General features: G+C 67.4%; 44 protein-coding genes. 22 read left to right on the top strand and 22 right to left on the bottom strand.

What is annotated here, in order from left to right:
- The first annotated feature begins 359 nt into the window (after positions 1-359).
- The gene (locus CCS01_RS27645; RefSeq protein WP_104521993.1) at positions 360-1,631 is read left to right on the top strand and encodes an IS110 family RNA-guided transposase; all 1,272 of its coding nucleotides are present in this window, start codon (positions 360-362) and stop codon (positions 1,629-1,631) included.
- A gap of 343 nt (positions 1,632-1,974) precedes the next feature.
- On the opposite strand, the gene recN is transcribed toward CCS01_RS27645, so the two are convergent.
- The 5 genes from recN to CCS01_RS27620 form a co-directional block, all read right to left on the bottom strand.
- Entirely contained in the window at positions 1,975-3,687 is a 1,713-nt protein-coding gene (recN, locus tag CCS01_RS27640; protein WP_104521992.1) for a DNA repair protein RecN, read from the bottom strand.
- Between the two features lie 33 nt (positions 3,688-3,720).
- Complete coding sequence (locus CCS01_RS27635; RefSeq protein WP_104521991.1) at positions 3,721-4,587, bottom strand: outer membrane protein assembly factor BamD; 867 nt, start codon at positions 4,585-4,587, stop codon at positions 3,721-3,723.
- A 65-nt stretch (positions 4,588-4,652) separates the two neighbouring features.
- Positions 4,653-5,603 (bottom strand): UDP-3-O-acyl-N-acetylglucosamine deacetylase, encoded by a 951-nt coding sequence (lpxC, locus tag CCS01_RS27630; protein ID WP_104521990.1) that lies wholly within the window; start codon positions 5,601-5,603, stop codon positions 4,653-4,655.
- A gap of 1,120 nt (positions 5,604-6,723) precedes the next feature.
- Positions 6,724-7,419 carry an RraA family protein gene (locus tag CCS01_RS27625; protein WP_239992421.1) on the bottom strand — a complete coding sequence of 232 codons (696 nt, stop codon included), beginning with the start codon at positions 7,417-7,419 and terminating at the stop codon, positions 6,724-6,726.
- A 297-nt stretch (positions 7,420-7,716) separates the two neighbouring features.
- Positions 7,717-9,033, bottom strand: a complete 1,317-nt coding sequence (locus tag CCS01_RS27620; RefSeq protein ID WP_146101998.1) for a TCR/Tet family MFS transporter — start codon at positions 9,031-9,033, stop codon at positions 7,717-7,719.
- A gap of 338 nt (positions 9,034-9,371) precedes the next feature.
- Between CCS01_RS27620 and cysK the strand changes: the two genes are divergently transcribed.
- Entirely contained in the window at positions 9,372-10,349 is a 978-nt protein-coding gene (cysK, locus tag CCS01_RS27615; protein WP_104521987.1) for a cysteine synthase A, read from the top strand.
- A 522-nt stretch (positions 10,350-10,871) separates the two neighbouring features.
- Here cysK and CCS01_RS27610 read toward each other — a convergent pair.
- The 6 genes from CCS01_RS27610 to CCS01_RS27585 form a co-directional block, all read right to left on the bottom strand.
- Entirely contained in the window at positions 10,872-11,120 is a 249-nt protein-coding gene (locus tag CCS01_RS27610) for a toxin-antitoxin system HicB family antitoxin (RefSeq protein ID WP_104521986.1), read from the bottom strand.
- Entirely contained in the window at positions 11,117-11,530 is a 414-nt protein-coding gene (locus tag CCS01_RS27605; RefSeq protein ID WP_239992420.1) for a PIN domain-containing protein, read from the bottom strand. The genes CCS01_RS27610 and CCS01_RS27605 overlap by 4 nt, the downstream gene beginning before the upstream one ends.
- A 200-nt stretch (positions 11,531-11,730) precedes the next feature.
- Complete coding sequence (locus tag CCS01_RS27600; RefSeq protein WP_104521984.1) at positions 11,731-13,167, bottom strand: amidase; 1,437 nt, start codon at positions 13,165-13,167, stop codon at positions 11,731-11,733.
- 26 nt (positions 13,168-13,193) lie between these two features.
- Positions 13,194-14,870, bottom strand: coding sequence for a M3 family oligoendopeptidase (locus CCS01_RS27595; RefSeq protein ID WP_104521983.1), 1,677 nt, complete (start codon positions 14,868-14,870; stop codon positions 13,194-13,196).
- A gap of 4 nt (positions 14,871-14,874) precedes the next feature.
- Positions 14,875-16,650, bottom strand: coding sequence for an ABC transporter ATP-binding protein/permease (locus tag CCS01_RS27590; protein ID WP_104521982.1), 1,776 nt, complete (start codon positions 16,648-16,650; stop codon positions 14,875-14,877).
- Positions 16,651-16,657: 7 nt separating this feature from the next.
- Positions 16,658-17,140 (bottom strand): DUF1499 domain-containing protein, encoded by a 483-nt coding sequence (locus CCS01_RS27585; protein ID WP_104521981.1) that lies wholly within the window; start codon positions 17,138-17,140, stop codon positions 16,658-16,660.
- Between the two features lie 184 nt (positions 17,141-17,324).
- Here CCS01_RS27585 and CCS01_RS27580 point away from each other — a divergent pair, with 184 nt between their 5' ends.
- Positions 17,325-19,118 (top strand): IlvD/Edd family dehydratase, encoded by a 1,794-nt coding sequence (locus CCS01_RS27580; protein ID WP_104521980.1) that lies wholly within the window; start codon positions 17,325-17,327, stop codon positions 19,116-19,118.
- Between the two features lie 716 nt (positions 19,119-19,834).
- Here CCS01_RS27580 and CCS01_RS27575 read toward each other — a convergent pair.
- The 4 genes from CCS01_RS27575 to CCS01_RS27560 form a co-directional block, all read right to left on the bottom strand.
- Positions 19,835-20,392 (bottom strand): GNAT family N-acetyltransferase, encoded by a 558-nt coding sequence (locus CCS01_RS27575; RefSeq protein WP_104521979.1) that lies wholly within the window; start codon positions 20,390-20,392, stop codon positions 19,835-19,837.
- Positions 20,393-20,615: 223 nt separating this feature from the next.
- Positions 20,616-20,921, bottom strand: coding sequence for a DUF1330 domain-containing protein (locus tag CCS01_RS27570; protein WP_104521978.1), 306 nt, complete (start codon positions 20,919-20,921; stop codon positions 20,616-20,618).
- Positions 20,922-21,143: 222 nt separating this feature from the next.
- Complete coding sequence (locus CCS01_RS27565) at positions 21,144-21,935, bottom strand: GDSL-type esterase/lipase family protein (protein WP_104521977.1); 792 nt, start codon at positions 21,933-21,935, stop codon at positions 21,144-21,146.
- Positions 21,936-22,003: 68 nt separating this feature from the next.
- Entirely contained in the window at positions 22,004-22,513 is a 510-nt protein-coding gene (locus CCS01_RS27560) for a hypothetical protein (protein WP_158258641.1), read from the bottom strand.
- 338 nt (positions 22,514-22,851) lie between these two features.
- Between CCS01_RS27560 and rplK the strand changes: the two genes are divergently transcribed.
- The 9 genes from rplK to CCS01_RS27520 all read left to right on the top strand — a co-directional run bounded on the left by rplK (position 22,852) and on the right by CCS01_RS27520 (position 36,272).
- Positions 22,852-23,286: a 50S ribosomal protein L11 gene (gene rplK / locus CCS01_RS27555; RefSeq protein ID WP_104521975.1), complete on the top strand. Its 435-nt coding sequence runs from the start codon at positions 22,852-22,854 to the stop codon at positions 23,284-23,286.
- Between the two features lie 4 nt (positions 23,287-23,290).
- Complete coding sequence (gene rplA, locus CCS01_RS27550; RefSeq protein WP_104521974.1) at positions 23,291-23,983, top strand: 50S ribosomal protein L1; 693 nt, start codon at positions 23,291-23,293, stop codon at positions 23,981-23,983.
- A 328-nt stretch (positions 23,984-24,311) separates the two neighbouring features.
- On the top strand, positions 24,312-24,842 hold the full coding sequence (rplJ, locus tag CCS01_RS27545; protein WP_104521973.1) for a 50S ribosomal protein L10: 531 nt from the start codon (positions 24,312-24,314) through the stop codon (positions 24,840-24,842).
- 120 nt (positions 24,843-24,962) lie between these two features.
- Positions 24,963-25,343 carry a 50S ribosomal protein L7/L12 gene (rplL, locus tag CCS01_RS27540; protein ID WP_104521972.1) on the top strand — a complete coding sequence of 127 codons (381 nt, stop codon included), beginning with the start codon at positions 24,963-24,965 and terminating at the stop codon, positions 25,341-25,343.
- Between the two features lie 200 nt (positions 25,344-25,543).
- Positions 25,544-29,719 (top strand): DNA-directed RNA polymerase subunit beta, encoded by a 4,176-nt coding sequence (rpoB, locus tag CCS01_RS27535; RefSeq protein ID WP_104521971.1) that lies wholly within the window; start codon positions 25,544-25,546, stop codon positions 29,717-29,719.
- Positions 29,720-29,966: 247 nt separating this feature from the next.
- Positions 29,967-34,121: a DNA-directed RNA polymerase subunit beta' gene (rpoC, locus tag CCS01_RS27530; protein ID WP_104521970.1), complete on the top strand. Its 4,155-nt coding sequence runs from the start codon at positions 29,967-29,969 to the stop codon at positions 34,119-34,121.
- Complete coding sequence (locus CCS01_RS36245) at positions 34,079-34,486, top strand: malic enzyme-like NAD(P)-binding protein (protein ID WP_408887515.1); 408 nt, start codon at positions 34,079-34,081, stop codon at positions 34,484-34,486. The genes rpoC and CCS01_RS36245 overlap by 43 nt, the downstream gene beginning before the upstream one ends.
- Positions 34,487-34,609: 123 nt before the next feature.
- Positions 34,610-34,852 (top strand): hypothetical protein, encoded by a 243-nt coding sequence (locus tag CCS01_RS33260; RefSeq protein ID WP_146101996.1) that lies wholly within the window; start codon positions 34,610-34,612, stop codon positions 34,850-34,852.
- 16 nt (positions 34,853-34,868) lie between these two features.
- Positions 34,869-36,272, top strand: a complete 1,404-nt coding sequence (locus tag CCS01_RS27520; protein ID WP_104521969.1) for a carbohydrate porin — start codon at positions 34,869-34,871, stop codon at positions 36,270-36,272.
- A gap of 101 nt (positions 36,273-36,373) precedes the next feature.
- Here the strand turns inward: CCS01_RS27520 and CCS01_RS27515 are convergent, their stop codons facing one another.
- Positions 36,374-38,758: a glucose/quinate/shikimate family membrane-bound PQQ-dependent dehydrogenase gene (locus tag CCS01_RS27515; protein ID WP_204848450.1), complete on the bottom strand. Its 2,385-nt coding sequence runs from the start codon at positions 38,756-38,758 to the stop codon at positions 36,374-36,376.
- Between the two features lie 346 nt (positions 38,759-39,104).
- On the opposite strand from CCS01_RS27515, the gene lysA reads away from it, so the two are divergent.
- Complete coding sequence (gene lysA, locus CCS01_RS27510) at positions 39,105-40,433, top strand: diaminopimelate decarboxylase (protein WP_104521967.1); 1,329 nt, start codon at positions 39,105-39,107, stop codon at positions 40,431-40,433.
- Complete coding sequence (locus CCS01_RS27505) at positions 40,430-42,943, top strand: DUF4175 domain-containing protein (RefSeq protein WP_104521966.1); 2,514 nt, start codon at positions 40,430-40,432, stop codon at positions 42,941-42,943. Before lysA ends, CCS01_RS27505 begins: the two co-directional genes overlap by 4 nt.
- A gap of 887 nt (positions 42,944-43,830) precedes the next feature.
- On the opposite strand, the gene CCS01_RS27500 is transcribed toward CCS01_RS27505, so the two are convergent.
- On the bottom strand, positions 43,831-44,802 hold the full coding sequence (locus CCS01_RS27500; RefSeq protein ID WP_104521965.1) for a patatin-like phospholipase family protein: 972 nt from the start codon (positions 44,800-44,802) through the stop codon (positions 43,831-43,833).
- A gap of 217 nt (positions 44,803-45,019) precedes the next feature.
- Complete coding sequence (locus CCS01_RS27495) at positions 45,020-45,889, bottom strand: diacylglycerol/lipid kinase family protein (RefSeq protein ID WP_104521964.1); 870 nt, start codon at positions 45,887-45,889, stop codon at positions 45,020-45,022.
- A gap of 252 nt (positions 45,890-46,141) precedes the next feature.
- On the opposite strand from CCS01_RS27495, the gene CCS01_RS27490 reads away from it, so the two are divergent.
- The 7 genes from CCS01_RS27490 (at position 46,142) to CCS01_RS27460 (ending at position 53,116) form a co-directional block, all read left to right on the top strand.
- Positions 46,142-46,960: a UDP-2,3-diacylglucosamine diphosphatase gene (locus tag CCS01_RS27490; RefSeq protein WP_170114674.1), complete on the top strand. Its 819-nt coding sequence runs from the start codon at positions 46,142-46,144 to the stop codon at positions 46,958-46,960.
- A gap of 40 nt (positions 46,961-47,000) precedes the next feature.
- Positions 47,001-48,026 carry a glycosyltransferase family 4 protein gene (locus tag CCS01_RS27485; protein WP_408887516.1) on the top strand — a complete coding sequence of 342 codons (1,026 nt, stop codon included), beginning with the start codon at positions 47,001-47,003 and terminating at the stop codon, positions 48,024-48,026.
- A gap of 491 nt (positions 48,027-48,517) precedes the next feature.
- Positions 48,518-49,393, top strand: coding sequence for a Kdo hydroxylase family protein (locus CCS01_RS27480; protein WP_158258640.1), 876 nt, complete (start codon positions 48,518-48,520; stop codon positions 49,391-49,393).
- Positions 49,394-49,507: 114 nt separating this feature from the next.
- Positions 49,508-50,182 (top strand): lysophospholipid acyltransferase family protein, encoded by a 675-nt coding sequence (locus tag CCS01_RS27475; RefSeq protein ID WP_104521962.1) that lies wholly within the window; start codon positions 49,508-49,510, stop codon positions 50,180-50,182.
- Positions 50,179-51,456 carry a 3-deoxy-D-manno-octulosonic acid transferase gene (locus tag CCS01_RS27470; protein ID WP_104521994.1) on the top strand — a complete coding sequence of 426 codons (1,278 nt, stop codon included), beginning with the start codon at positions 50,179-50,181 and terminating at the stop codon, positions 51,454-51,456. Before CCS01_RS27475 ends, CCS01_RS27470 begins: the two co-directional genes overlap by 4 nt.
- A 3-nt stretch (positions 51,457-51,459) precedes the next feature.
- Complete coding sequence (gene lpxK, locus CCS01_RS27465; RefSeq protein ID WP_104521961.1) at positions 51,460-52,446, top strand: tetraacyldisaccharide 4'-kinase; 987 nt, start codon at positions 51,460-51,462, stop codon at positions 52,444-52,446.
- Between the two features lie 7 nt (positions 52,447-52,453).
- The gene (locus tag CCS01_RS27460) at positions 52,454-53,116 is read left to right on the top strand and encodes an HAD family hydrolase (RefSeq protein WP_104521960.1); all 663 of its coding nucleotides are present in this window, start codon (positions 52,454-52,456) and stop codon (positions 53,114-53,116) included.
- Here the strand turns inward: CCS01_RS27460 and CCS01_RS27455 are convergent.
- Positions 53,081-54,382, bottom strand: a complete 1,302-nt coding sequence (locus CCS01_RS27455) for an MFS transporter (RefSeq protein ID WP_104521959.1) — start codon at positions 54,380-54,382, stop codon at positions 53,081-53,083. The two genes, CCS01_RS27460 and CCS01_RS27455, sit on opposite strands and share 36 nt — an antisense overlap.
- Before the next feature lie 96 nt (positions 54,383-54,478).
- Between CCS01_RS27455 and CCS01_RS27450 the strand changes: the two genes are divergently transcribed.
- Positions 54,479-54,790 (top strand): antibiotic biosynthesis monooxygenase family protein, encoded by a 312-nt coding sequence (locus CCS01_RS27450; RefSeq protein ID WP_104521958.1) that lies wholly within the window; start codon positions 54,479-54,481, stop codon positions 54,788-54,790.
- A 17-nt stretch (positions 54,791-54,807) separates the two neighbouring features.
- On the opposite strand, the gene CCS01_RS27445 is transcribed toward CCS01_RS27450, so the two are convergent.
- The 3 genes from CCS01_RS27445 to CCS01_RS27435 form a co-directional block, all read right to left on the bottom strand.
- Positions 54,808-56,058: an acyltransferase family protein gene (locus CCS01_RS27445; RefSeq protein WP_158258639.1), complete on the bottom strand. Its 1,251-nt coding sequence runs from the start codon at positions 56,056-56,058 to the stop codon at positions 54,808-54,810.
- Positions 56,059-56,461: 403 nt separating this feature from the next.
- Positions 56,462-57,499 (bottom strand): hypothetical protein, encoded by a 1,038-nt coding sequence (locus CCS01_RS27440; RefSeq protein WP_146101995.1) that lies wholly within the window; start codon positions 57,497-57,499, stop codon positions 56,462-56,464.
- A partial coding sequence (locus CCS01_RS27435) for a transposase (RefSeq protein ID WP_146101497.1) occupies positions 57,496-57,671 on the bottom strand: 176 nt, incomplete at its 5' end. The genes CCS01_RS27435 and CCS01_RS27440, both read right to left, overlap by 4 nt.

The following is a 57,671-nucleotide window of genomic DNA, read 5'->3' as shown; positions in this document are numbered from 1 at the left end:
AACAGCCCCGGGCAGTGAATGGGAAAATGACACAGTAAGACTATGCCCCAGCAAGGTCCGGTCTTCGTGGCCCTTGTGTCTTCGTTTTGTGCCATAGTTCGCCACCGGCCGGCGCGGCCGACCCGCCCTGCATGAAACTTGCGGGCGGGCGGAGCGGCGGACATAGGATAGACTGCGGGGGTCGTCGGCAAAGAGGTCGGTCTTTCCTTGGTGCCACAGAGCCCGTCCCATAGTTGGACCTGGGGAGCCTCGATCACCCCCACTGGAGCCACGGGGCAGCGATGCCCCCGGAGCACGTCCGTTAGAGTTCGTCTTTGTTGAGGCCCCCCACGCCGGCGGCACATGCGTGAGGAGAAGCCATGGACGTATTGTATCCGCGTTGCGCCGGTCTGGACGTGCACAAGGCCACCATCGTCGCCTGTGTTCGTATCATGGCCGGCGCCAAGACCACCCGGGCGTGTCGGACCTTCGAGACCTCGACGACCGGCTTGCAGGCCCTGCTGGCCTGGTTGACCGAGCAGGGCTGCACCCATGTGGCGATGGAGGCGACCGGGGTCTACTGGAAGCCGGTCTGGAACATCCTGAGCGATGGCGGCTTTGAGCTGATCGTGGCGAATGCCGCGCACATCAAAGCCGTCCCCGGCCGCAAGAGCGACGTCAACGACACCACCTGGATTGCCGACTTGCTGGCGTGCGGCCTGATCCGGGCGAGCTTCGTTCCGGCGCAAGAGTTCCAGGAGCTGCGTGCGCTGCTGCGCACCCGCACGCAGCTCACCCGCGAGCAGACCCGCCACAGCCAGCGGCTGCAGAAGACGCTGGAAGAGGCCAACATCAAGCTCGATTCGGCGATCAGCGACGTCATGGGGGTGAGCGGGCGGCGGATGGTCGAGGCGATCATCGCCGGCGAGACCAATCCCGTGGTGCTGGCCGCCCTGGCGGACCGCCGGATCAAGACACCGCGCGCGGAGCTGGTCGAGGCGCTGCGTGGCCGGGTGACCGAGCATCACCGCTTCATGCTGCGGCTGTATCTCGACCAACACGACCGTGTGGCCGAGGCGATCGCCACCATCGATGCCGAGATCGACACGGTGGTCGCGCACATGGACCACAAGGAGGTGGCCGGACAGGCCGCCTTTCGGGCGCTGATCCTGCTGCTGACCACCGTGCCGGGGGTCGGCCAGCTGGCCGCCACCATCATCCTGGCGGAAATCGGCACCGACATGAGCCGGTTCCCGACCGCCGGCCACCTGCTGTCCTGGGCCGGGTTCTGCCCGGGCCAGAACGAGAGCGCCGGCAAGCGTCGGTCCGCGAAGCTGCGCAAGGGGGCGCCCTGGCTCAAGGTGATCCTGGTGCAATGTGCCCGGGCCGCCAGCCGCACCAAAGGCAAGTACTACAAGGCGCAGTTCTGGCGGCTGTGCGCCAGGCACGGCAAGAAGAAGGCCGCCTGCGCCGTGGCCGCCTCGATGCTCACCGCCATCTACCACATGCTGAAAGACGGCACGGAACACCAAGACCTCGGCGCCGAGTACTTCGACCGCCGCCCGCCCGAGGCCAAAGCCAAGAAGCTGGTCGGCCAGTTGGCCAAGCTCGGCTTCGCGGTGGAACTCCGGCCCATCGCTGAGGCGGCATAGTTCATGCCCCACGTCCGCGCAGGCAGGGGAGTCCCAGGCCGTCGAAGACGGCGGCTGGGGCAAGCACGCCCCCCACCACCGGGTTAGTTTCCCGTTAGAAAACAGGCTGCCTCTGCTCCACGCCGATCGCGATTTCGAACCCATGAACACAGCACCTCGGGCTGACCGCGCTCGCGCCGTAGTACCAAGGTTGCAGGGATGACCCGGCCGCGTCTCATATCACCACTCCGGTCGTGCATCAGTCGGCGCTGAGGTGCCCGCTGCCTGGTCGCGCCGTTCGTGGTTGCCGGGGTGCGGTGTCTTCCGGCACCGCAGCTTGCCCAATCCTGCAATGGAACAAATGTCACACCAGCAGCCCCTGCGGCGGGCGCTGCACGCGCAGCAGGTCATCCGCGGCCGCCCGGGCGGCATCCGAAATCGTCTCGCCGGCCAGCATCCGGGCGATCTCCTCGCGCCGCTCACCGGCGCTCAGGCGATCCACCAGCGTGGCGGTGCGGTTACGCGCCGCCTGCTTGGCGACGCGCAGGTGTGCCGCCCCGCGGGCCGCGACCTGCGGGCTGTGAGTCACCACCAGCACCTGAACCCCCTCGGCCACACGCGCCAGACGCTCCCCCACCGCGGCGGCGGTCGCGCCACCGATGCCGGAATCGACCTCGTCAAATACCAGCGTCGGCACGGCCGAGCCGGCCGACAGCACCACCTTCATCGCCAGCATCAGCCGCGACAGCTCGCCGCCCGAGGCGACCCGCGCCAGCGGCCCCGGCTCCTGCCCCGGATTGGTGGCGATCAGGAAGCGTACCTGGTCCATGCCGGACGGCCCCCAGGAGCCCTCCGGCAAGCTGGTGACTTCGGCGACAAACCGCGCCTTGTCCAGCCGCAGCGGCGGCAGCTCCTTCGCAACGGCCTTTTCCAGCCGCCCCGCCGCGGCCGTCCGCGCGGCCGAAAGCCTTTCGGCGGCGGCGACGTAACCCACCCTGGCCTCCTGCGCCGCCTGTTCCAGCGCTGCGATCTCGGCTGCCCCGGTTTCCAGCGCGGCCAGCCGGGCGGCCAGCGTATCCAGCAGTTCCGGCAACTCGGCGACGGCGACTCCATGCTTGCGGGCGGCGGCGCGCAGGGCGAACAGCCGCTCCTCGGACTGCTCCAGCAGGCGCGGATCGACGTCGGCGTCGGCGGCCAGCCGGGTCAGCAGGGTTTCCGCCTCGGCCAGCGCCTCCTCGGCCCGTTCCAGCGCCGCCAGGGCCGGATCCGCCGGATTCGGCGCCTCCGGCTGGTTCTGCGGCGCCAGGCGCTGCAGCGACCGCGTCGCGGCGCGCAGCGACGCGGCGGGACCGGCATTGCGGCGGTCGCGCGGCGTCAGCTCAGAAAGGGCGGCGGCGATGGCCTCGGCGCGGCGTTCGTTCTGCTGCAGGCGCTGGCGTTCCCGCGCCAGGGTCTCTTCCTCGTCGACCCGCGGCGCCAGGGTGCCCAGTTCCTCGACGGCGTGGCGCAGCCATTCCTCGTCGCGTTCCGCCGCGGCGATCGCCTCCCGCGCCTGCGCCAGCTTCGCCTGGGCATCGCGCCAGGTGCGCCAGGCGTCGGCGACGCCCTGGCGCAGCGGCTCGGGCGTGCCGAACGCATCCAGCAGCCCGGCGTGCCGGGCCGGATCGGCCAGGCTCATCTGCTCGTGCTGCCCCTGCACCTCGACCAGCAGCGTGCCGATGCGGCGCAGCAGCGTCACCCCAACCGGATGATCGTTCACGAACGCCCGGGAACGGCCGTCCCGGGTGACGATCCGGCGCAGCACGATCTCGTCCTCGACAGGCAACCCGTGCTCATCCAGGACAGCTTCCACCGCGTGATCCTCGGGCGGCGAGAAGCACGCGGTCACCGAGGCTTGCTCGGTCGCCGCCCGCACCAGCCCGGCGTCGGCGCGGGCACCGATGGCCAGGCCCAGGCTGTCGAGCAGGATGGACTTGCCGGCGCCGGTTTCGCCCGTCAGCACGGTCAACCCGCTGCCGAAGCTCAGGTCGAGCCGTTCGATCAGCACGACGTCCCGGATCGAAAGCGCGGTCAGCATGCCGCGCGGCTCAGCCTGTTGACCGGGCGACGCTCAGAACACCGCATGCCAGGCGCGGGAGAAGAAACCCGGGCTGGATACTGGCTTGGGCATTTTGGCGCCGGGCCCTGCCACACCATCGTCAACAAGTTGGGTATAACTGTCGTCATACCAGACGCTTCCCGGATAGTTATAGCCAAGCACCGCGGCTGTCTTACGCGCCTCGTCCTTCAGGCCGAGGGCGAGGTAGATCTCGGTCAGCCGGGCCAGGGCCTCGGGAACATGGTTGGTGGTCTGGTAATCGTCAACGACACGCTGGAAGCGGCCGATGGCGGCCGTGTAGAGGTGCTGCCTCTGGTAGAAGCGGCCGATTTCCATCTCCTTGCCGGCGAGGTGATCGAAGCACAGGTCGATCTTCAGCTTGGCATCGCGTGCATAGGCGCTGTCAGGGAAGCGGTTCGCCACCTCGCGCAGAGAGCTCATTGCCAGCTCGGTGCCGCGCTGGTCGCGCTGGATGTCGGCAATCTGCTCGTAGTAGCAGAGCGCCCGCAGGTAGTAGGCATAGGCGATATCGCGATGCGCCGGATGCAGCTGGATGAAGCGGTCCAGCGTGCCGATGGCGTCGGTGTACTTGTTCTGCAGGTACGACGTATAGGCCGACATCAACTGGGCGTTCACCGCCCAGGAGGAATAGGGATAATTCTGCTCCAGCGATGCGAACTGGTCGTTGGCCGTGGAGAAGCGGCGGGCGTTCAGGGCATCGACGCCGTTGTTGTACAGCGTTTCGACCGGAGGGACCGGCCCCTGCTTGGCGGACTCGTCAGACGAGCCGCTGCAGGCGGACAGCAACGGCAGCAGGGCAAGCGAGAAGGCGGCAAGGGCGCGGGCGGCGCGGTAGGTCATGGGGCAGCTCTTGGTCATTGCCGTGCCTATATCACGACGCCCGCCGCCCCGCATACAGGCGCGGTGGAACGAATCCGCCGCGATCAGGCCGCCACCGAGACCAGCGGCTCGGTGGTGATCGAACGCCAGGCGCCGATGTCGGCAAACAAAGCCTTCAGCAGGCGGTTGTTCAGGTCATGGCCGGTGCGGTGGGCAACGAACCGGCCGTGCAGCGGGCCGCCTGCCAGGGCGAGATCGCCGACGGCGTCCAGCATCTTGTGGTTGGCAAATTCGCTTTCCATCCGCAGGCCGCCGATGTTCAGGACCCGCCCGCCATCCACTACAATGGCGTTGTCGAGGCTGCCGCCGCGGGCCAGGCCGGCGGCGCGAAGCTGCTCGACCTCCTCGGCCTGGGCGAAGGTGCGGGCGGACGCCAACTCGTGGCGGAAGCTCTCCGGCGTCAGCCGCAGCGAACAGGATTGCCGGCCAATGGCGGAGGCGGCGAAGTCGATCGACAGATCCATCTCCAGCACCGGCTGGGCGGAGCGGAAGGCGGGGCCGAGCGGGCGCAGTTCGGCCCAGGCGTCACCGGCGGTCACGCGGATGGTCTTGCGGACCTCGATCACACGGCGGGAGGCGTCAAGCTCCCGCACCCCGGCGCAGTCGAGCAGGAACAGGAACGGTGCGGCAGACCCGTCGAGAATCGGCACTTCCGGGCCGTCGATCTCGACGACCGCGTTGTCGATGCCGGCGCCGGCGAGGGCAGCCATCACGTGCTCGATCGTGCCGATCCGCGCCGAGGGCATGCCGGGATCGGCGACCGAGGTGCACAGGCGGGTGTCGCAGACGTTGTCGAACCGGGCCTCGATGTCGCGGCCGAGGTCGGTGCGGCGGAAGACGATACCGTGGTCCGCCTCGGCGGGACGGAAGGTGAGGTTCACCCGCCGGCCGGTGTGCACGCCGACGCCGACGCAACCGATCGCGGCTTTCAAGGTGCGCTGCTCCCACCTTGGTGCGGTCGTTTGCTCGAAGTTCAGTCTGACGAAGCCGTCCATCCGCTGCGTTCCATATGATCGTGGCGAAAATGCCCCGTGCCAAAATGCTCGATAACCGGTTCCGTTCCCGGCGCCGAGTCAATCATTGTTGCCTCCTGTAACGCCACAACCCATTGCTTTTGAAGCTTTTGATGCATTGCGTTACATGGGCAGGCCAACGATCGGCAACATATGTTCCGCAGACTGATGGCAACACCGTGGCATTTTGGCCGGTTGCGAGTGTGTCAGTTCGATGAAGGCGATGCGCGTCCAGAGCCAGATCCGTTCACGTTCGGCCGTCAGCCTTGGAGGGGGAGCTACAGCCGTGTGTAACAAGATGTGATCGGTTTCGGCATGCCGGCGCGCCGCCGGGACGCGACTGTCACCTTACGGCGCGCTTCGCGACTCCGGTCACCCCGATCGCATGCAAATGGTTTGGAGCAAAACAGCCGCTCCGATTGTCGCATCGACGCTTCGACCGTCATGGTGGGCGCAGGCCCCAGCGGCGTTGAGAGCCTGTTTGATCGAATTGGGCTTTGAGTTCCGGAGGGCTTGCTGTCTGGCTGGAAACTGGCACCGCGGTTGTGGCCTTCCTGGTCCGGCTTGGCCGTGGTCGGGGATGGTGCGTCTCTGGTGGGGACAGCGCGGTTGATGGCGTATTTCTGTTCGCACGGAGAATAACGGAGGGCCTTGGAGGGCCGCGGAGCGTCAGGGGGATGTCGCGCAGGCTGGTGCGGTGTTGCCGTCGTGGCGGGTAGCGTCGCCGGTCCACCCGTGTGGCGATGCCGGGCGACTCATGGTGCGGCGGTGCCGGTTGTCATGCGCTTCGCGCTTAGCGCCCAAACGTCTTCCCTGTGGCCCTCCGCGACCCTCGGCTTTCCTCTGTGGTTACATGTCAGGACGATCCACCCGCACGCCCGCCGCCAATGACCCTCAATCAGCCGAAACGCAGACATAGCCTGTCCTTGCCGCCGGCGTTCAAATCATCGGCCGCTTCCACAAGAGGAATTCAGTCAAACAGGCTCTGAAATCCGGGCACAGGCGGCGCGGCTGCTCCCCGTCATGGCGGTGCTGCGGTCGCCATGACGGGGAGAGAACAGTGCGCCGACTCCGGCGGATCAATTATTTCGCCTCAAAGCTCTCAATGGATCTCGCCCGCCCGCTTCAGTGCCTCGCGCAGTTTCGCCGGGGTGAAACCCGGGGCGCGGCAGACATCCAGGATGACCTTCTCGCGCCGCGACACCAGGTCGATCGCCGCCGGCAGCTTGCGCACCGCGTCGGCCGGCACCACCACCGCGCCGTGGTAGTCGGCGTGAATCACGTCGTCGTGGCCCACCTGCATGCCGAAAATGTTCACCGGCCTGCCGAAGTCCACCATGTGGACGTGCGCGTGGCTCGGGCCGACGCGGCCGCCGATCATCTGGAAGCCGGGCGCCCACATCTCCATGTCGCGGAACGAGCCATTGGTGACGCAGCCCAGGCAGCCGAGCGCCTTGTGGATGTTGGACTGCACCTCGCCCCAGTAGGCGCCGTAGCCGATGCGGTCGTCGATGTCCTGGATGATGGCGATGGTGGGGAAATCGGTCCGCGCGACGTAGTCATACCAGTCAGCCCGGTCCACGACCTTGCCGCGCGGCGGCTCCTTGGCGCGGATGATGCCGACGCGGGCGACGCCGACGATCGGCTTGGCTTTCGGGTCGATGCAAAACATCGGCTCCACGGTGAAGCCGATGGCGCGCCGCTCCGGCACAATGATTTCCAACCCGTTGCAGATGGTGGGTGTGTCCCACTGCGCCAGAGCGTCGAGATCGGCCTGGGTGAAGGGGCGTTCGGCCACGGCATTTCCTCCCTGTTGTCGGAACCGGCGGCATACTCGCCCCGGCCAGGAGGTTGCGGCAAGATGCGGGCATGAACAGGCCCGCAACCGGGGGCTGCCGCCGGCATTGCCTGAAGCCGCCGTCGACCCGGGCGCCGAGGCAATCACCATGAATTGCGGCTTCCGTCGGATCCTCCCCCAGGACCGTCTGCCGCGTCCGGCCCCCGTTCGCAGGCCTGATCCGGCTGGGCCGCTGTCTCCGCCCGGAAATACCGCCGGGCGGCGGCCGGGGCTACCGCTTCGGCGGCCGCAGTCCCGTCAGTCTCCGCCTGCCCCCTTGGCACCAGGCAGCAGTGCAGTGCCGCTCCCCGGGCGCGCCAGTGCCGCCGGCGGCCGGATGCCTGTCACCGTCCAGAAGGCGAGGCAATAGGCCAGGGCCGACACCACGAACGGCGCGCCCGGAAGCATGATCAGCGCCGACGAGCCGGTGAAATGCGCGAACACCGTGCTGGCCACCAGCGGCGAGACGATCGCCATCAGCCCCTGTATCGACGACAGCGCCCCCTGCGTCTCTCCCTGCCGATCGGCCGGGACCGAGGCGGAAACCAGGCCCTGCACGGCCGGATTGGTGATCGAGCCGCCGGCCTGCACGACGATGCCCAGCAGCACGACCCAGCCGACGGGCGCGAGCGCGATCAGCAGATAAGCGCAAGTCGTCAGCGAGGTGCCGATCAGGGCGGCCCGGCGCTCGCCCAGGACGGGAATCAGGCGGCGCACCACCAGCCCCTGCATCACCGCGGATCCCACGCCGGCGAGTGCCAGCGCCAGGCCATTGTCCTGCGTGTCCCAGCCGAAGCGGACCTGGTTGGCCAGCACGAAGGTGGTCTGCAGCGCACCCATTGCGAACCAGGTGCAGCCCCAGGCGATGGTCAGGCGGGCCAGGTCGCGGCTGCCCATCACCACGCGCAGGGAGCCAAGCGGATTGGCCCGCCGCCAGTCGAAGGCCCGCCGACGCTCCGGCGGCAGGCTCTCCGGCAGCACGAACAAGCCGTAGAGGACATTGCAGCCGGCCAGCACCGCCGAGACGATGAACGGCAGCCGCAGGCCATATGCGCCCAGCACGCCGCCCAGCGCCGGGCCGAGGATGAAGCCGATGCCGAACATGGCGCCGATCAGCCCGAACCGGCCGGCGCGCTGCTGCGGCGGCGTTACGTCGGCAATGTAGGCCGAGGCGGTGGCGGCACTCGCGGCCGTGGCGCCGGCGATCAGTCGCCCGAGGAACAGCCAGGCCAGCGATGGCGCCCATGCCAGCAGCAGGTAATTGATGCCGACCCCGGCCAGCGACAGCAACAGGACTGGGCGACGGCCGAACCGGTCGCTGAGTCCCCCCAGGATCGGGGCGCAGGCGAACTGCATGATGGCGAAGCCCGCCAGCATCAGGCCGACCCAGAGCGCGGCGCCGGACGCGCCCTGCCCCGACAGTTCCAGCACCAGCGAAGGCACGATCGGCACCACGAGGCCAAAGCTCAGGGCGTCGATGACCAGGCTGATCAGGACGAACCCGATCGCCGGCTGCCGCTGCGGCATTGCGGTCAGGCCCTCGCGGTGGCGGGACGGGGGACGCTTCGGCGCCAATCGCCGGGCATCACGATCCGGTTGACAGGGAAGATGCGACAGGCGGCGCCACTGGCGGTTAAAGTGGTCATGACGTTCCAATTAGGTTGTGGTTCGGCAGCCGGGAAGCCCATCACGTCGCGTGGGTTGATGCGCATCCCGTTGGCCGTGCCAGGGCGGGACAAGCAGAGGGATGCTGCGCATTCCCTGCATATGCAATGAAAATTCCAGGATCGGGCCACCTTGGAAAAAGATTTCCCCACAAACCCGTGTGTCTTGCCAGACGAGAAAAATTTTGCCTTCTATACGCCGATACACGCCGCGGAGCGGGATGCTCCTGCCACGAAAAGGTCATCGCCATGGCAACTGAACACAAGCCCCTCGTCTTCGATCGCCCATTGCGCGGTCGGATTTATGACAGCATTGCCGAAACCATCGGCAACACGCCGCTGGTGCGCATTCCGAAGATCCTGGCCGAGGAGGGCATCACCGCCGACGTCGTGCTGAAGCTGGAGTTCTTCAACCCGCTGAGCAGCGTGAAGGACCGCATCGGCGTCAACATGATCCTGGCGCTGGAGGAATCCGGCCAACTAAAGCCCGGCGGCACGATCGTCGAGCCGACTTCCGGCAACACCGGCATCGGCCTGGCATTCGTGGCGGCGGCGCGCGGCTACCGGCTGATCCTGACCATGCCGGAGTCGGTGTCGCTCGAGCGGCGCAAGATCCTCGCCTATCTCGGCGCCGACCTGGAGCTGACGCCGCGCGACAAGGGCATGAACGGCGCCGTGGCGCGGGCGAAGGAGATCCTGGCGGACACGCCCGGCGCGGTCATGGCCAACCAGTTCGGCAGCCCGGCCAACCCGGAGATCCACGCGAAGACCACCGCCGAGGAAATCTGGTACGACACCAGGGGCGAGGTGGATGCCGTCATCTCCGGCATCGGCACCGGCGGCACGCTGACCGGCGTGGCCAAGGCGCTGAAGCCGCGGCGGCTGGGGCTGAAGATGATCGCGGTGGAGCCGACCGCCAGTGCGGTGCTGTCCGGCGGCAAGCCGGGGCCTCACCCGATCCAGGGCATCGGTGCCGGCTTCATCCCGGAGGTGCTGGACACCGAGGAAATCGACGAGATCATCCAGGTCGGCAACGAGGAAACCCTGGCGGCCTCGCGCCGGTTGGCGCGGACCGAGGGTATCCCGGCCGGTATCTCCGCCGGTGCGGCACTGACCGCGGCGCTGCAGGTGGGGAAGCGGCCGGACTACGCCGGCAAGCGGATCGTCGTGATCATCCCGTCGTTTGCCGAGCGGTATATCTCGACGGTGCTGTTTGAGGGGCTGTAGGCGGCAGCGGAGCGGGCGATCAGGCCGACGGGACCCCGTTCGGCCAGCCTGTCGTCGCCCTTTCCGCGCCCGGCCAGTGAGGGCCTATAGTCGGCCTATGACCGAGCCTGCCCCTCTTCCCGAACACGTCGAGACCGAGGCCGAGCGGCAATCGCGCCTTGCCGGGGAAGCCGAGGCATCACCAAGGCGCGGGCTTCGATCGCTGCCGGACTTTATGTCGATGCTGACGACATCGATGCGTGGATCGACAGCATTGGCACCGATCACGAACTGCCGCCGCCGCCCACGCGCCATCGTTGATCGGGTGGCGTGTCGCGCCGGCTGATCCACGCCCCTCCGGCGCGCGATGACCTCGCCACCGCACGGCGCTGGCTGACACAACCCGGATCGGGGCTGCCGGCGTGGCGGAGGCTGGCGGCGATCCAGGCCGACATCCGACCGCTTCAACAGAACCTTTGTCGTATTGCTTCACGCAGCCACGCCGAAACCAGCGCAGTTGCAGGTGCGCCAGCGGAACGTGCGTCAGCAGATCGTGTCGCCAGGCCGTGGCGGTTCGCCGCCCCTGCGCTCCATCAGCCGATCGAACGCCGCCATGTCGGCACGCTCCCGGCGCTCGGCGAAGAAGCGTGCCGTATCCATGGCCGCCAGCTTTTCGGCAACCGCCGTGGCCACGAACTGATTGACACTGATCCCGTCGGCCTTCGCGCGCCTTTCAACCTCGGCCTTGACCGAACGTGGCAGGCGCAATGGATAGGTGCTTGAGTTTTTCATAGCTTTATCCTTCGCATTGCTTCAGCGGGCGCCAGCACCTCAATACCAAATCGAGCAGGGACTTCGCCGAAGTCTCGCTGGTTGAATGTAACGATCGCGGTAGCCCGGCCATTGACCGCGGCTTCGAGAACAAGCTCGTCGCCCGGGTCGCGAAGTTGCGGCCGCCACAAGAAATGCGTCTCGACCGGTTCAACCATCGCCAGCACAGCGTCGATGAAGACATTGGCATCATGGCGGTCGATACCGGCTGCCAGAATGTGCTCGGCCATTTGACAGGTCGCTTCATACTCCAGGGCAAGTGCGACATTGGCCAGAGGCGTGATCTCGCCGCGGCGAGTCATACGCAGCAGCTCGGCGGAAGCTCCGGCCGGACTGTGCATGGCGGCAACGACGACATTGGTATCAAGCACGCATCTCACATCACATATAATGTCATATCACAGGCAATGCTACAATGATAAAGTGCGGCACACATACACACTGTGATCCAGGTTACGGCGCCGATCGGCGTGTCAGCCGTTGAAATGATGGTTCGGGCTACCCGCCGCCGGTATTTCCCTGTCGACACATGTGAAGGTCACCAAACAGCGGCACACCACGACAGAATGCTTCACCAGCCTGGCGGCGGCCTGAACCCCATCCACGCCTGTTCCAGCAGCGCCGCCACCGCAATCGTCGTCCGGTCGCCATGGATCGGCCCGGCGATCTGCACCCCCAGCGGCAGGCCCGCCTTGGTGAACCCCATCGGCGCGACCGTCCCCGGCAGATGGTAGCCGGCGGTCAGCCCCGGCCAGAACAGCAGGTCGTTGTAAGCGATCTCCTGCCCCTCGATGGTGATCCGCCGCTCCCAGGTGTTGCCGTCCTGCCGGTGCGGCAGCGCCGCGCAGCCCAGCGCCGGGCACAGCAGCACATCCCAGTCCCTGAAGAACGCCGTCCAGGCCCGGCGCCACTGGCAGCGCCGCTCGTTCAGCGCGAGCCAGGCGCGATGCTCGATGCCGACGGTCCGCAGCATGATGTCATCGGCGCTGTTGGCGGAATCCGGCAGGGTCGCGCAAAGCTTGCGCCGCTTCGCGATGACGTCGTCCGGGACCCGGATGCTCCAGGCCGCATCCAGCAGGCGCAGATACAGGTTGTAGGCTTCGGTGGGATCGAATGGCGGACGCGCCGTGCGACTGATGGTCACCCCTTCCCGCTCCAGCCCGTCGGCCAGGGCATGCAGCGCCACCACCGTCTCGGCGTCCGTCGCCTGGCCGGGTTGCTCCGCCCAGACCGCCACGCGCAGGTCCTTCAGCCCGGTGAAGCGCGGTGCCGGCAGGGTCAGCGTCAGCCCGCTCTCGTCCGGATCGGGGCCGGCCAGCACATCCAGCGCCACCGCCAGGTCCGACGCCGAGCGTGCCATCGGGCCGGACACGGCGATATCGGTGCCGGCGGCGGAACTCAGCGCCGGATCGCCATAGTTCGGCACCAGGGCGTGGGTCGGCTTGTGTCCGAACACGCCGCAGAAATGCGCCGGCACGCGGATCGAGCCGCCGATGTCACTGCCAATCTCCAGCGCGGTCAGCCCGGCGGCCAGCGCCGCAGCCGAACCGCCGGAGGAACCGCCTGGCGTGTGGTCCACATTCCACGGGTTCGACGTCGTGCCGTACACCGGGTTGTAGCTCTGCCAGTCGGCCAGATCGACCGGCACGTTGGTCTTGCCGACTATCACCGCGCCCGCCGCCTCCAGCCGCCGCACCGCAATGGTGGACATGCCAGCCAGCCGGGATTTCAGCTCCTCATGGCCGCGGGTCGAGGGCAGGCCGGCGACGTCGAAGCTCTCCTTCACCGTCATCGGCACGCCGAACAGCGGCGCCGACTTGTCCGCCTGCGAGTCCAGCGCGCGGGCACGGGTCCGGGCGCGCTCGAAGTCGCGCACCACGACGGCGTTGATGCGGCCGTCCAGCCGCTCGACCCGGGCGATGTAATGGTCCAGCAGTTCCAGCGCGCCCAGCTTGCGGCGGCGAACCAGGTCGGACAGGGCAGTGGCAGGCAGAAACGTGGGGTCCATGGCAACCGTCCTTTCCGTAGGGGCGGCTACAGGCCCAGTACCGCCTCGGCCTCCCGCACCACATCGGCGAGGGCACCCTCGGCGAAAGGTGAAACCAGTCCGGCCGAGCGGACAAGATCCTGGAACGGCGCCGACCCGCCGCGGCCGCACAACTTCACGTAGGTTTCCAGTGCCGCCGGGTAGTCGTGCCGTGATTTCACCCAGAACTGCATCGCGCAGCACTGCGCCAGCGTGTAGTCGATGTAGTAGAATGGCGAGCCGTAGATATGCGGCTTCGCCTGCCAACGCCCGCCCTTCCGCAGAAACGCGATGTCGCCGTAGTCCGACCACGGCATGTAGAGCTTCTCCAGCCGCTGCCACATCGCATGCCGCTCGGCCGGCGAGGCGTCGGGGTTGGCATACACCTCGTGCTGGAAGTGATCGACGCAGACTCCGTACGGCAGGAAGCTCAGCGCGCCAATCAGGTGCATGCGCCGGAACCGGTCCGCCGCGTCCTCGCCCACCAACCGGCCGATGCCGGGGAAGGTGAGGAATTCCAGGCTCATGGAGTGGATCTCCGCCGCCTCCATCGTCGGCCAGAGATAATCGACGCCGGGTTGCTCGCGGCTTTCCCAGTTCTGGAAGGCGTGGCCCATTTCGTGCGTAAACACGCCGATGTCGGCGTTGGTGCCGTTGAAGTTGGCGAAGATGTAGGGCACGCCCACCGACGGGAACGAGGTGCAGAAGCCGCCGCCGGCCTTGCCGGGACGGTTGCGCAGGTCCATGAAATCGCCTTGCCGCATGATCCGGTAGAATCCGGCCAGCCGCGGGTCCATGCCGTCGAACATTGCCTGCGCCTGCTCAACCAGCACGTCGTGGTCGCCGATGGGCTTCGGGTTGCCGGCGGGGTCGATCAGTGCCTCGTCCCAGAAGCGCAGCCGGTCCCAGCCGTTGGTCGCGCGCCGCGCCTCCAGCAGGCGGCCGACGAGCGGCACCACGTGCTGCACGACCTGCTCGCGGTAGCGGGCGACGTCATCGGGACCGTAATCGACCCGGCGCAGCAGGCGGTAGCCGAGCGGCGTGAACGTCGGCAGGCCCAGCTTGCGAGCCATCCCGTGCCGCAGGCGCACCAACTGGTCGTACAGGTCGTCCAGTTCGGCGGCGTTGGCCTCGAAGAAGCCCCAGCGCACGGTCTCGGCCTGGTAGCGGGTCTGCCGGTCCGGATCCTCCAGATGCGGCCCGATGCCGGCCAGGTTCAGCGTCTGGCCGGCGAAATGCAGCTCCGCCGAGGCCAGCAATTCAGTGTAGCGGGCGCCGAGACGGGCCTCCTCCTCCAGGTCCGGCTTGATCGCCGGATCGAAGGTTGTGACATCCGTCTCCCACAGCCGCAGCGCATGCGCGCCGGCGATCGCCGCCAGCCCCGGCTGGTCCGCATCAGCCAGCAGGCGGCGCTTCAGGGCGATCTCGAACTCCGCCGCCTCGGGCGCCAGGGAGTCGGCATAGTCGCGATCCGCCTTGGCGGTCGCGTCCGTGGTGTCCTGGGCGAAGCGCAGATGCACCAAAGCCGACCAGGTGTCGTAGTGGCGCCGCAGCCTGTCCCAGTCCGCCAGCGCGGCGGTCCGGTCGCCGCGGTCGAGCGCGGCATTGATGCCGGCATAGGCCTCGGCCAGCCCCGCCTTCGTCGGCTTCGGCTCGCTGATGTCGGAAAAGTGCAGCGCGTCCATTGCCTCAGTCCCCCACAGCCGGTTCCACGGTCTGCGTCACCAGCACGCCCGGCTTGCCCCGCTCGCGCTGGAAGTTCAGCCGCTCCTTGTGGAACGCGGCCACCGACGGGCGGTGCGCAATGGAGATCAGCGTCGCGTTCGGCAGGCGCTGCTTCAGTACGCGATAGAGCTCCGCCTCGGCGTCGGGGTCCAGGCTGGCGGTGGCCTCGTCCATGAAGATCCAGTCCGGCTTCGCCAGCAGAGCGCGGGCGAGGGCGACCCGCTGCTGCTCGCCGCCCGACAGGCGGGCCGGCCAGTTGTCGTCATGCTCCAGCCGGTCCACCAGGTGCGGCAGGCCGGCATCGGTCAGGGCCTGGGCCAACTGTTCGGCGCTGAAGGCCTCGACCGGGTTGGGATAGGTGACCACGTGGCGCAGCGTGCCCAATGGGATGTACGGCCGTTGCGGCAGGAAGAACGAGTTGGGCGGGATCTGCACCAGGCCCTTGCCGAACGGCCAGATGCCGGCCAGCACCCGGAACAGCGTCGACTTGCCGGTCCCGGTACGGCCGGTGATGACGATGGAGTGGCCTGCGGTCAGCGTCAGGTCCGCGCCCTCCAGCAGTTTGGTGCCGTCGGGCAGGTTCATGCTGACGTCGCGGATGCGCACCGTGCCGGCCGGCGCCTGGGTGACAGTGAAGCCGCCGGTGGCCTCCGCCCGCGCCCTGACAATAGCCCGGTCGAATGTCGCCAGACGTTCGATGATGGCGCGCCACTGCGCCAGCGACGCGTACGAGTCGACAAACCACGACATCGACCCCTGCACCGAGCCGAAGGCGCCGACGGTCTGCATCAGGCCACCCAGCTGCAGAGCGCCAGAGAAATAGCGCGGCGCCGCGACCACCACCGGGAAGACGATGGCGACCTGGTTATAGCCGTTGGTCAGCGAGTTCAGCAGCTTGGTCCGCGTCATGATCTGTCGCCAGTTGGCGACGACCGCGCCGAAGCGCTCGCGCAGGGTGACGCTTTCCTCATGCTCGCCGCGGTACAGCGCGATGCCTTCCATGTTCTCGCGCACGCGCACCAGGGCGTAGCGGAAATCCGCCTCCACCCGCTGCTGCCGGAAGCTCAGCAGCGCCAGCGGGCGGCCGACGAGGTGGGTCAGCCAGGTGCCGACCACGGCATAGGCAAGGGCGACCCAGACCATGTAGCCCGGGATGTGGACACCGAACAGCTCGACCGGGCCGGACAGGGTCCACAGGATGACGACGAAGCTGAACAGCGAGACGATGTTCGACAGCAGGCCCAGGCTGAGCGACAGGGTGGTGTCGGTGAAGTCGCGCAGGTCCTCGGAGATACGCTGGTCGGGGTTGTCGGTACCGATGGCAGCGCGATCGACGGTCAGGCTGATGTGGTAATAGGCGCGGTCAGCCAACCATTCCGCCAGGAACTCCCGCGTCATCCAGCGGCGCCAGCGGATCTGCAGCAACTGGTTCAGGTAGACTGAGTACACCGCCAGGATGATGTAGACGCCCGCCAGTTCGCAGAAGCCCGGCATCAGGCCGCTGGGGGTCGAGCGATAGACGAACAGCAGTTGCAGGAACGCGGCCGCGTCCTTCACCTGCAAGGCGTTGTAGAACTCGCGCCGCCAGTAGCTCAGGATCACGCTGACCCCGACGATCGTGAGGTTCATGGCAATGATCACCGCCAGCAGCCCGCGCGCGGACCACTTCTCCTCGGACGTCATGAAATAGGGGCGGGTGAGACGCCAGGCGTCTTTCAGAAAGGGACCGAGACCTCGCATAAACGGGTTATCTCTCGCTGGAAGGGGGGAGTTTCTTGTCCAGGGCGTCGAGCCAGGTTTCAGCGCGCTTGCGGTTCACGCCAAGGTCGCCTCGGCCATAGACACTACGGGAATAGAGTATCAGGTCGCTGGAGCCGGGGGAGTCGGCGCGGACCTGGACCATGACAAGATCGGGAAAATTGAACACCGCGCTGCGGGCAACGTAGTGCGCCTGGCGCTGCTCGGGATACAGCGCGGCCTGGTAGGTCCTGGGCTGGTCCGCCGCCACTTCCCGCACCAAAGCGAACAGCCGATCGGCTGGCACGTGATAGACCGGGGTCACGATGTCGGGCGCCGGGGTGAACCCGGCAGGTGCCGCCAGGGCGGTGTTCGGCGTAGCGGGACGGACGATGTGCGCGACGTCCATCACCGGTGGCGTGGGCAACCCTTCCGCCGCAGGAAAGCCGCAGGCGGGCAGGACAAGGCTGATCAGCCAGGCGAGAGGGTTCATGCGGCGTAGGCGCCCATCATCCTGTTGGTGATGCCCGGAAATTAGGCAGGCGGCAAGCCATTTGCGGTTACGACTCGGTCATGTTCCCCTGGCATGTTCCACCGCCAATCGGCAACGCCCGGATGGGCCGCTTGACCCGGCCCGGCCACCCGCACAGTGTTCGCGCCATCAGGAGGAAGCAACCATGGCCAGTCACAACGGCAGCGGCGACAAGCGCCTCAGATCCCGCCGGTGGTTCGATGATCCGACCGATCCGGCGATGACCGCGCTGTATCTCGAGCGCTATATGAACTACGGCATCACGCCCGAGGAACTGCGCGGCGGCAAGCCGATCATCGGCATCGCGCAGACCGGGTCGGACCTGTCGCCGTGCAACCGGCATCACCTGGAACTCGCCAGCCGCATCCGCGACGGCATCCGTGACGCCGGCGGCGTGCCGCTGGAATTCCCGATGCACCCGATCCAGGAAACCGGCAAGCGGCCGACCGCGGCACTGGACCGCAACCTGGCGTACCTGGGGCTGGTGGAGGTGCTGCACGGCTATCCGCTGGATGGCGTGGTGCTGACCACCGGCTGCGACAAGACAACGCCGGCCTGCCTGATGGGCGCGGCGACGGTGAACATCCCCGCCATCGTGCTGTCGGGCGGTCCGATGCTGGACGGCTGGTGGCAGGGCCGCCTGTCCGGCTCCGGCACCATTGTCTGGGAGGGACGCAAGCTCTACGCCGAGGGCAAGATCGACTACGAGCAGTTCATGAAGATGGTGTCGTCGTCGGCGCCGTCGGCCGGGCACTGCAACACCATGGGCACGGCGACGTCGATGAACGCGCTGGCCGAGGCATTGGGCATGTCGCTGCCCGGTTGCGCCGCCATCCCGGCGCCGTACCGGGAGCGAGGCTGGATGGCGTACGAGACCGGCAAGCGCATCGTCGGCATGGTGCACGAGAACCTGCGCCCGTCCGATATCATGACGAAGCAGGCGTTCGAGAACGCAGTCGTCGCGGCGGCGGCATTGGGCGCCTCGTCGAACTGCCCGATCCACATGATCGCCACCGCCCGGCACATGGGGGTGGAGCATACGCTGGACGACTGGCAGCGCCTGGGGCCGGAGATCCCGCTGCTGGTCGACCTGCAGCCCGCCGGCCGGTTCCTGGGCGAGAAGTTCCATCGCGCAGGCGGCGTGCCCGCGGTGATGAAGGAACTGCTGGCCGCCGGCAAGCTGCACGGTGACGTCATGACGGTCACCGGCCGCACGCTGGCGGAGAACCTGGCGGAGGTGCCGGACGGCGATCGCGAGGTGATCCGCGCCTATGACGCGCCGCTGATGCCGGCGGCCGGCTACGTGGTGATGTCGGGCAACCTGTTCGACAGCGCGGTGATGAAGACCAGCGTCATCGACAAGGAATTCCGGGAGCGGTTCCTGTCCAACCCGGAGCGGCCGAACGTGTTCGAAGGCAAGGCGATCGTGTTCGACGGGCCCGAGGACTACCACCACCGTATCGAGGATCCCGGCCTGGGCGTCGAGGAGCAGTCGGTGCTGATCATCCGCAACTGCGGCCCCGTCGGCTATCCCGGCAGTGCCGAGGTGGTGAACATGCAGCCGCCGGCAGCGCTGCTGAAGCGCGGGATCAGCGCCTTGCCGACAATGGGGGACGGGCGGCAGTCGGGGACGTCAGGCTCACCGTCGATCCTGAACGTTTCGCCGGAGGCGGCGGTCGGCGGCGGCCTGGCGATCCTGAAGACCGGGGACCGGATCAGGATCGATCTCAATCGCCGCAGCGTCGACGTGCTGCTGCCGGAAGGCGAGCTGGAGGCGCGGAAAGCGGCATGGCAGGCGCCGAAGCTGAACAGCATGACGCCGTGGGAGGAGATCTACCGGTCGATGGTCGGGCAACTGGGCAGCGGCGCCTGCCTGGAGCCGGCGACGCTGTTCCTGAATGTCATCGAGACGCGGGGGGAGAGCCGGAACAACCACTGAGGGCGAGGTATTGCCGCTCGGGATAAGCGGACTGGCGAAGCAAGGCCGTCTCTCTATCGTCATGGCCGGGCGCGGTACCCCGCCCCCTCGTCATGGCGGCCGCAGGGCCGCCATCCACGCCTTACGGTGCTGATCGCAGCAAAAGGCGTGGATGGTGGGCCCCCGCCCACCATGACGTGGTGGGAACGACTGTGCCTCATGCCGCACTACAGCAGACCGCAGGTTAGTTGGGACGCAGACGGCCTGTCTTCATCGTCATGGCCCGGCTTGTCCGGGCCACCTGTCGCGGCACACGTGCTGGAATAGGTGGCCCGGACGAGCCCTACGCAATGCACACATCCTGGAAACGAGTCGGAAATGACCGTAAAATCAAGTGCTTGCCTGGGCGCCAAGAGCGTTCCCCCATCGTCATGGCCCGGCTCGTCCGGGCCACCTGTCGCGGCACACGTGCTGGAATAGGTGGCCCGGACAAGCCGGGCCATGACGAAAGGGAAACGCAGCGGCGGACCGTTTCCGAGATGTGTGCATCCCGTAGGGACAAGCCGGGCCATGACGAGTGAGGTGCGCCGTCGCCGTGTCTCAACCAACCCGCGGTCTGCTGTAGGTTAGCGCCTATGCGGACACGCCCGGCCATGACACCAGCGCAATCATCATGCGTGCTTCTGCGTGATCCGCAATGAACCCGGCTCGCTACGTCGCTGTCACCCGGCGCACGATCATACCCGCAGCGCTGGCGGGATCGGCATATTCAGGCTATCCGGGATGTTCCACAGTTCCTTCGCCCGCCGGATCACATGAAATCCCGCCCGCAAATAGGTCGGCAAAGCCCGCGGATGATCGGCCGTGCAGGTATTCACCGTCATCCCCTTCGCCCCGGCCTGCCACACCTCGTCGACCGCGCGGCGCAGGAACGCATGGCCGATGCCGGTGCCGATCGCATGCGGCATCAGGCCAAAGTAGCTCAGGTTGATGTCGGTCCAGGTGCGGGCATCCAGCTCGAAGAACCCAGCCGGTTCGCCCTTGGCGTACAGCACGAAGATCGTCACCGCGCGATGCCGCAGCAGGTACGCCAGATCCTCGTCCGAGGTGGTGCGCCGCAGCCACCACAGGTAGTCGTTTCCAACGGTATTATACAGGTAGCGGTAAAACCCGACGGTCGGCGTTTCCACGCGCACGACCTGCACGCCAGGCGGAAGCGACGGTGCAGGGTCCTTCGGCGCCCGGTCCATTCTTAAGAACGTCACCGTGACGGCGACCCGTGTAACCGACCCCATCTGGCAGCCCCTGGTTGAAATCCGACCATAGCCGTAAGGTCATACAGTGACAAACCGCATCTTCGGCGCGGCGCATGGCGTCCCGCCGGCCAGGTGGGCGGCGATCATCATCCTGTTCCGCCGGTGCTTTTTCCGGCTGCGAGCACGCGGCGCCAGGTCCCGCGGCCGGCCGGGCGACGACACGGCACCGCGTGTTCTGAACGGTTCGTGAAGAGGCCGGCGCCTAACCCGGCTGCGGTCCGTCATACCCCTCGATGATCAGCAGGTCCGCCACCGACCGCCCTTCCCGCAAGGTCCGCGCCGCGGCGTATTCCGGAGAGCGGTAGCAGGCCAGCGCCGTGTCGTAGTCCTTGAACTCCAGGACGACGTTGCGCGACCGGGGCGTGCCCTCGGGCGCCTCGGACCGGCCGCCACGGACGACGAAGCGGGCATCGTACTTGCGGAAGGCAGTCGCGTTGGCGGCGACGTACTCCTGGTAGCCCACCGGATCGGAGACATCGACCCGCGCGATCCAATACCCTTTTGGCATGCTGTGGTTTCCCCCTCTGCGTTCTGCGGCGGCCCACACATCCATGGGTCCGTCCGCGAATAACCGCGGCACCGGCCCCTTAACGTCATGGTGGGCGCGGGCCCGCCATCCACGCCTTTGCCGCGATCAGCACCGCAAGGCGTGGGCGGTCCGCCTTCGCGGACCATGACGCGGAGAGACCGGTGCCCCACACCCAATGATGCGGTAATTTCCTGGCCGCCCCTACGTATGCGGCCGGTCGTTCAGCATCGTGGCCAGCACTGGTTCCATCGCCTTGGCCAGCATTGTCATGCCCTGGGCGGTCGGATGCAACGGCGGGTCCGGGGGCGTCAGCTTCGGATCGTAGTACAGATCACGGTTCACCACGCCGTCGCGCAGGAACAGCGCCGACAGATCGAGGTAGGTCACCGACGGCGACTCCTGGTACTTCGCCGCCAGCATGTGGTTGACCTCCGCCGTGGTCCTGGTGATCCAGGCCGAGCGTTCCGACGGTAGCATCGCCAGCAGCAGGATCTTCGTCGCCGGCAGGCGCTTATGCAGTTCGTCGATGATGGCGTCGATGCCCGCGACCGTATCCTCGGCCGACCAGTGCACCTTGCCAAGGTTGTTGGCGCCGATCAGCACCACGGCGACCTTCGGGGAGATGTGGGCAACCTCACCGTTGCGGATGCGCCAGAGCAGGCTGGCGGTGGTATCGCCAATAAAGCCCAGGTTGACGGCGTTGCGGTCGCCGTAGAAGCGCTTCCAGGTCCTGGCGAAGTCCCGCCACGCGGGCGGACCGGACTTCTCCCAGTTCTCGGTGATGGAGTCGCCCAGGAAAATCAGCTCGGGCTTGGCCCGGGCGATCTCACGCAGCTTGGCCTCATGCCGCGCCCGCCACCACGGCAGGTCCATCCGGCCAATGGGTGTCGCCGCCAGGATGGTGCGGACGTGGGCCGGGGCGGGAGTCTGCAACGACAGGATCAGCAGCCAGACGGTGGCCGCTCGCAACAGGACCGGAAGCCGGATCGACATGGAGTCTGTGTTTCCTTTGCTCGCCACGGCCATCGGCCGCGCGGCGCGGAATACACTCTCTTTCGGCGTCAGCCTGCAAGGCGATGTTGCGGCCAGCCGCTCAGCCGGCGTGGCAGCAGGAGGGGCAGGATCAGGCCGACGCCGACGCCCCACATCTCACTGGCGGCAAATGCCCGCAGCATCGCCAGCTTGTGCCAGCCAAAGGCGATGGGCAGTCCCGAGAGCGGCTTGATCACGAAACAGGTCAGCACCAGCATGCAGAAGCCCGCGACAAACCCGTAAAGCCACAACGGCCCTTTCAGCCGTGCCGTCGCCCAGCCGAACAGGCCGCCGTACACGGCGCCCCAGAATGTGATGCTGAGAATCATCGGCGCATGGAAAGGCGGCACATGGGCAACCCGGAAGGCCGCCTGCGGCGCCAGCCCTAGCCAGAAGAAGATCTGCAAGGTGGTCTGGTGGAACACCAGGACGGCGATCGCGCCGGCGACACAACCCAGAAAAATACGGCTCGGTAAAGTGGTCATGCAATGTAATTCCGATGACGGCCCAACCCCCCGGCCATACTGGCGAGTCGGCAACATTCGTCAATCCTGCACTGCACAAAATGCATGGACCGCGATTATTCCGCTGCCAAACACTATGCGCCCACTGAAGCAGACAAATCAACAGCGAAACGGCTGACCCGGATGTGGCAGCCGGAGCTGGCAGCCTGCAACCATCCGTTGCCTCGATGGCGCCAATCCCGCCTGCTCGTTATGCAGACGTCGTGCCGCCGGCAACCAAAGATTCCGCTGGACAGGGTGAACGCCGGCCCCTATATGCGCGCCTCTTTTGGAACGCGGGAGATTTCCGCCGTCCGCGCGGACGGCTGGCGTCGCGAGCACCGCGGTCCCTTGGAACAAGGACCAGGGATAGCATGGCAAAGAAAATCGTCGGCTACATCAAGCTGCAAATTCCGGCCGGCAAGGCCAATCCGTCGCCGCCGGTCGGCCCGGCGCTCGGCCAGCGCGGCCTGAACATCATGGCTTTCGTAAAGGAATTCAACGCCTTCACCCAGAACATGGAACCGGGCATGCCGATCCCGGTGGTGATCACTGCCTATGCGGACCGCACCTTCACCTTCATCACCAAGACCCCGCCGAACACCTACTTCCTGAAGAAGGCGGCCGGGATCACCAAGGGCAGCACCAATGTCGGCAAGGGCGCCGCGGTGGGCCGGATCACGACCTCGCAGTTGCGCGAGATCGCCGAGATCAAGATGAAGGACATGAACGCCAACGACGTCGACGCCGCGGTCCGCATGCTGACCGGTTCGGCGCGCTCGATGGGCCTGACTGTGGTGGAGGGCTGATCCCATGGCCAAGAACAAGCGCCTGAACGCTGCCCGCGCCGCGGTTGACAAGAGCAAGTCGTACACACTCGCCGACGCCATCAAGCTGATCAAGTCGGTTTCGAAGACGAAGTTCGACGAGACGGTCGAGATGTCGATGAACCTCGGCATCGACCCGCGCCACGCCGACCAGATGGTGCGCGGCCTGACCAGCCTGCCGAACGGCACCGGCAAGACCGTGCGCGTCGCCGTGTTCGCGCGCGCCGCCAAGGCCGACGAAGCGCAGGCCGCCGGCGCCGACGTGGTGGGCGCCGAGGACCTGGCCGAGAAGGTGCAGGCCGGCGAGATCAACTTCGACCGCTGCATCGCCACCCCGGACATGATGGGCGTGGTTGGGCGGCTGGGTAAGGTGCTTGGCCCGCGCGGCCTGATGCCCAACCCGCGCCTCGGCACGGTGACGATGGACGTCAAGGGCGCGGTCTCCGCGGCCAAGGCCGGCCAGGTGGAGTTCCGCGCCGAGAAGGCGGGCATCATCCACGCCGGCATCGGCAAGGTCTCCTTCGAGGAGGACAAGCTGCTGGAGAACGCCCGCGCCCTGGCCGACGCGGTGCAGAAGGCGAAGCCCACCGGCGCCAAGGGGACTTATGTACAGAAGGTGTCGATCAGCTCGACCATGGGGCCCGGCGTCCGGGTCGACGTGAGTTCGCTCGGCGTCTGAACCGGATACGCCGGTCTTCAACGAAGGCCGGCGCGCAGGAAAGGTGCCCGCCCCTGGATCAATGCCGGGGGCTTAACCTTTCCGAACCTGTCCAAGACCGCTCGTACCGCCGCCCCGGCTTGCCAGGGTGGAGGTTTAATGGACCGATCGTCCGCGCGCGGGAGATGGGGTGCCAGATAGCCCAGGGGCCTGTCCCCTGCGGGTCTTTGGTGGTTCCAGGACAGGCGAACCGGACGAATCCCAGGGCTTGTCCCGGGGACCTCGTCCAAGGGCAACCTGGCCCTCCATGCCGCCGTGTGCGGAATGGCGGGTCGAACGGAGACGAAACGTGGACCGTACGGAGAAGCGCGAGTTCGTCGCCGGGCTCAATCAGGCACTGTCCGCTACCTCGATGGTCGTCGTCACCCGCAACGCGGGCCTGACGGTTGCCGAGGTGACGGATCTGCGCCGCAAGATGCGGGCCTCGGGGTCGACCTACAAAGTCGCGAAGAACCGGCTGACCAACCTCGCTCTGGATGGGACCCAGTTCGACAGCATCAAGCCATTGCTGAAGGGACCGACCGCGCTGGCGTGGTCGGTTGACCCGGTGGCCGTGGCGAAGACCGCTGTCGAGTTCGCCAAGACCAATGAGAAGTTCGTCATTGTCGGTGGCGCGCTCGGAACCCAGGCGCTGAATGCGGATGGGATCAAGGCGCTCGCCGAACTGCCGAGCCTGGATCAGCTGCGCGCCAGGCTGGTGGGGATGATTTCCACCCCCGCCACCCGGATCGCCGGCGTGCTGCAGGCACCGGCTGGACAACTCGCTCGGGTCTTCGGGGCCTATGCCAGGAAGGATGAAGCCGAGGCTGAAGCCGCGTAACACGCAAGCCATGTTATCACAAATTCGTGATCACATGGCAGCCAACGCACGCATCTGGGTGCAAGCCGGCTGATGCCGCTTGCATGGAACCAACCAAAGTCTAGATAAGGAACACACGATATGGCCGATCTACAGAAGCTGGTTGACGAACTGTCAGCCCTGACCGTCCTCGAGGCTGCCGAGCTCTCGAAGATGCTCGAGGAGAAGTGGGGCGTGTCCGCTGCCGCGCCGGTGGCAGTTGCGGCCGCCCCGGTTGCGGGTGCCGCGGCAGCCGCGCCGGCTGAAGAGCAGACGGAATTCACTGTCATCCTGGCAAAGTCGGGTGACAAGAAGATCAACGTCATCAAGGAAATCCGCACCATCACCGGCCTTGGCCTGAAGGAAGCCAAGGATCTGGTCGAGGCCGCGCCGAAGACCGTGAAGGAAGGCGTGGGCAAGGACGAGGTGGCGAAGATCAAGAAGATGCTGGAAGAGGCAGGCGCGACCGTGGAGGTGAAGTAACGCTTCCCTCACTAGCTTTGCTTCGGCCTGGCGTCTCCGCCGAGACGCCAACGGCCTTTGTATCGGGGGCGGGTGGAAATCAGCCGATTTCCGCCCGCGTTCCTGTTTCGGCGGGTGGGTTGTTGTGCCCAGGTTCTGGCGCGAGCGGCACCGACACCCAATTTAGCGGTTCGGCAGGTTAACGGTAGGGTGGATCATCGATGAACGCGATCACACGGTCCTTCACTGGACGGAAGCGCATCCGCAAGAGCTTCGGCCGGATCCCCGAAGTGGCTCCGATGCCGAACCTGATCGATGTGCAGCGCTCCAGCTACGAGGCGTTCCTACAGATGAACGTCCGCCCGGACAACCGTACTCACTCCGGGCTGCAGGAAGTGTTCAAATCCGTGTTCCCGATTGACGACTTCGCCGGCCGCGGGCGCCTGGAGTTTGTCTATTACGAGCTGGAAGAGCCGAAATACGACGTTGAGGAGTGCATCCAGCGCGGCATGACCTTCGCCGCTCCGCTGAAAGTGATCCTGCGCCTGATCGTCTGGGACGTCGATGAGGACACCGGCTCCCGCTCGATCCGCGACATCAAGGAGCAGCCCGTCTACATGGGCGACATGCCGTTGATGACCGACAACGGCACGTTCGTCATCAACGGCACCGAGCGCGTCATCGTCAGCCAGATGCACCGCAGCCCGGGCGTGTTCTTCGACCACGACAAGGGCAAGACGCATTCCTCGGGCAAGTACCTGTTCGCGGCGCGGGTGATCCCGTATCGCGGCTCCTGGCTCGACTTCGAGTTCGATTCCAAGGACCTGGTGTACGTCCGCATCGACCGGAAGCGGAAGCTGCCGGTCACCACGCTGCTGTATGCGCTGGAAAGCGCCGCCACCGGGCAGTTGCGTGCCGCGCGCGAAGCCAAGGGCGAGGACCTGGATCCATCCGAGATCCGCGGCATGGACCAGGAAGAGATCCTCAGCCACTTCTACGGCAAGGTGATCTTCGAGCGTACGCCGAAGGGCTGGGCGCGGCCATTCGACCCCGACGCATTCCGTGGCGTCAAGCTGCTGGAGCCGCTGATCGACGCCGCCACCGGTGAGGTCGTGGCCGAGGCCGACGCCAAGCTGACCGCCCGCCAGGCCCGCCGCATCGCCGAGAAGACCAAGGAAGTGCTGGTCGGCCGCAGCGACCTGCTGGGCCGCTACATGGCCGAGGACCTGGTGAAAGAGGATACCGGCGAGATCTACGCCGAAGCCGGCGAGGAACTGGCCGAGGCGCGGCTGGCCGCGCTGGAGGAGGCCGGCATCACCAGCCTGCCGACGCTGGCGATCGACCAGTCCAACGGCCCGTGGATCCGCAACACCCTCGCGGTGGACAAGAACACCAACCGCGACGACGCGCTGATCGACATCTACCGCGTGATGCGCCCCGGCGAGCCGCCGACGCCGGAAACCGCCGAGGCGCTGTTCCGCGGCCTGTTCTTCGATGGCGACCGATATGACCTGTCGGCCGTCGGCCGGGTAAAGATGAACATGCGCCTGGGCACGCCGGAGGTGCCGGATACCGAGCGCGTGCTGCGCAAGGACGACCTGCTGCGCACCGTCAAGACGCTGTGCGACCTGAAGGACGGCCGCGGCCAGATCGACGACATCGACAACCTGGGCAACCGGCGCGTCCGCTCCGTCGGCGAGCTGATGGAGAACCAGTACCGCATCGGCCTGCTGCGCATGGAGCGGGCGATCCGCGAGCGCATGGGCGCGGTCGACATCGACACGGTGATGCCGCACGACCTGATCAACGCCAAGCCGGCGGCGGCGGCGGTGCGGGAGTTCTTTGGTTCGTCTCAGCTGTCGCAGTTCATGGACCAGACCAACCCGCTGTCGGAAGTGACGCACAAGCGGCGCCTCTCCGCCCTTGGGCCGGGCGGCCTGACCCGCGAGCGCGCCGGCTTCGAGGTGCGCGACGTGCACCCGACCCACTACGGCCGCATCTGCCCGATCGAGACGCCGGAAGGCCCGAACATCGGCCTGATCAACTCGCTGGCGACCTACGCCAAGGTCAACAAGTACGGCTTCATCGAGACGCCGTACATGCTGGTCAAGGACGGCGTCGTGCAGCCCGGCGCGCGCTACCTGTCGGCGATGGAGGAAGAACGCCTCGTCGTCGCCCAGGCCGATGCGCCGATGGACACCGGAGGCCGGTTCACCCAGGACCTGGTGTCCGTGCGCAAGCAGGGCGACTTCCGCCTGGCACGGCCCGAGGACGTCACCGCGATCGACGTCTCGCCGAAGCAGCTGGTCTCGGTCGCCGCGGCGCTGATCCCGTTCCTGGAGAACGACGACGCCAACCGCGCGCTGATGGGCTCCAACATGCAGCGGCAGGCGGTGCCCCTGATTCGCGCCGATGCGCCGCTGGTCGGAACGGGTATGGAAGCCGCCGTGGCGCGTGACTCCGGCGCGACCATCGTGGCCCGCCGCCCGGGCATTGTGGACCAGATCGACGGCTCGCGCATCGTGGTGCGGGCGACCAACGAGGACGGCACGACCAAGGGCGTGGACATCTACCGGCTGCGCAAGTTCATGCGCTCCAACCAGTCCACCTGCATCAACCAGCGTCCGCTGGTGAAGGTTGGCGACCGGGTGATCGAAGGCGACATCATCGCCGACGGTCCCTCGACCGAGCTGGGCGAGCTGGCGCTGGGCCGCAACGTGCTGGTCGCGTTCATGCCCTGGAACGGCTACAACTTCGAGGACTCGATCCTGATTTCCGAGCGGATCGCCCGCGACGACGTGTTCACCTCCATCCACATCGAGGAATTCGAGGTGATGGCGCGTGACACCAAGCTCGGCCAGGAGGAAATCACCCGCGACATCCCGAACGTCGGCGAAGAAGCCCTGAAGAACCTCGACGAAGCTGGCATCGTCTATATCGGCGCCGAGGTGAACCCGGGCGACATCCTCGTCGGCAAGGTGACGCCGAAGGGCGAAAGCCCGATGACCCCGGAAGAGAAGCTGCTGCGGGCCATCTTCGGCGAGAAGGCGTCCGACGTGCGCGACACGTCGCTGAAGCTGCCGCCGGGCGTGACCGGCACGGTGGTGGACGTGCGCGTGTTCAGCCGCCGCGGCGTGGACAAGGACGAGCGCGCCATGGCGATCGAGCGCGCCGAGATCGAGCGCCTGGCCAAGGACCGCGACGACGAGCGGGCCATCCAGGAGCGGTCGTTCCTCAACCGGCTGCGCGAGAAGCTGCTGGGCAACAAGGCGTCCGGCGGGTTCAAGGGCGTCAAGGCCGGCACCGACATCGACGAGGCCCTGCTGGCCGAGCATCCGCGCGGCTCCTGGCGCCACATCGGCGTGCAGGACGACGCGGTGATGGCCGACATCGAGACCCTGAAGCGGGAATACGATGCCGCCGTCGGCCGGCTGCAGGCACGGTTCGACAGCAAGGTCGAGAAGCTTCAGCGCGGCGACGAGCTGCCGCCCGGCGTGATGAAGATGGTCAAGGTCTTCATCGCGGTGAAGCGCAAGCTGCAGCCCGGCGACAAGATGGCGGGCCGCCACGGCAACAAGGGTGTGGTGTCGCGCGTCGTGCCGGTCGAGGACATGCCGTTCCTGGAGGACGGGACCTCGGTGGACCTGGTGCTGAACCCGTTGGGCGTGCCCTCGCGCATGAACGTCGGGCAGATTCTTGAAACGCACCTGGGCTGGGCCTGCGCCAATCTTGGCCGGCAGATCGGCGACCTTGTGGAGGAATACCGCCGTACCGGCGCCCGCCGCCAGGAACTGCTGGAGACGCTGAAGGAGGTCTATGGCGAACCGGTCTACAGCCAGCAGATCGCGTCGATGGAGACCAACCAGCTGATCGAGATGTGCGAGAACCTGCGCAAGGGCGTGCCGATCGCCACGCCGGTGTTCGATGGCGCGCGCATGACCGACATCGAGGGCATGCTGCACCGGGCCGGCCTGGATACGTCGGGCCAGGTCACACTGGTCGACGGGCGCACCGGCGAGCCGTTCGAGCGCAAGGTGACGGTGGGCTTCATCTACATGCTGAAGCTGCACCACCTGGTGGACGACAAGATCCACGCCCGCTCGATCGGCCCGTACAGCCTGGTCACCCAGCAGCCGCTGGGCGGCAAGGCGCAGTTCGGCGGCCAGCGCTTCGGCGAGATGGAGGTGTGGGCGCTGGAGGCGTACGGTGCGGCCTACACCTTGCAGGAGATGCTGACGGTGAAGTCGGACGACGTGTCCGGCCGCACCAAGGTCTACGAGGCGATCGTCCGCGAGCAGGACAACTTCGAGGCCGGCATCCCCGAGAGCTTCAACGTGCTGGTGAAGGAGCTGAAGTCGCTCGGCCTGAACGTCGACCTGGACAACCAGGCGGCTTGATTGAGCAACGCGTTGTACCAAACCGTCATGGCCGGGCGTGTCCCGGCCATCCACCCCCCAACCGTCGAAGCGCAGATGGCCGGGACACGCCCGGCCATGACGGAGAGGCAATGGACCTGTCCCCGTCCCTCTATGGCGGCGCGTATGGGGACACGCCTGGCCGTGGCGGAAGGGACGGCGGCCCGGACGGATTATTGCGTTGTGCTGTCCGACTTGATGAACCCCTGTGCAGAAGGGTGTCAGACGTATGAATGAGCTTATGAAGATCCTTGGCCAAACCGGCCAGTCGCTGTCTTTCGACCAGATCAAGATCCAGATCGCCAGCCCCGAGCAGATCCGGTCCTGGTCCTACGGCGAGATCCGCAAGCCCGAGACCATCAACTACCGCACGTTCAAGCCGGAGCGGGACGGCCTGTTCTGCGCGCGCATCTTCGGGCCGATCAAGGACTACGAGTGCCTGTGCGGCAAGTACAAGCGCATGAAGTTCCGCGGCATCATCTGCGAGAAGTGCGGCGTCGAGGTCACCCTGGCCAAGGTCCGGCGCGAGCGCATGGGCCATATCGAACTGGCGTCTCCGGTCGCCCACATCTGGTTCCTGAAGTCGCTCCCCAGCCGCATCGGCCTGATGGTCGACCTGACGCTGAAGGAGCTGGAGAAGATCCTGTATTTCGAGAACTACGTCGTTCTCGAACCCGGCACGACCGACCTGAAGATGCTGCAGCTGCTGACCGAGGAGCAGCTCATGTCCAAGCAGGACGAGTTCGGCGAGGACCAGTTCGAAGTCGGCATCGGCGCCGAGGCGATCAAGAAGGTGCTGAACCGCATCGACCTCGACTCCGAAAAGGTCAAGCTGCGCGCCGATCTGAAGGAGACCTCCTCCGAGGCCAAGCGCAAGAAGCTGGTCAAGCGCCTGAAGCTGATCGAGGCGTTCAGCGAATCCGGCTCCCGCCCCGACTGGATGATCATGGACGTGATCCCGGTCATCCCGCCCGAGCTGCGCCCGCTAGTGCCGCTGGACGGCGGCCGCTTCGCCACGTCCGACCTGAACGACCTGTACCGCCGCGTCATCAACCGCAACAACCGCCTGAAGCGGCTGATCGAGCTGCGCGCGCCGGACATCATCGTCCGCAATGAAAAGCGCATGCTGCAGGAGTCGGTGGACGCGCTGTTCGACAACGGCCGCCGCGGCCGCGCCATCACCGGCGCCAACAAGCGTCCCCTGAAGTCGCTGTCCGACATGCTGAAGGGGAAGCAGGGCCGCTTCCGGCAGAACCTGCTGGGCAAGCGCGTCGACTACTCCGGCCGTTCGGTCATCGTGGTGGGGCCTGAGCTGAAGCTGCACCAGTGCGGCCTGCCCAAGAAGATGGCGCTGGAGCTGTTCAAGCCGTTCATCTACAGCAAGCTCGAGAAGTACGGCCACGCCACCACCATCAAGGCCGCCAAGCGGATGGTGGAGAAGGAGCGTCCCGAGGTCTGGGATATCCTGGAAGAGGTGATCCGCGAGCATCCGGTGATGCTGAACCGCGCGCCGACGCTGCACCGCCTGGGCATCCAGGCGTTCGAGCCGGTGCTGATCGAAGGCAAGGCGATCCAGCTGCATCCGCTGGTCTGCACCGCCTTCAACGCCGACTTCGACGGCGACCAGATGGCCGTGCACGTGCCGCTGTCGCTGGAAGCGCAGCTCGAAGCCCGCGTGCTGATGATGTCCACCAACAACATCCTCAGCCCGGCGAACGGCAAGCCGATCATCGTGCCGAGCCAGGACATCGTCCTTGGCCTGTACTACCTGTCGCTGGAAACCGCCGCCTTCAAGGAGGTGCCGGACAACGACGCGCCGATCTTCGCCAACATCGGCGAGATCGAGCATGCGCTGTTCGCCAGGCGGGTCACGCTGCACGACAAGATCCGGGCGCGGTTCGAAACGGTGGACGCCGGCGGCAACCCGATCCGGCAGGTCGTGGTGACCACGCCGGGCCGGATGATGATCGCGCAGATCCTGCCGAAGCATCCGTTCGTGCCGTTCAGCCTGGTCAACCGGCAGCTCACCAAGAAGAACGTCTCCGACGTCATCGACGTGGTGTATCGCCACTGCGGTCAGAAGGAGTGCGTGATCTTCGCCGACAGGATGATGGGCCTCGGGTTCACGCAGGCGGCGAAGGCGGGCTTGTCGTTCGGCAAGGACGACCTGATCATCCCGGACAGCAAGGAGACTTTGATCGCCGCCACCCAGGCGGAGGTGAAGGACTTCGAGCAGCAGTACCAGGACGGCCTGATCACCGCCGGCGAGCGCTACAACAAGGTCGTCGATGCCTGGTCGCGCTGCACCGACGACGTCGCCAAGGCGATGATGAAGGAGATCAGCAAGCAGGAGATCGGCAAGCCCATCAACTCGGTGTGGATGATGTCGCACTCCGGCGCGCGTGGGTCGCCCGCGCAGATGCGCCAGCTGGCCGGCATGCGCGGCCTGATGGCCAAGCCCTCGGGCGAGATCATCGAGCAGCCGATCATCGCCAACTTCAAGGAAGGCCTGTCGGTTCTGGAGTACTTCAACTCCACCCACGGCGCCCGCAAGGGCCTGGCGGACACGGCGCTGAAGACCGCGAACTCCGGCTACCTGACCCGCCGCCTGGTCGACGTGGCGCAGGACTGCATCATCGTCGAGGAGGACTGCGGCACCGAGCGGGGCCTGACGGTGCATCCGGTGATGGACGGCGGCGAGGTCGTGTCGTCCCTGTCCGAGCGGACCCTGGGCCGCACCACGGCCGAGGACGTGATCGACCCGGCCTCCGGCAAGGTCCTGGTGCCGCGCAACACGCTGATCGAGGAACACGAAGCCGAGCTGATCGAGCAGGCGGGCATCGAGGGCGTCAAGATCCGCTCGGTCCTGACCTGCGAGTCGGCGGTCGGCGTCTGCGCCCACTGCTACGGGCGTGACCTCGCGCGCGGCACGCCGGTGAACATCGGCGAGGCGGTCGGCGTCATCGCCGCTCAGTCGATCGGTGAGCCGGGCACGCAGCTGACCATGCGCACCTTCCACATCGGCGGCGCGGCGCAGCGTGGCGCCGAGACGTCGAGTGTCGAGGCCAGCCACGACGGCACGATCAGCATCAAGAACCGCAACGTGATTGCGAACAGCACGGGCGCCCTGGTGGTGATGTCGCGCAACTGCGAGATCGTCCAGCTGGACGACAAGGGGCGCGAGCGGGCCCGCTTCCGTGTGCCCTACGGCGCGCGGCTGCTGGCCGAAGAAGGCCAGGCGGTTACCCGCGGCCAGAAGCTGGCCGAGTGGGATCCGTTCACCCTGCCGATCATCACCGAGCGCGCCGGCAAGGTCGAATACATCGACCTGATCGACAGCATCACGCTGGTCGAGCGGATGGACGAGGTGACCGGCCTGACCTCCAAGGTCGTCGTCGACTACAAGCAGGGGTCCAAGAGCATTGATCTGCGTCCCCGCCTGCAGTTGAAGGACGAGAAGGGCGAGGTCATCCGGCTGGATAACAACACCGACGCCCGCTACTTCCTGGCGCCGGACTCGATCCTGTCGGTGGACAACGGCGCCGTCGTGCAGGCGGGCGACGTGCTGGCCCGCATCCCGCGCGAGGGCAGCAAGACCCGCGACATCACCGGCGGTCTGCCGCGCGTGGCGGAACTGTTCGAGGCGCGGCGTCCGAAGGATCACGCGGTCATCGCGGAAACCGACGGCCGGGTGGAGTTCGGCAAGGACTACAAGGCCAAGCGCCGGATCATCGTGAAGAACGACGAGACGGGCGAGGAAACCGAGTACCTGATCCCGAAGGGCAAGCACGTGTCGGTGCAGGAAGGCGACTTCGTCCGCCGCGGCGATCCGCTGGTCGACGGCCCGCGCGTGCCGCACGACATCCTGAAGGTGATGGGCGTCGAGGCGCTGTCCGACTACCTGGTGAACGAGATCCAGGACGTCTATCGACTGCAGGGCGTGAAGATCAACGACAAGCATATTGAAGTGATCGTCCGCCAGATGCTGCAGAAGGTGGAAATCCTCGATCCAGGCGACACCACGTTCCTGATCGGGGAGCAGGTGGACCGCGCCGAGTTCGATGCGGTCAATGCCAAGCTGATGAAGGATGAGCGTCCGGGGGTGGCGATGCCGGTGCTGCAGGGCATCACCAAGGCGTCGCTGCAGACCAACAGCTTCATCAGCGCCGCGTCGTTCCAGGAGACGACCCGCGTGCTGACCGAGGCTGCCACGGCCGGCAAGACCGACAGCCTGATGGGCCTGAAGGAGAACGTGATCGTCGGCCGCCTGATCCCGGCGGGCACGGGCGCGGTGATGAACCGCCTGCGCGCGGTTGCCGCCGGCCGTGACCAGCGGACTCTGTGGGGCGACAACGCCCGGCTGACGGACAACGCGGCGGAGTAATCCGCCTGGTTCCACTGGGAAGCGGAAAGGGGCTGGTGATCGAGAGGTCACCAGCCCTTTCTGTTGCGGTGCTCGGAGCCACCACGGCCGCGGGCGCCGGCATCCCCGCGCAGCAGGCGCACGCTGCATCCCCGCGCAGCAGGCGCACGCTGATCGAAGCGGGAGTGCAGGCGATGGCGCGGCATACCGGCCGCCCGCCGATCTTCCCGCTGTCGAACCCGACCTCCCGCAGCGAGGTTGTATCGGCCGGCCTCAGAGCCTGGACCGATGGCCGGGCTGCATTGGCACGGGCAGTCGCTACCATCCGGCCTGACGCCGGATCATGGCCAGGACGACAGCACCTCGCAGATGCCTTGCACCATTGAGCGTTTGATGACGCGTGCTTCAGCCATTGTTGTCTGATCATCACCTGCTCTCGAATCCTGCCTCACGCAACACGGCAGCGACTGTGACGTTTGCGGACGACAAAGAATCGGAGGAACCGGGCCATGAGCAAGAATCCGCGTAACGTCGACGGCGACCGCCTGCAAAGCCAGCGCAGCGGTGTCGGCACCCACGCCACGCATCGCAACGAGGCGGCGACAACTGCGCGGCCGGCTGGCCGCAAGCCGTCCTGGGTGGAACCTTCTGCACGGCACAGCCTGATCGGGCGCGTCCATTCCGCAGCCGTGAAACCGGCAGCAGGACAGTGCCGCTTCCGAATGACAACAGCAACGCCGGGCACCGCATGAACGTTCTTATAAGACAATGAGAACAGGAACGCTCGTTCTTGGGTTTGCCACCCTCACTGGCGGCCTGCTCTGCCTGTCTGCCGCAACGTTTGCCCAGGCGGTCAATCCGACACCCAAGATCACGCCCAGCGAGAACCTGGCGGCGCTGCCTCCGCAGCCGCCGATGACGCCGGGTGTGGAGCACCTGTTCGGTGACTGGGGCGGACTGCGCACCTATCTCGGCCAGTACGGCATCGACGTCCTGCTCGACAACACCAACGAATTTGCCGGCAACGTCGCCGGCGGCCTGAAGCAGTCAGCGACCAATGCCGGCCAGGTCGGGCTCCAGGTGGATATCGACTGGGACAAGCTGGCGGGATTGCAAGGCTTCACCACCCACACCGCCATTGTGGGGCGCTATGGCGCGAATCTCAGCAGCAATATCGGCGACGACCTGACGCAGGTGCAGGAAATTTACGGTGCCGGCGGCAATGTGGTCGCGCACATGGTGTACATGTACGGCGAGCTGTCGTTGCGTAACAACACCATCGACATAGCGGTCGGCCGCATGCCGACCGGCAACGACTTTTCCGCCTCGCCGCTGAACTGCAGTTTCATGAACCTTAACATTTGCGGCAACCCGAAGGCTCTGGTGGGGCAGCCGGGCGGCCTGACCGCCTGGCCGGATGCGACGTGGGGCGGCCGCGCCCGCGTGCGGCCGACACAGGATACCTACCTGATGTTCGGCATCTATCAGGTGAACCAGAATCTCTACGGCGTCGGCGCCGGGTTCCGCTCCGGCTGGCTCTTGAGCGGTTCGGGCGACACCGGCGTGGAGGTGCCGGCGGAAGTGGCGTGGGAGCCGAAGTTCGGCAGCGATAGCCTTCCGGGACACTACAAGCTCGGCCTCGGGTTCGACAGCTCGAGCTACCCGGTGTGGAGTCCGTTCGCCACCGCGGGAGCGTCAGGCGGGACAGGGCAGTCATCCCAGCAGGGGCGGCTGCAGTTCTGGGCGCTGGCGGACCAGATGATCCGGCGCAACGGCCCGGGCGACAAGGACGGATTGATCCTGCTGACCGGCGTTGCGCACGACAGTCCTGCTGCCACCTTCGTGTACGGCGACGAGGTGTTCGGCGGCGTCATCGATCGCGGCTTCTGGTCCGCCCGGCCCAGGGACACGCTGGCCGGGATGGTTTCCTTTCTAAGGGTCAGCGACCGGCTGACCGATGTGCAGCAGATCGACGAATTCTACGGGCTGCCGCTGGCGAACGGGGCCACCGGTGTCCAGACCGGCGAGGTGATCCTCGAGGCCAACTATCAGATCCAGGTCACCCAAGGTGTCAGCCTCATGCCGGACTTCCAGTACGTCATCCGGCCCAATGGACAGGGCAATATCCCGAACGCCGTGGTTCTCGGCTTCAGGTCACATATCGAGTTCTGACTGCTACCATGAAAATACGGTCTCGCCGGCGCCGGTCGTCTCTCTACCGTCATGGCCGGGACACGCCCGGCTATGACGGAGGGGCAGTGGCCCGCTGCCGGTCATTTCCCCTGCGGCAGCGCATAGGCAATGATGTAGTCCCCCAGCTTCGTGCCGAACGAGCCATGGCCGCCATCGGCAGTCACGACAAACTGCCGTCCGCCTTCGGAATACGTCATCGGCGTGGACTGCCCACCGGCCGGAAGTCGATCCTCCCAAAGCTGCCGCCCGGACCCGACATCGAACGCACGGATGAAGTAATCGGCAGTCGAGGTCAGGAACGCCACGCCGCCCGCGGTCACCATCGGCCCGCCCAGCATCGGCATGCCGATCCTCATCGCCACCGGCAGCGGCGAGCTGTCGCGGGTCGTGCCGACCGGATGCTGCCAGACGATCTTGTTGGTCTTCAGGTCCAGCCCGGCGATGAAACCCCAGGGCGGCTGCATGCACGGAACGCCGATGGGCGACATGAAGGCGTTCAGCGTCACGCCGAACGGCGTGCCGAACATCGGCTGCGTGCCCTCCTCCTGCCCGGGCTTCATCGACGCCGGTGGGATTGAGGGATTCTTCCGGCCCCGCGGGATCAACGTCGATACGAACGGCACCGACATCGGATTGGCAACAATAATCTGCCGCACCGGATCGACCGCCACGCCGCCCCATTCGAACATGCCCAGGTTGCCGGGATAGACCAGCGTTCCCTGCGTCGAGGGCGGCGTGAACGGGCCCTGGTAACGCAGCCGGTGGAATTCGATGCGGCAGGCCAACTGGTCGAACGGCGTCGTGCCCCACATCATGGCGCCGTCCAGCGGCGCGCGCGGACGGAAGCTCAGCTCGGAAAATGGTTGCGTCGGCGACAAATGATCACCCGGCGCCGCCCCCTGCGGCACCGGCTTTTCCGGCGCCGGCACGATCAGCTTGCCGTCGCGGCGGTCGAGCACGAAGATATTGCCCGTCTTGGCCGGGATATAGACGGCCGGCACCATGCCCTGCGCCGTGTTGACGTCGACCAGGCTCGGCTGCGAGGGAAAATCCATGTCCCACAGGTCATGATGCACGTTCTGGAACATCCACCGCAGCTTGCCGGTGGCGATCTCGAGCGCGACCAGGGAACTGTCGAACTGCTCCTGCTGCGCCGAGCGGTCGCCGCCCCACTCGTCGGGGTCCGGCTCGCCAAGCGGCACGTAGACCAGTCCGAGCTTCTCGTCGGCCGATGAAACGGACCAGGAATTCGGCGACGCCGGCGTATAGGTTTGTCCTTCCTTCGGGATCTCGTTGTGGTTCGGGTTGCCGGCATCCCACGCCCAGACCAGCGCGCCGGTATAGACGTCGTAGCCGCGGATCACCCCCGATGGCTCCTTCGTCGACCAGTTGTCGATCACCGAGCCGCCGACGATCAAAATCTTCTCGGCCGCCACGGGCGGCGATGTGACCTCGTAGAAGCCCGGCTCGGCATAGGGCATGTTGACATTCAGATCGACCCGCCCGTGTGTCCCGAAGCTCTCGCACGGCGCGCCGGTATCGGCGTTCAGCGCGTACAGGCCGCCGGTGTTGGTGCCCAGGAAAATGCGCCGCGGGCAATCCTGCGGCGCCGGCTGGCCGGAGGCGGTCACCGCGCCGGGCTTCGTTTCATGATAGGAAACCCCGCGGCATGTCAGGTGCTGGAAGGCCGGGCTGTCCTGGACATGCGGATCGAACTTCCACTTCAGCGTCCCGGTGCCGGCATCCAGCGCGAACACGATCTGGTGCGGCGAGCACAGGTAGACCATGTGGTTCGCCTTGATCGGCGTCACCTCCATGGTGGTTTCAACCGGATCGTTCGGGCCGCGCATGTCGCCGGTGCGGAACGTCCAGGCGACCTTCAGCCGGCCGACATTCGCCGGGGTGATCTGATCGAGCGGCGCATACCGGTCGCCGAAGCCCGAGCCGCCATACGCCTGCCAGTCGCCCTTCGGCTGCGAGGCCAAAGGCTCCGTCCCGCCCGCCGGCGCGTTGGTCATGGCCAGGGTGCCGTCCTTGTCATGCGGCGAGCGGGCCAGCGACGCGCCCAGCACCGCGAATGACAGGATCAGCGTGCCCAGCAGGGCCATGCGCGGCGCCAGCGAGCCGCCATACAGCCTGCGGCTGACCCACGGCGTCAACAGCCAGATGCCAATCAGCACCAGCACGTCCCCGCGCGGCACCAGCGGCCAGAAGTCCACGCCGGCTTCCCAGATCGCCCACAGCAGGGTGCCGAGCAGGATCACCGTATACACCCACAGCGCAGCGGCCCGCGCACGAAACAGCAGAATACCGGTCAGAATCAGCGCAATGCCGGTGCAGATGTAGTAGGGCGAGCCGCCCAGGGCGATCAGCCAGCCGCCTCCGGCAGCCAGGCAGAGCCCGATCAGGACGACAACAATGGCGGTCATCAGGACAACAAGGCTTGGTCGCTTTGCAGTCGGCATGGGTCCTCGCTGGGCCGGCGCCATGCGTCAGGCCTGTCCGCGACAGCGCGGCACAGATCTGGCCATGACTGTCACGCAAGAAAGCCCTGGTCCATGATCCGTTCCGTCGCGGCTTCCGGATCACGGCCTTATGTGGCCAGGCCAATGGGCCGTCGCCCGCGGCAATCGCATGCGTCAGGTGCGGCCCGACAGCGCGCCGGTTGTGATCGACATCGTCCGGCCGACTTTGTAGAAAACCGCGCTTTCGGAAGGACTTCCGCCCGATGCCGCCAAGCAGGCCAACTTTCAGCTTCGGCACTGGCGACTTTCCTTTCCTGCCGTTCCCTATCCGCGTTAGGCTGTCCCGATGGCTGCTCCGTCCTCTCCGAACGACCCCGCGACCGATCCCTCCATCCAGGAGCTGATCACCGCCCGCCCCTGGCTGAAGCATGACGCGCAGGCTGGCCTGCTGCTGGACGGCGTCCCGCTCGCCGCCATCGCCGACGTCGTCGGCACCCCGACCTGGGTCTATTCCGCCGCCACCATGCGGTGCCGCTATCGCGCTCTGGCCACCGCGATGGCCGAGGCCGGTCTCGACATGCAGGTGCACTACGCGGTCAAGGCCAACGACAGCCGCGCCGTCCTGGCCCAGTTCGCGGCCGAGGGCGCCGGCGCCGACGTCGTCAGCGGCGGCGAACTGCTGAAAGCCCGCCGCGCCGGCATCCCCGCCAGCGCCATCGTCTATTCCGGCGTCGGCAAGTCGGAGCAGGAGATGCGCCTCGCGCTGTCCGAGGACATCGGCCAGATCAACGTCGAAAGCACCGAGGAACTGGAGATGCTCTCTGCCCTCGCCGGCGCCCTCGGCCACACCGCCCGCGTTGCCCTGCGGGTGAATCCGGATGTCGATGCCGGCACCAACGACAAGATCGCCACCGGCCGCGCCACCGACAAGTTCGGCATCCCCTACGCCGACGCCGTCGCGTTGTACGCCCGCGCCGCGTCCCTGCCGGGCGTCGAGCCGGTTGGCCTGGCGACGCATATCGGCAGCCAGATCCTGGACCTCGCGCCCTACCGCGACGCCTTCGCCCGCATTGCCGCCCTGGTCGAGGCGCTGCGGGAACACGGCCTGCGCGTCGGCACGGTCGATTGCGGCGGCGGCCTCGGCATCGGCTACCGCAACGAACCGACATCCTCCCCCGCCGGCCTCGCCGCCGCCATGAAGGGCGCGTTCGGCGGGCTCGACGTCCGCCTGATCATGGAGCCGGGACGCTGGCTCGTCGGCCCCGCCGGCGTGCTGCTGGCCTCGGTCGTGCTGGTCAAGCAGACCCGGCATGAGCCGTTCGTCGTGCTGGACGCGGCAATGAACGATCTGGTGCGGCCGGCGATGTACGACGCCTGGCACGGCATCGTCCCGCTGTCGCCGGTCGATGCCGTCACGCCTGTGGGCCCGGTTACGGTCGTCGGTCCGGTCTGTGAAAGCGGAGACACGTTCGCGCGAAGCCGGCGGCTGCCACCCTTGGCGCCGAACGCGCACGTGGCGATTCTGGATGCCGGTGCGTATGGTGTCGTGATGAGCTCGACCTACAATGCCCGGCCGCTGGCGGCCGAGGCCTGGGTGGACGACGCGCGCTGGTCGGTGATCCGCGACCGGCAGCCGATGGAAGCACTGTGGGAAAGGGAGCGACTGCCCGCATGACCGATCCGGCGCCCCTGCTCCGGCGCCTCGCTGGCCGCCGGTTTCTGGCCCGCGCGGCCCTGCTGTTCGAGGTGCTCTGGCCCGCGCTGTGGCCGCCCGCCGCCGTTGCCGGCGTGTTCCTGTGCCTTGCGCTGCTCGGCCTGCCGCCGCTGCTGCCGGGCTGGCTGCACCTGATCGTGCTGGCGCTGTTCCTGGTTGTCTTCCTCGGCCTGCTGGTCCGCGGCCTGCGCGGCATCACCGTCCCCGACGACCGCGCCGCCGATCGGCGGCTGGAGGGGCAGTCCGGCCTGATGCACCGGCCGCTGTCGGTGCTGACGGACACGCCCGCCGTCACCGACCCCGTCGGCCTCGCCCTCTGGAAGGCCCATGCCACCCGTGCCCTGGCGCAGATCGGCCAGTTGCATGTCGGGCTGCCGCGCCCGGGGCTCGCCCGCCGCGATCCGCGCGCCCTGCGCTATGGCCTGCTGCTGTCGGTGCTGGCCGCCCTGGTCATTGCCAATTTCGATGCGCCGGCGCGTCTTTATGCGGCGGTCGTGCCGTCGATGCCGATGGCGCCGGGCGTCCCGGCGACCGAGCTGCAGGCCTGGATCACGCCGCCGGCCTATACCCGCGTGGCGCCGATTTTCCTCAAGGCCGAGAGTGGCGCCGTGTCGGTGCCCGCCGGCTCGCGGCTGACGATCAACGTCTCCGGCGGCAGCCTGACGCCCACCCTGACGTTGAACGACCGCTCGGAACCGTTCAACGCGCTGGACCACAACAGCTTCCAGACCGAGTGGGACCTGACCCGGGGTGGCAAGCTGGTCGTCACCCGTGGCGGCAGCAGGCTAGCAGCCTGGAACCTGACGGTGGTGGCGGACCAGCCGCCGGAAGTATCGTGGGGCAGCCGGCCCGGCCGCACGCGGTCGGGGCAGCAGACCCGCCTGCCCTGGCAGGTCTCGGATGATTACGGCGTCAGCACGCTCCAGGCCGAGCTGCGGCTGCGCGACCGGCCGGACGCGCCGCCGCTGGTGGTGCCGATCCCGCTGCCGGGCGGCTCGCCGAAGAAAGCGCACGGCGTCAGCCAGCCGGACCTGACCGCGAATCCCTGGGCCGGCCTGCCGGTGGTCGGCCACCTGGTCGCGCGTGACGGACCCGGCCAGATCGGCACCAGCGCCGACGCGACGTTCGAACTGGGCGAGCGTCCGTTCCACAACCCGATCGCGCAGTTGCTGATCGCGGCGCGCAAGAGTCTCAGCCAGCACCCGGACGATCGCACCGAGGCGCTGGCGGCGCTGGACGGGCTGATGCAGGAGCCGGATGCGTTCCACGGCGACATCGGCGCCTTCCTCAATCTCAGCGCGATCTACTACGAGCTGGTGCGCAACAATGCCGCCTCGGCGGTGCCCGAGGCACAGGGCATGATGTGGGAACTGGCCCTGCACATGGAGGAAGGCCAGACGGAGCAGAGTGCCCGCGAACTGGAAGAGGCCAGGCAGGCCGCGCGCGATGCGATGAACAAGGCGCAGCAGCAGCCGACGGATGCCAACCGCAAGGAACTGGCCAAGCGGCTGGAGGAACTGCGCCAGGCGATCGAGCGCCACATGCGCGCCCTGATGCAGGAAGCCCAGCGCAACAATGACGTGATGCCGTTCGATCCCAAGGCGATGCAACTGTCCAACCGCGATATGGAGCGGCTGGCGCAGCAGGCCGAGCAGGCGGCGAAGGAAGGCCGCATGGCCGACGCGCAGCAGGAGATGGCGCAGCTCGAGAAGATGCTGGACCAGTTGCGCAACGCCCGCACCCAGGGCGGCCACAGGCAGGCCAACGGCCGGCGGCAGAAGGGCCGTCGCCAGCAGAGCGCCGTGCAGGACATGATCGGCCGCGAGGGCAAGTTGCTCGATCACGCGCAGCAGCGGGCCGAGCAGAACCCCGCCGCGCCGCAGCCGGGCGACCCGGCGGCACAGCGGGAGGCCGACAGTCGCGTGCAGAAGGCGCTGCGCCGCGCCCTGGGCGAGCTGATGCAGGAGTTCAGCGACCAGACCGGCGAAGCGTCGCAGGGACTGGGTGAAGCCGACCAGGCAATGCGCCAGGCGCAGTCGCAGCTGAACCAGGGGAACGACCAGGGCGCGCAGCAGTCGCAGCAGCAGGCCATCGCCGCTTTGCAGAAGGGCGGCCGGGAAATGGCCCAGGCCATGGCGAAGCAGCAGGGCTCGCAGTCCGGCGAGGGCGAAGAAGGCGAGGACGGGTCCGAAGGCACCATGGGCATGATGATGCCGGACGATCAGAATGGCGACGGCCAGGGTGCAGGACCGCAGCCCGGCTCGCCGGACCGTGCCGATCAGGGCGGTCGTGATCCGCTCGGGCGCTACAACCAGGGACTGGCTTCCGACAACGCCGACGTGACGGTGCCGGAGGAGCGGGAGCGGCAGCGCACCCAGGCGATCCAACAGGAACTGCGCCGCCGCGAAGCGGATCAGCAGCGGCCCCGGCAGGAACTTGATTATATCGACCGCCTGCTGAAGCAGTTCTGACCGCTACAGCAGACCGCAGGTTGGTTGAGACACGGCGACGGCGCACCTCACGCGTCATGGCCCGGCTTGTCCGGGCCACCTGTCGCGGCACACGTGCTGGAATAGGTGGCCCGGACAAGCCGGGCCATGACGATGAAGACAGGCCGTCTGCGTCCCAACTAACCTGCGGTCTGCTGTAGCGCACCTCGTTCGCTGGGTCTCCGCCCTACAGGCGTTAACATAGGGGCACAGGCGGTCTGTCGTCATGGCGGCCGCAGGGGCCGCCATCCACGCCTTTCCTTGGCTTCAGCACCGCCAGGCGTGGATGCCGGGCCTGCGCCCGGCATGACGAGAAAGCAACGACTGCCGCTATTTTAACGCCCAAGGACCTGCGCCCACCCTGACGCGGAGGGGCCGCCGGTGCGCGCTCCGGCAGATCGGTTATTTCGCCTCGAGTCCTTGCCGTCGCGTGGCATGTCCATTTTGCTGATGCGTCTTCCCGTACCCGCTTTTCCACGCCCCGCCGGCTGTCGCGGCCCCGGCCCATCCCGGACCGGCGCCATAACCGGCGGCACCCCCCGCATGGCCGCCGCCACCGTGCGCGCGTGCCGGCATTGCCCCTGAGCATGCCAGGATCGCGGCGGCGAAGGCCAAGGCAACCATACGGAGCATGGCGGCAGCCGTCCGGCCGCCGATAGCGCGATGCAGTGTCCTCATGATCGTCCTCCTCTGCCCGGACGTCATCCGAGGCCGGTTATCTGGTAGGGCACGCGACCGGAAAAAGCCGGCACGCGGGTATCGCCACCGAGCAACATGACGTGACGCACCGCGCCTGCAACGCGGTGATGAAGGCGCGGATCAAGGCAACGTTCCGCAGCCTGCGCGCAGCCGCTGGACCGCTCCCCTGCCTACCGTACCGCGGCGACCTGGCCACGTGCCGCCTCGTAGCCGATCTCGACGATCTCCTCGGCGCGGGCGAAGTCGAGCAGGCCGATGTGCGCCAGCGGCGGGCGGATCAGCAGGTCCGGAGGATCGATGGCCAACTGGCTCTCGGTAATGCGGGTTTCCATGACGTTGATGGAGGTAAGCAGGACGTCGAAGATGTTCGGCAGCGGTCCCTCCGCCCCCGACCAGCGGGCAAGCTGCGCGGTCGCCGGCGTCTCGCTGTTCCTCGGCCTGGCCGGCAGGTCCACCGTCGCCTGGCGGATACTGCGCGCCCAGGCGGCGATGGCGGAACTGGCAGCCGCCGTCTTGTGGGCCGGCCGTCGCGGTGCGGCCCGGTGCGCGACGACGCCATGGTTGAGGTCCACTGCGATCACGAACGCCGGTCCTAGTGCCCGCGCTGCCGCAACCGGCACCGGATCGACGACGCCACCATCGACCAGGATGCGGCTGCCGTAGCGCACCGGCGTGAAAATGCCCGGGACGGAGATGCTGGCGCGCACCGCATCGATGACGTCGCCACTGCGCAGCACGACCCGCTCGCCGCTGCCCAGGTCGGTTGCCACCGCGGCGAACGGCGTTGGCAGTGCCTCGATGCTCCGGGCGGCAACGTGTTCGCGCACCAGGGCGCTGATGCGGGCGCCGTCGATCAGGCCGGACTTCGGCAGCACCACGTCGACGAAGCGCATCATGCCGAGCCAGTCGAGCGAGCGGAAGAACGCCTTCAACCCGTCCAGCCGCCCGGCGGCATGGATCGCGCCGATCAGCGCGCCGATGCTGGAGCCGGCGATCGCGTCCACGGCTATGCCGGCTTCCTCCAGCGCGCCCAGGACGCCGATATGGGCGAGCCCGCGCGCCGATCCGCTGCCCAGCGCGAGTCCCACCCGGCGGTGCGCCGGCAGCGGGGTGATGGGGCTGTGCGGGTGGTGGTGGTCCATGGGGGCAGCTCCCTTGGTTGGGCCGGCCACCCGCCGCCGGCTGTTCAATGCCGGGGCGAGGGCCTGCCAGTCGCTATCATGACGGTGCCGGAATCGCTGTACGGCACCTGGATGCCGGCTGGAGTCGTATCAGGCTGGCGGCGCGGCGAAGCGATCTCTTACCGCTGAATTTACCTGTGCAACATGATCGCGCATGCCCACCTGGCACGGGATCGTTCTACCCCACCACCACCTGGATCGGCGCCGGCGCATCGCAGACGGACAGCGGCGCGTATCCCGCACGATCGCCATCCGCCTGTGCCGGCACGGCAACGTTCTGCAGGAATTCGATCTGGCACGCCCGCACGTGCCGCACCCCCGGCGCCCGCCCAAGCAGGTTGAGCGGCAGCGCGGCGCCATACATCATCGCGGCGGCCGGGCCGGCATGCTCGAACAGCACGACGGAGAACCCGGGCTCGCCGGGCACCGCATCCGCAGCGACATGAAAGCTGCCGCCGTACAGCCGGCCCTTGCTGATGATGACGCTCGCGGCCTCGGTCTCGATGTCATCGATCCGCATGCGGATCGACGGAAAAGGGTAGCGCGGCATCTCCCGCAGCGATTGCAGCACATAGGCGCCCTTGCCGAGCACCTTCTTCAGCGTGAACGGCAGGTTGTGCACCACCTGGGCATCGAAGCCGACGCCCAGCATCTGCACGAACAGCCGGGTCCCGTCGGCGCCATTGGCCTGGCCGGGCCACAGGGTGCAGGTGCGGCCGAAGGCCAGCGCGGCGGCGACCGACCGGGGGGCAAACGGCAGGCCAAGCTCATGCGCCAGCACGTTGGCGGTGCCCAGCGGAATGACGCCAAGCCGGGCAGTGGTTCCCATCAACCCGTTCGCCACCTCGGCGATCGTCCCGTCGCCGCCGGCGGCCACCACCATCGGCTCACCGCGCCGCGCCGCCTCGCGCGCCAGCGCCTCGGCATGGCCGGCGCGATGCGTCTCGGCAATGTCGAGCCGCACGCCGTTGGCGGCCAGCACGTCGAGGACGCGCCAGAGCAGGTACGCCCGCCGGCGGCCGGCGGCCGGGTTGAATATAACGATCATCCTCGACGCCGGTGCCAGGTGTGGTGCGGGGAAGGTGCAGTGAACCGGTGGAATCCGCCAATAAACGAGCGGTGAAAAGACTACCGCATGGCACGCCGTCATGTTGTTGTCGTGGCAGTGCTATGACATTCAAGTTACATTCATGTATTGCGGTAAAGAACACTCGCGTCATTAAACCTTCACGTGCGGATGGCAGGAGTCGAAGCATATGTGCTGAGCCGGAAATGATAGCGCGGGAATGGGCACCTTCGAATGAACGCCATGTCGCAGATCAGTTTGCCACCCGCGTATCGAGCGATTTTTATTTCCGATACGCACCTGGGTACCCGTGGCTGCCGCAGTGAGTTCCTGGCGGATTTCCTGCGCAGGTCGAGCTGCCAGCATTTGTTTCTTGTCGGCGACATCATCGACGGCTGGCGGCTGCGCAAGTCCTGGTACTGGGACAAGAGCCACGACGACGTGCTGAAGCAGATCGTGCGCCTCGCCCGTTCCGGCACCAACGTGACCTACATCCCCGGCAACCACGACGAGATGTTCCGCACCTGGCTGCCGTTCGGGCTGGAAATCTGCGGCATCAAAATGAGCCGCGACTCCGAGCACACCACCGCCGACGGCAAGCGCCTGCTGGTGATGCATGGCGACGAGTTCGACAATGTCGTGCGCTATGCCAGGTTCCTGGCCCTGCTCGGCGACTGGGCCTACACCGTGGCGCTGAGCTTCAACCGCTGGTTCAACGTGGTCCGTCTTCGCCTCGGCTATCCCTACTGGTCGCTGTCAGCCTGGCTGAAGCGCCAGGTAAAGGAAGCGGTCAAGGCGATCGACCGGTTCGAGGTCGCCCTGGCCGCGGAAGCCCGCCGCCGCGGCTTCGACGGCGTGGTCTGCGGCCACATCCATCACGCCGAAATGCGCGAGGTCCAGGGCATCCTCTACCTGAACGACGGCGACTGGGTGGAAAGCTGCACCGCGCTGGTGGAGCACCACGACGGCCGCCTGGAGCTGATCGACTGGGCGGCGCTCAACCGGCTCTCCTTCTTCCAGCCGCGCTTGAACAAGGTTGCCGCAACTGCCTGACTCTCTTCCCCTTGTGGACCTCGCGGGCGTCATCGACGTGCTGCCGCCAGCACCCTCCCACCGCATCCTGATTGTCACCGACGCCTGGAAGCCCCAGGTCAACGGCGTCGTCCGTACCCTGACCACGGTGGCGGACGAGCTGCGGGCAATGGGCCATGTCGTCGAGATCATCGGTCCCGACCGGTTCCGCACCATGCCGTGCCCGACCTATCCGGACATCGCACTGTCGCTGCTGCCGCGGCGGCGGCTGGTGCGGATGATCGAGGATTTCAGGCCGGACGCGCTGCACATCGCGACCGAGGGCCCGCTCGGCCTGGCGGCGCGAAGCTGGGCGAAGCGCACCGGCTTTGCCTTCACCACGGCGTTCCACACGCGGTTTGCCGAATACATCAACGCCCGCACCCGGCTGCCGGTGCGGCCGATCTATGCCTGGATGCGGCGCTTCCACGGCGCGAGCCAGGGTACCATGGTCGCGACGCAGTCGCTGCGCGATGAGCTGGCCTCGCGGGGGTTCCAGAACATCCGGTCCTGGTCGCGCGGCGTGGACCTGGACCTGTTCAAGCCGTTCCCGCGCGAGGAGTGGGACCTGCCGCGGCCGATCTTCATCTATGTCGGCCGGGTGGCGGTGGAGAAGAACATCGGCGCCTTCCTCGACCTCGACCTGCCCGGCTCGAAGGTTGTCGTCGGCGGCGGCCCGCAGCTGTCCTCGCTGCGGCGGGAGTATCCGAACGTCACGTTTACCGGCCCGCGCCACGGCGAGCCGCTGGCGCGCGCCTATGCCGGGGCCGACGTCTTCGTCTTCCCCAGCCTGACCGACACGTTCGGCCTGGTGCTGCTGGAGTCGCTGGCCTGTGGCACGCCTGTCGCCGCCTTTCCGGTAACCGGGCCGAAGGACGTGCTGGCCGACGCCGAGGGCAAGATCGGCTCGGTCAATGCCGACCTGCGGGCCGCCGCCCTCGATGCCCTGACCGCCGATCGGCGGGCCTGCCGGGTGCATGCCGAGCGGTATTCGTGGCGAGCTTGTGCCGAGACGTTCCTGTCGCATCTGGTGCCGCTGATGGGCTGAACGCTGCGACGGTACCAGGATAAGACTACAGCAAACCCGCAGGTCGGTTGAGACAGGGCGACGGCGCCCCCTCCTCATCATGGCCCGGCGCGTCCGGGCCACGTGTCGCGGCACGCGTGCTGGAACAGGTGGCCCGGACGCGCCGGGCCATGACGAAGAAGACGGGCCGCCTCTACGTCCCAACTTACCTGCGGTCTGCTATACCGTCCCGCCATGGCTGGGCGTGTCCCGGCCCGGGCGAGGGAGGCGAACACCCTGCCCCGCCAGAGTCCCTATCCGGACATGCAAATTGCCCCTGGCGAACGCCGATCCGGCCGGGAGCGCTCGCAATGCCTTGTCTCGGCATTCTCTCCCCGACCCGGTAGAGGTCGCAAGCACTTCATCAGTCGAATACCGGCCAAGTGACATTTATCAAGCCGCCTAGCGCCGGGATCTCCATGCTTCCGGATTGGCCAGCCTGGTCAACCACCGGAATCACATGCGAGCGAACCATGTCGGGCGACATCGTTGTTTCACTGCCGATTGCAGATTGGAATGGTCCCTTTGACCCTGACCTCGGCCGCCATGCGGTTGCCGCGCTGGAAGCCGGCCGGGTCGTCTGCCTGACCGGTCTTGCGTTCACAACCTTGCCCGAGGAAGCCGTCCTGCTGTCGCCGGCCCTGCTGGACAACAGCCGGAAGAACATCAGCTTCGACCCGGCCTCCGGTCGCGTCAGCGGTTCGGCCGAACATCCCGCGCTTCTGGCCGCCATGCTGGCCCGCTTCGCCCGGTCGGCCGAATCGATGCTGCGTGGGCTGCTGATTCCCTATGCCGATACGCTCTGGGCCGGCCGGACGAGCTTCCGGCCGGCCGAAATCGCCGGCCGGGCCTATTCGCCCCGGCATGACGACCGCCGGCTGCACGTGGACGCCTTCCCTTCCCGGCCGATCGGCGGCGCCCGCATCCTGCGGCTGTTCACGGTCCTGCCGCAGGCGAGCGCCGCCCGTGCGTGGCGCATCGGCGAACCCTTCGAGAGCGTTGCGGCGGGTTTCCTGCCGGCGCTGCCGTCTCCGGCCCCGCTGCGCGCCCGGCTGTATGCGCTTCTGGGCCTGACCAAGGGCGTGCAATCCGCTTATGACCAGATGATGCTGGCCCTGCACGACCGGATGAAGCTCGATGCCGACTACCAGCGGCAGGCATCCTACACCGCCCGGACGTTTTCGCCCGGATCGACCTGGCTATGCTTCACCGATCAGGTATCGCACGCCGCGCTGTCGGGACACATGATGCTGGAGCAGACCTTCCATGTGCCGGTGCAATCGATGCTGGATCCCGAGCAATCGCCCCTGCGCGTGCTGGAACGGCTTGCCGGACGCGCCCTGGCGTAGCATCGCGCCGGGCCGGGCGGACATCCGCTGAATTCATGACAAACGAGATTTCCGCTTGGGAATTCCTCGTCACCACACTTCCGCAACATCCCCCTGCGTGCTACCCGCGGGCTAATGAAGTCCCTGCTGCGCACGTCACAGGTCCAGGCCCTGCTGGCGAGAGTCCTTGGCTTGTACCTTGCGATCGCCCTGCGCACGACGCGCTGGACGGTGCATGGCCGGGAGCATTTTGACCACTACGGCGCCGGCACGCCGGCCGTGTTCGCCTTCTGGCACGAATTCCTGCCGCTGATTTCGAAGCTGGTGCTGATCGCCCGCACCCTGCCGCTGTATCGCCCGACTCCGATCTACACCCTGGTCAGCCACCACCGGGACGGGCGGTTCATCGGCACGGTGGTGCGGCGCTTCGGCATCGAGCCAATCTTCGGCTCCACGTCCCGCGGCGGCGCGGCCGGGCTCCGCAGCCTGGCCTTGGCACTCGCCAGGGGCGGCCAGATCGGCATCACGCCGGATGGGCCGCGCGGACCGCGCCGCCAGGCTGCCCCCGGCGTCGCCCAGCTCGCGGCCCTGGCGGGCGTGCCGGTGCTGCCCTGCGCCGCCCGCACCAGCCGGCGCATCCAGCTCCGCACCTGGGACCGGATGGCGCTGCCGCTGCCGTTCGGCCGCGGCGTCCTCGTCTGCGGTCCGGCGATTTTCGTCAGCCGCGACGACTGGCAGGCCGCCGTCCCTGCCATCACCGCGGCGCTCAACCAGGTTGCGGACCAGGCGGATGCGCTGTGTCCGGCATGATCGGCGCCGTCCGCGCCGGCTGGGCGGTCGCCGCGACGCTGTTGGCTCCGGCCCTGCGGCTGAACCTGAGCCGCCGCGCCGCCAGGGGGCTTGAGGTCGCGGCCCGCCTCCCCGAACGCCGCGGCATCGATCCGACGCCGCGGCCGCCCGGCCCGCTGATCTGGATGCACGCCGCCAGCGTCGGCGAGACGATGTCCATCCTGCCGGTGCTGGCGGCGCTGCGCGGCCGGGCGACCGTGCTGCTGAGCACCGGCACCGCGACCTCACAGGCCCTGCTGGCGCAGCGCCTTCCGGAGCTGGGGCTGGACGGCCATGTGCTGCACCGCTTCGCGCCGCTCGATGTCCCCGTCTGGGTCGATCGCTTCCTGTCGCACTGGCGGCCGGACGTGGCGTGCTTCGTGGAAAGTGAGCTGTGGCCGAACCAGCTTGCCGCCTGCCGGGCGCGCCGCATCCCGCTGATGCTGGTGAACGCCCGCATGTCCGACCACAGCTTCACCCGCTGGCGCCGGTTCCCCGGCCTGGCCCGCCACCTGCTGGGCGCCTTCGACCGCATCCAGGCGCGCGGGGAACAGGATGCCGGGCGGCTGCGGCTCCTCGGCGCCCGGAGCGTCGAGGCGCCGGGCGACCTGAAATTCGCCGCCCCGGACCTGCCCGCGGATCCGCAGGAGCTCGCCCGCCTTACCATCGAGCTGGCCGATCGGCCGGTGTGGCTGGCGGCCAGCACCCATCCGGGGGAGGAGGTGCTCGTTGCCGCCGTTCACACGCGGGTCGCCGCGACGCATCCGGGGTTGCTGACCATCATCGCGCCGCGCCATCCGGACCGCGGCGCCGCGCTGGCGGCCGAGCTGAACGCGCCGCGCCGGAGCGCCGGCGACGGACTGCCGCACCAGGGCATCTGGATTGCCGACACGATGGGTGAGTTGGGCTTGTGGTACCGCGTCGCGCCCATCGCGTTCGTCGGCCGCAGCCTGATCGCGCCGGGCGGCGGCCAGAATCTGCTGGAACCGGCGCGGCTGGGCTGCGCCATCGCGGTTGGTCCCCATACCGGCAACTTCACGGCGCACGTCGCCCTGCTGCGGCAGGCCGGCGGGCTGGTGGAGGTCGCGGATGCCGACGGCCTGGCGGGCTTTGTCGCCGGCATGCTGGACAACCCGGCGCTGCGCAGGCAGCTTGGCGAACGGGCCGCCGCCTCGGCGCGCCGCCACGCCGAACTGCCGAAACAGACGGCGGAGACGTTGCTGTCGCTGCTGCCGTCGCACGTGCCCCTGGCCTGAACGATGCCCGGCGCGCCCGCCTTCTGGTCACGCGATGGTCTGCTGGCCCGGCTGCTGTCGCCGCTGTCTTCCGTCGGCGCGGCCATGACCGCGCGCCGGGTGGCGCGGCCCGGGTGGCAGGCGCCGGTGCCGGTGATCTGCTGCGGCAACGTCACCGTCGGTGGCGCCGGCAAGACGACGCTGGTGCTGGACCTCGCCCGCCGCCTGGCCGATCGCGGCCATACCGTGCATGTGCTGCTGCGCGGCTATGGTGGGGATTCGCGCGGCGTGCATCGCGTGGCGGCGGATGATCCGGCCGCCCGCGTCGGCGATGAGGCTCTGTTGTTGGCCGCGGCCGCCCCGACCTGGATTGGCGCCGACAGGGCGGCAAGCGCCCGGGAAGCGGTGGCGGCGGGCGCGCAGGTGCTGCTGATGGATGACGGGCTGCAGAACCCGACCCTGGCGAAAACCTTCTCGATCCTGGTGATTGACGGCCGCACCGGCTTCGGCAACGGCCGGGTGCTGCCGGCGGGGCCGCTGCGCGAGCCAATTGCCGCCGCGGCTGCCCGCTGCCAGGCGGTGGTGCTCATCGGCGCCGACGCCACCGGCGCACTGGCCCGGCTGCCGCCCCACCTGCCGGTGCTGCGGGCCGATCTGCGGCAGGATACGGCGATTGGCGTCCTGGCCGGGCAGCGGGTCCTGGCGTTTGCCGGCATCGCCATCCCGGACAAATTCTTCGCCCCCCTGCGGCAGGCCGGCGCCGTGGTCACGGCGGCCCGGCCGTTCCCGGACCATCATCCCTACACGGCAGGCGACCTCGCGGCACTGGAACGTGCGGCGGCGGCGCTGGACGCGAGGCTGGTGACAACGCCCAAGGACGCAGTGCGCCTGCCGCCGGAGTTCCGCGCCCGCGTCACCGTCATTTGTGTCGGTCTCGTATGGGAAAATGCGGACCGGATCGAGCAGTGCCTCGATAGTGTGATGAGGCCACGGCCGCCCGGTTCGCTTTAACTGGGGTATGCACGACATCGTCTTTCTGTTCGACGTCGACAACACCTTGCTGGACAACGACCATGTCCAGCACGACCTGGGCGCGCACCTGACGGCCGAATACGGCCAGGAAGCCCACGACTGCTACTGGAAGCTGTTCGAGGACCTTCGCCGCGAACTCGGCTATGCCGATTACCTGGGGGCGCTGCAGCGCTACCGCCTGGAGTTCCTGCACAATCCCAAGGTGCTGCGCATCGCCAACTGGCTGGCCGACTACCCGTTCGCCGATCGGCTGTATCCGCGGGCGTTGGAGGCGGTGCGGCATGTGGCCGCCTGGGGCTTGCCGGTGATCCTGTCGGACGGCGACGCGGTGTTCCAGCCGCGCAAGGTCGAGCGGTCCGGCCTGTGGCAGGCGTTCGACGACCATGTCCTGATCTATATCCATAAGGAGCAGGTGCTGGACGACGTCGAGCGCCTGTACCCGGCCCGCCGCTACGTCATGATCGACGACAAGCTGCGCATCCTGGAGTCCCTGAAGCAAAGCTGGGGCGAGCGCGTCACCACGGTGTTCCCGCGCCAGGGACACTATGCGCTGGATCGCGAGGAAGTTCGCCGCCACCGTCCGGCCGACATCAGCATCGACGCCATCGGTGACTTACTTGGGTTCGGGCGCGAGCGGTTTGGCGGGTAGGCTGAAGCCCCGGTTCCGCAGCGCCGCGAAGATCCATCCGGCCGCCGCCAGGTTGACCGCCGCCGCCACGCGCAGCACCGCGGGCGCGTCCAGTCCTGCCGCGGCCAGGGCCGCCGCGGCGGCGGACCCGGCGACCATGAACAGCGCGTTCATGATGTTGTTGGCGGCGATCATGCGCGAGCGCTGCGCCGGCGCCGCCGCCTCCTGGATGATGGCGTAGAGCGGCACGGAATAGACACCGCCGCACATCGCCAGCAGGGTCAGGTCGAGCAGCATGCGCCATCCGGCCGGCGCGGCCAGCACCGCTCCGGCGGTCGTCAGCCCGTGCGCGGCGGTCGCGGCCCAGGCGAAATCCAGGCAGAACAGCGAGATCCCCAGCGCGGCGAACGGCGTCAGCCGGGCGGAAACCTGCCCGTGCAGCAGCCGCGCGCAGCCGATGGAGCCGACGCCGACGCCGATGGCGAACACCGCCAGCAACAGGGTCAGCACGCTGCCCTCGGCATGCATGGTGTCGCGGGCGACGATCGGGAACTCGGTCAGCAGTGTGGCGCCCATGGTCCAGAACCAGGACAGCGCCAGCACCGACAGCCATATCGGCCGGATCGCGGCGGCCGCCCGGACCACGCGCCAGGTCTCGGCGGCCAGGTTCAGGCCCAGGTCGAGCGCCGGGTCCGCTGGCGGCGCATCCGGCATGCGCAGCGCGCCGAGCAGGCCGAGCAGCGCCAGGCCCACGCCGGTGACGCCGACGACGGCCGGGCCGGGGCCGAGCAGGATCAGCCCGCCGCCCGCGACCGTGCCGCAGACGATGGACAGGAAGGTCGTGGCCTCGATGATGCCGTTGCCGGCGAGCAGTTCGTCCTCGGCCAGGTATTCCGGCAGCACGCCGTACTTCACCGGCCCGAACAGCGCCGCCTGGACACCCAGGCCGACCAGGACGGCGAGCAGGGCGGGGACGCTGGCGAACAGGAAGGCGCCGGCGGCGGCGGCCGTCAGCAGCACCTCGGCCACTTTATAGACCACCACCAGCCGCGGCTTGGCGAACCGGTCGGCCAGCTTCCCGGCGGTGGCGGACAGTAGGATGTACGGCGCGATGAACAGCGCCCCCGCCAGGGCCGACAGGCCGGTGCCGCCGATGCCCAGGCGGAAGATCGCCAGCACGATCATGGCGTTCTTCACCAGGTTGTCGTTCAGCGCGCCACAGGACTGCGCCAGCGTCAGCGGCCAGAGGCGCCGGGAACGGATAAGATGCAGCGACGATGCGGCCATTGGGTTCCTTCGAGGCGGCGGTCTTTCGAGTCAGTCGGCTTGTGATAGCATGAAGCGACCCCAGCTTCCTGATACCGAACAACGAGGAACCGGCCCATGTTCATTGCGATGAATCGCTTCAAGGTCCTGCCCGGCGCCGAAGCCGCATTCGAGGAGGTCTGGACCTCACGCGATACATTCCTGCGCGGCGTGCCGGGCTTCATGTCGTTCCACCTGCTGCGCGGGCCGGCGAAGGAGGATCATGTGCTGTATTCGTCGCACTCGATCTGGAAGGACCGGGCGGCGTTCCAGGCGTGGACGAAGTCCGAGGCCTTCCGCATGGCGCACCGCGACGCCGGCAACAACAAGCCGCTGTATGCCGGACATCCGGAGTTCGAGGGGTTCGAGGTCATCCAGACGGTGAAGTAGGCGACCTCCGGCGGCTGTCACGGGCTGGCCCCGACCGGGACGGCGGAACGGCCCAGGCGCTGTTGCCAGCGCTTGCCCGCCAGGATAGCCGGCCGTTCCACCGCCAGGAACACGATCGAGGCGACCAGGACCAGCACGATGGCGTTGACCAGGCTCACGCCGATATAGACCGGTGCGCTGCTGGCAAGAGTGTGCGGCAGCACGTGCCGGAACACGGTCCAGAGCAGGGCGCCGTGCAGCAGGTAGATCGAGTAGCTGATATCCCCAAGCCACAGCAACCCGGGCCGGCGAAGCAGGCCCCACAGGTCGTGTCCTGACGCGATGACCACGAAGAACACCGTCAGGCCCAATGTGGACTTCCAGGCATAGGCAGTTGGCATGAACAGGACGACGGTGAGTAGGGCGGCAATCGCAACGTATCCGGCGCTGCGCCGGTTTCCGATGTCCTTCAGCGCCTGGTTGCGCACCCAGTGCGCGGCGGCGATGCCGCCGAGGAAGGACAGCAGGATCTTCGGGTTGAACGGGTCAAGCACGCCGAACCAATAGAACGACAGGAAGAGTGCGATGACCGCCGCCGCCGAAGCCGCCGCGGCGACGGGCTTGCGCGCGCGCCCGGCCACGAAGGCCAGTGCCGGCAGGACCAGGTAGAACAGCCATTCGTATGGCAAGCTCCAGGTCACCCAGGCGACAGCCTCCCCGGTGTCTGGCAGGCCGTTCAGATTCAGCGTGCCGAACATGGTGAACACCAGCCAGCTTGCCAGCGACGGCCAGAAGTTGCCGTTCGCCTGCTGCTGCTGCGACGCGAACCCCCACGCCACGGCGACGAGCAGCGCCAGCATGACCAGGTAGGCCGGATACAGCCGGCAAAGCCTGGAGATGAAGAACTCCGCCCAGTTGAGGCCGCTTCCCCGCGACAGCACGCGGCTCCAGAACAGGAATGCCGTGATCATGAAGAACAGCGCCACGCTGGTCTGGCCGAGATGCACGACAAGGCGCGACGGCGGCAGCGTCCAGCCGTGGCCGTGCAGGTAGAACCAGGTGATCACGGTGTGGTGGATGAAGACACCGATTCCCAGGAAGCCGCGCAATCCGTCGATACTGGTGTGGCGGCCTGATTCAACCGCGGCCAGGACACGACGGATTGGCGGCAGGCGTCGCAGCAGCAGTGTCGCGGTGGCGATCGCCACGGCGAACAGCACGACCACCATCAAGGGGCTGTCAACGAACCAGGTGAACAGGCGGGAAAGCGCCCCTATGTCGTCCGGCATAAGACCCCCCATTGCATGACGCCCTTGGACGGGCAGGTCCGGATCGGCCGAGCCTTGCTACAGCAGGGACTCAGGACCTCGAGCCATCGGCCGAGGCCGGCGGCACGGAGCCGCCTTCCGGCTTTACGCCTCCCTCACGGTCATCGGCTGCCATCCGAAGTGGTCTGCCACGGGAGGTGGGGGCGAGCTGCGCGAATCGGCCTGACGTGCTCCTAACTGTTCCACGCTTGCGTTACAAGCAGTGCCCGGCAGGGACCCGCGCTCCGCAGCCCGGCAGCGGTTCAGTCACAGCCTTGCGGCTAGAGCGTTTTCAGCCTGACTGGAAACGCTCCAGCTCATAATTTCACGAGCAATTTCATCGGCCTGAAATCGCTCCGCGATTTCCAGTCAGGCCGATATTGCTCTAGCCAAGCCGTCCATCTCCCAGCGACCAGGTGTAGCCGATGGGCCAGCGTGCCACGGTGTTGAAGCGCCTGGCCTCGTGCCGCAGCAGGTAGCTGCACTTCCGGTGCAGCGCCGTGCCGAACAAGGATGTCGCGTCCGCATTCCCTTCGGAAAGCCATACGTAGTCGGCGTCGTCGAAACGGAGCTGTGCGGCTTTCGCACCCGATATGCCCGTGACATCGGCTTGCCTGCTTACTGTCCGGGGCGGCAGGCCAGGGGCGCGGGCCGACAGCGCCAGGTCGTAGTTCTGAATCAGCACGGGAAATCCGTCGCCGGTCATGTCGAGCAGCGTCAGCGAGGCGGAGGGTGGCACCTGCACATCGACCGACCGTGCCACCGCATGCAACCACGGCACAGGAGACGTAAGGTCCGTCCGATACAGCCTGACGGTCGCCAGCGCCAGCATCAGCGTCACGCCCAGCAGGACCGCGGCGGTCGGCCTGGGCGGCATCCGCTTCAGCCATCCCAGCGGCAGGACCGCGAGCACGGCGACCATGACGGCCGGGCCGGCCTCCCCCAGGTAGCGCCAGAACGAGGCCGCGGCCACGGCTTCTTCAGCCGAGAAACTGGCCGCAAGATAGGTGAAGGTCAGGAAGCCGATCATCCCGGCCGAAACGACGGCCGCGACTATCGCGACTCCACGGGCCGACGGCGCCAGGGTGTCCCGGGCGCACAAAGCCAGCACGGCGCGGATGCCTATGAAGACGATCAGCGCGAACAGGCCGGTCTTCGCGACCATGATGCGGAAAATACTGTGCAAGATCTGCGGCAGCAGGCTCCATCGCCACGCCGCCAGCGGCATGATGTGGTACTCGCCGCCCGGTATCTGGCTGGCTGTGTAGCTGCTCCAGCCCAGCAGCAGACAGGCCGGAAGCACCACCGCGATCATCAGGGACGGCCATGCCGCGCTGCGCATCAGGTCCCGGTGCCGCCACGCGACGATTGCGCATCCCAGCATCAGCAGGCCGAACTGCGCGGCATTAGGGCGTGTCGTCAATTAAGCCAAACGACGGCGGCGGCGAGGTGGACCGCGGCGAGGAAGTTGCGGGCAGTCTTGTCATAGCGGGTTGCGATGGCACGGAACTGCTTGAGCCTGGCGAAGAAATTTTCGATCAGATGGCGCGCCTTGTAGAGGTCGCGGTCGTAGGTCCGCGGCGAGCGGCGATTGG

Source organism: Rhodopila globiformis, from assembly GCF_002937115.1.
GTDB lineage: Bacteria > Pseudomonadota > Alphaproteobacteria > Acetobacterales > Acetobacteraceae > Rhodopila > Rhodopila globiformis.
The sequence above is the reverse complement of the archived record's forward strand: the minus strand, read 5'-3'. Positions and strand labels throughout refer to the sequence as shown.

What these genes read in the sequence shown, in the direction of transcription:
- CCS01_RS27645 (WP_104521993.1), top strand. Translation starts at nt 360, where the DNA reads ATGGACGTATTGTATCCGCGTTGCGCCGGTCTGGACGTGCACAAGGCC.
- recN (WP_104521992.1), bottom strand. Translation starts at nt 3,687, where the DNA reads ATGCTGACCGCGCTTTCGATCCGGGACGTCGTGCTGATCGAACGGCTC.
- CCS01_RS27635 (WP_104521991.1), bottom strand. Translation starts at nt 4,587, where the DNA reads ATGACCAAGAGCTGCCCCATGACCTACCGCGCCGCCCGCGCCCTTGCC.
- lpxC (WP_104521990.1), bottom strand. Translation starts at nt 5,603, where the DNA reads ATGGACGGCTTCGTCAGACTGAACTTCGAGCAAACGACCGCACCAAGG.
- cysK (WP_104521987.1), top strand. Translation starts at nt 9,372, where the DNA reads ATGGCAACTGAACACAAGCCCCTCGTCTTCGATCGCCCATTGCGCGGT.
- CCS01_RS27610 (WP_104521986.1), bottom strand. Translation starts at nt 11,120, where the DNA reads ATGAAAAACTCAAGCACCTATCCATTGCGCCTGCCACGTTCGGTCAAG.
- CCS01_RS27600 (WP_104521984.1), bottom strand. Translation starts at nt 13,167, where the DNA reads ATGGACCCCACGTTTCTGCCTGCCACTGCCCTGTCCGACCTGGTTCGC.
- CCS01_RS27595 (WP_104521983.1), bottom strand. Translation starts at nt 14,870, where the DNA reads ATGGACGCGCTGCACTTTTCCGACATCAGCGAGCCGAAGCCGACGAAG.
- CCS01_RS27590 (WP_104521982.1), bottom strand. Translation starts at nt 16,650, where the DNA reads ATGCGAGGTCTCGGTCCCTTTCTGAAAGACGCCTGGCGTCTCACCCGC.
- CCS01_RS27585 (WP_104521981.1), bottom strand. Translation starts at nt 17,140, where the DNA reads ATGAACCCTCTCGCCTGGCTGATCAGCCTTGTCCTGCCCGCCTGCGGC.
- CCS01_RS27580 (WP_104521980.1), top strand. Translation starts at nt 17,325, where the DNA reads ATGGCCAGTCACAACGGCAGCGGCGACAAGCGCCTCAGATCCCGCCGG.
- CCS01_RS27575 (WP_104521979.1), bottom strand. Translation starts at nt 20,392, where the DNA reads ATGGGGTCGGTTACACGGGTCGCCGTCACGGTGACGTTCTTAAGAATG.
- CCS01_RS27570 (WP_104521978.1), bottom strand. Translation starts at nt 20,921, where the DNA reads ATGCCAAAAGGGTATTGGATCGCGCGGGTCGATGTCTCCGATCCGGTG.
- CCS01_RS27565 (WP_104521977.1), bottom strand. Translation starts at nt 21,935, where the DNA reads ATGTCGATCCGGCTTCCGGTCCTGTTGCGAGCGGCCACCGTCTGGCTG.
- rplK (WP_104521975.1), top strand. Translation starts at nt 22,852, where the DNA reads ATGGCAAAGAAAATCGTCGGCTACATCAAGCTGCAAATTCCGGCCGGC.
- rplA (WP_104521974.1), top strand. Translation starts at nt 23,291, where the DNA reads ATGGCCAAGAACAAGCGCCTGAACGCTGCCCGCGCCGCGGTTGACAAG.
- rplL (WP_104521972.1), top strand. Translation starts at nt 24,963, where the DNA reads ATGGCCGATCTACAGAAGCTGGTTGACGAACTGTCAGCCCTGACCGTC.
- rpoB (WP_104521971.1), top strand. Translation starts at nt 25,544, where the DNA reads ATGAACGCGATCACACGGTCCTTCACTGGACGGAAGCGCATCCGCAAG.
- rpoC (WP_104521970.1), top strand. Translation starts at nt 29,967, where the DNA reads ATGAATGAGCTTATGAAGATCCTTGGCCAAACCGGCCAGTCGCTGTCT.
- CCS01_RS33260 (WP_146101996.1), top strand. Translation starts at nt 34,610, where the DNA reads ATGAGCAAGAATCCGCGTAACGTCGACGGCGACCGCCTGCAAAGCCAG.
- CCS01_RS27520 (WP_104521969.1), top strand. Translation starts at nt 34,869, where the DNA reads ATGAGAACAGGAACGCTCGTTCTTGGGTTTGCCACCCTCACTGGCGGC.
- CCS01_RS27515 (WP_204848450.1), bottom strand. Translation starts at nt 38,758, where the DNA reads ATGCCGACTGCAAAGCGACCAAGCCTTGTTGTCCTGATGACCGCCATT.
- lysA (WP_104521967.1), top strand. Translation starts at nt 39,105, where the DNA reads ATGGCTGCTCCGTCCTCTCCGAACGACCCCGCGACCGATCCCTCCATC.
- CCS01_RS27505 (WP_104521966.1), top strand. Translation starts at nt 40,430, where the DNA reads ATGACCGATCCGGCGCCCCTGCTCCGGCGCCTCGCTGGCCGCCGGTTT.
- CCS01_RS27500 (WP_104521965.1), bottom strand. Translation starts at nt 44,802, where the DNA reads ATGGACCACCACCACCCGCACAGCCCCATCACCCCGCTGCCGGCGCAC.
- CCS01_RS27495 (WP_104521964.1), bottom strand. Translation starts at nt 45,889, where the DNA reads ATGATCGTTATATTCAACCCGGCCGCCGGCCGCCGGCGGGCGTACCTG.
- CCS01_RS27490 (WP_170114674.1), top strand. Translation starts at nt 46,142, where the DNA reads ATGAACGCCATGTCGCAGATCAGTTTGCCACCCGCGTATCGAGCGATT.
- CCS01_RS27480 (WP_158258640.1), top strand. Translation starts at nt 48,518, where the DNA reads ATGTCGGGCGACATCGTTGTTTCACTGCCGATTGCAGATTGGAATGGT.
- CCS01_RS27475 (WP_104521962.1), top strand. Translation starts at nt 49,508, where the DNA reads ATGAAGTCCCTGCTGCGCACGTCACAGGTCCAGGCCCTGCTGGCGAGA.
- CCS01_RS27470 (WP_104521994.1), top strand. Translation starts at nt 50,179, where the DNA reads ATGATCGGCGCCGTCCGCGCCGGCTGGGCGGTCGCCGCGACGCTGTTG.
- lpxK (WP_104521961.1), top strand. Translation starts at nt 51,460, where the DNA reads ATGCCCGGCGCGCCCGCCTTCTGGTCACGCGATGGTCTGCTGGCCCGG.
- CCS01_RS27460 (WP_104521960.1), top strand. Translation starts at nt 52,454, where the DNA reads ATGCACGACATCGTCTTTCTGTTCGACGTCGACAACACCTTGCTGGAC.
- CCS01_RS27455 (WP_104521959.1), bottom strand. Translation starts at nt 54,382, where the DNA reads ATGGCCGCATCGTCGCTGCATCTTATCCGTTCCCGGCGCCTCTGGCCG.
- CCS01_RS27450 (WP_104521958.1), top strand. Translation starts at nt 54,479, where the DNA reads ATGTTCATTGCGATGAATCGCTTCAAGGTCCTGCCCGGCGCCGAAGCC.
- CCS01_RS27445 (WP_158258639.1), bottom strand. Translation starts at nt 56,058, where the DNA reads ATGCCGGACGACATAGGGGCGCTTTCCCGCCTGTTCACCTGGTTCGTT.